This is a genomic window from Kitasatospora sp. NPDC086801 (assembly GCF_044745805.1).
Taxonomy (GTDB): domain Bacteria; phylum Actinomycetota; class Actinomycetes; order Streptomycetales; family Streptomycetaceae; genus Kitasatospora.
The window spans coordinates 170,811-228,481 of sequence record NZ_JBIVAX010000007.1 but is presented as its reverse complement, the minus strand read 5'-3'; the positions used below and the strand labels follow the sequence as shown (position 1 = coordinate 228,481).

44 protein-coding genes and 1 pseudogene (2 of these 45 cut by a window edge) are annotated in these 57,671 nt (G+C 72.9%); 29 read left to right on the top strand and 16 right to left on the bottom strand.

The window, feature by feature from the left end; all coding sequences use genetic code 11:
- Window positions 1–2,325, bottom strand: partial view of a phosphoenolpyruvate synthase gene (ppsA, locus tag ACIPLC_RS12050; RefSeq protein WP_400472845.1) — the 5' portion only. Its footprint begins 39 nt before the window's first position; the window shows 2,325 of its 2,364 coding nt (coding positions 1–2,325); it begins with the start codon at window positions 2,323–2,325; its stop codon lies off the left edge, out of view.
- Between the two features lie 227 nt (window positions 2,326–2,552).
- Between ppsA and ACIPLC_RS12045 the strand changes: the two are divergent.
- Both ACIPLC_RS12045 and ACIPLC_RS12040 read left to right on the top strand, forming a co-directional pair.
- A pseudogene (locus tag ACIPLC_RS12045) lies at window positions 2,553–3,813 on the top strand (APC family permease).
- Window positions 3,814–3,991: 178 nt separating this feature from the next.
- The gene (locus ACIPLC_RS12040; protein ID WP_400472844.1) at window positions 3,992–4,858 is read left to right on the top strand and encodes a universal stress protein; all 867 of its coding nucleotides are present in this window, start codon (window positions 3,992–3,994) and stop codon (window positions 4,856–4,858) included.
- Between the two features lie 127 nt (window positions 4,859–4,985).
- Here the strand turns inward: ACIPLC_RS12040 and ACIPLC_RS12035 are convergent, their stop codons facing one another.
- Together ACIPLC_RS12035 and ACIPLC_RS12030 are read right to left on the bottom strand one after the other, a co-directional pair.
- Window positions 4,986–5,918 (bottom strand): universal stress protein, encoded by a 933-nt coding sequence (locus ACIPLC_RS12035; RefSeq protein WP_400472870.1) that lies wholly within the window; start codon window positions 5,916–5,918, stop codon window positions 4,986–4,988.
- A gap of 44 nt (window positions 5,919–5,962) precedes the next feature.
- Complete coding sequence (locus tag ACIPLC_RS12030; RefSeq protein WP_400472869.1) at window positions 5,963–6,205, bottom strand: DUF1918 domain-containing protein; 243 nt, start codon at window positions 6,203–6,205, stop codon at window positions 5,963–5,965.
- A gap of 194 nt (window positions 6,206–6,399) precedes the next feature.
- Between ACIPLC_RS12030 and ACIPLC_RS12025 the strand changes: the two genes are divergently transcribed.
- On the top strand, window positions 6,400–6,948 hold the full coding sequence (locus ACIPLC_RS12025) for a universal stress protein (RefSeq protein WP_363623461.1): 549 nt from the start codon (window positions 6,400–6,402) through the stop codon (window positions 6,946–6,948).
- A 42-nt stretch (window positions 6,949–6,990) separates the two neighbouring features.
- Window positions 6,991–7,608, top strand: a complete 618-nt coding sequence (locus ACIPLC_RS12020; RefSeq protein ID WP_400472843.1) for a hypothetical protein — start codon at window positions 6,991–6,993, stop codon at window positions 7,606–7,608.
- A gap of 28 nt (window positions 7,609–7,636) precedes the next feature.
- Here ACIPLC_RS12020 and ACIPLC_RS12015 read toward each other — a convergent pair whose 3' ends face one another.
- Window positions 7,637–9,997 carry a glycoside hydrolase family 65 protein gene (locus ACIPLC_RS12015; protein ID WP_400472842.1) on the bottom strand — a complete coding sequence of 787 codons (2,361 nt, stop codon included), beginning with the start codon at window positions 9,995–9,997 and terminating at the stop codon, window positions 7,637–7,639.
- Window positions 9,998–10,247: 250 nt separating this feature from the next.
- Between ACIPLC_RS12015 and ACIPLC_RS12010 the strand changes: the two genes are divergently transcribed.
- Window positions 10,248–12,980 carry a GNAT family N-acetyltransferase gene (locus tag ACIPLC_RS12010; protein WP_400472841.1) on the top strand — a complete coding sequence of 911 codons (2,733 nt, stop codon included), beginning with the start codon at window positions 10,248–10,250 and terminating at the stop codon, window positions 12,978–12,980.
- Window positions 12,977–13,660, top strand: a complete 684-nt coding sequence (locus tag ACIPLC_RS12005) for an HPP family protein (protein ID WP_400472840.1) — start codon at window positions 12,977–12,979, stop codon at window positions 13,658–13,660. Before ACIPLC_RS12010 ends, ACIPLC_RS12005 begins: the two co-directional genes overlap by 4 nt.
- 40 nt (window positions 13,661–13,700) lie before the next feature.
- Here the strand turns inward: ACIPLC_RS12005 and ACIPLC_RS12000 are convergent, their stop codons facing one another.
- Window positions 13,701–14,513 carry a universal stress protein gene (locus ACIPLC_RS12000; protein ID WP_400472839.1) on the bottom strand — a complete coding sequence of 271 codons (813 nt, stop codon included), beginning with the start codon at window positions 14,511–14,513 and terminating at the stop codon, window positions 13,701–13,703.
- Between the two features lie 52 nt (window positions 14,514–14,565).
- Complete coding sequence (locus ACIPLC_RS11995) at window positions 14,566–15,990, bottom strand: MBL fold metallo-hydrolase RNA specificity domain-containing protein (RefSeq protein WP_400472838.1); 1,425 nt, start codon at window positions 15,988–15,990, stop codon at window positions 14,566–14,568.
- Window positions 15,991–16,148: 158 nt separating this feature from the next.
- On the opposite strand from ACIPLC_RS11995, the gene ACIPLC_RS11990 reads away from it, so the two are divergent.
- The 4 genes from ACIPLC_RS11990 (at window position 16,149) to ACIPLC_RS11975 (ending at window position 19,368) form a co-directional block, all read left to right on the top strand.
- Window positions 16,149–16,844, top strand: coding sequence for a CBS domain-containing protein (locus ACIPLC_RS11990; protein WP_400472868.1), 696 nt, complete (start codon window positions 16,149–16,151; stop codon window positions 16,842–16,844).
- Window positions 16,845–16,853: 9 nt separating this feature from the next.
- Window positions 16,854–17,456, top strand: coding sequence for a CBS domain-containing protein (locus ACIPLC_RS11985; protein ID WP_400472837.1), 603 nt, complete (start codon window positions 16,854–16,856; stop codon window positions 17,454–17,456).
- Between the two features lie 141 nt (window positions 17,457–17,597).
- Window positions 17,598–18,272: a response regulator gene (locus ACIPLC_RS11980; protein WP_400472836.1), complete on the top strand. Its 675-nt coding sequence runs from the start codon at window positions 17,598–17,600 to the stop codon at window positions 18,270–18,272.
- Window positions 18,273–18,363: 91 nt separating this feature from the next.
- Window positions 18,364–19,368: an Acg family FMN-binding oxidoreductase gene (locus ACIPLC_RS11975; protein ID WP_400472835.1), complete on the top strand. Its 1,005-nt coding sequence runs from the start codon at window positions 18,364–18,366 to the stop codon at window positions 19,366–19,368.
- Here the strand turns inward: ACIPLC_RS11975 and ACIPLC_RS11970 are convergent.
- Window positions 19,365–21,080: a GAF domain-containing protein gene (locus tag ACIPLC_RS11970; protein ID WP_400472834.1), complete on the bottom strand. Its 1,716-nt coding sequence runs from the start codon at window positions 21,078–21,080 to the stop codon at window positions 19,365–19,367. The genes ACIPLC_RS11975 and ACIPLC_RS11970 overlap by 4 nt on opposite strands.
- Before the next feature lie 194 nt (window positions 21,081–21,274).
- Here ACIPLC_RS11970 and ACIPLC_RS11965 point away from each other — a divergent pair, with 194 nt between their 5' ends.
- Together ACIPLC_RS11965 and ACIPLC_RS11960 are read left to right on the top strand one after the other, a co-directional pair.
- Window positions 21,275–22,318, top strand: coding sequence for an alcohol dehydrogenase catalytic domain-containing protein (locus tag ACIPLC_RS11965; protein WP_400327607.1), 1,044 nt, complete (start codon window positions 21,275–21,277; stop codon window positions 22,316–22,318).
- A gap of 27 nt (window positions 22,319–22,345) precedes the next feature.
- A complete protein-coding gene (locus ACIPLC_RS11960; protein ID WP_400472833.1) occupies window positions 22,346–23,008 on the top strand; it encodes a pyridoxamine 5'-phosphate oxidase family protein in 663 nt (220 codons plus the stop codon).
- A gap of 152 nt (window positions 23,009–23,160) precedes the next feature.
- Here the strand turns inward: ACIPLC_RS11960 and ACIPLC_RS11955 are convergent, their stop codons facing one another.
- From ACIPLC_RS11955 to ACIPLC_RS11935, 5 genes are read right to left on the bottom strand one after another with little or no spacing between them, the layout of a single operon-like run.
- On the bottom strand, window positions 23,161–24,705 hold the full coding sequence (locus tag ACIPLC_RS11955; protein ID WP_400472832.1) for an MFS transporter: 1,545 nt from the start codon (window positions 24,703–24,705) through the stop codon (window positions 23,161–23,163).
- Window positions 24,702–25,997 (bottom strand): hypothetical protein, encoded by a 1,296-nt coding sequence (locus ACIPLC_RS11950; RefSeq protein ID WP_400472831.1) that lies wholly within the window; start codon window positions 25,995–25,997, stop codon window positions 24,702–24,704. The genes ACIPLC_RS11955 and ACIPLC_RS11950 overlap by 4 nt, the downstream gene beginning before the upstream one ends.
- Window positions 25,994–26,785: a creatininase family protein gene (locus ACIPLC_RS11945; RefSeq protein WP_400472830.1), complete on the bottom strand. Its 792-nt coding sequence runs from the start codon at window positions 26,783–26,785 to the stop codon at window positions 25,994–25,996. The genes ACIPLC_RS11950 and ACIPLC_RS11945 overlap by 4 nt, the downstream gene beginning before the upstream one ends.
- Complete coding sequence (locus ACIPLC_RS11940) at window positions 26,782–27,681, bottom strand: dihydroorotate dehydrogenase (RefSeq protein ID WP_400472829.1); 900 nt, start codon at window positions 27,679–27,681, stop codon at window positions 26,782–26,784. Before ACIPLC_RS11940 ends, ACIPLC_RS11945 begins: the two co-directional genes overlap by 4 nt.
- 1 nt (window position 27,682) lies before the next feature.
- Complete coding sequence (locus ACIPLC_RS11935; protein ID WP_400472828.1) at window positions 27,683–28,198, bottom strand: nucleoside 2-deoxyribosyltransferase; 516 nt, start codon at window positions 28,196–28,198, stop codon at window positions 27,683–27,685.
- A 679-nt stretch (window positions 28,199–28,877) separates the two neighbouring features.
- Between ACIPLC_RS11935 and ACIPLC_RS11930 the strand changes: the two genes are divergently transcribed.
- The 8 genes from ACIPLC_RS11930 to ACIPLC_RS11895 are packed head-to-tail and all read left to right on the top strand — an operon-like array spanning window position 28,878 to window position 35,265.
- The gene (locus ACIPLC_RS11930; protein ID WP_400472827.1) at window positions 28,878–29,147 is read left to right on the top strand and encodes an acyl carrier protein; all 270 of its coding nucleotides are present in this window, start codon (window positions 28,878–28,880) and stop codon (window positions 29,145–29,147) included.
- On the top strand, window positions 29,144–30,529 hold the full coding sequence (locus ACIPLC_RS11925; RefSeq protein WP_400472826.1) for an aminotransferase class III-fold pyridoxal phosphate-dependent enzyme: 1,386 nt from the start codon (window positions 29,144–29,146) through the stop codon (window positions 30,527–30,529). The genes ACIPLC_RS11930 and ACIPLC_RS11925 overlap by 4 nt, the downstream gene beginning before the upstream one ends.
- A complete protein-coding gene (locus tag ACIPLC_RS11920) occupies window positions 30,526–31,074 on the top strand; it encodes an acyl-CoA thioesterase (RefSeq protein ID WP_400472825.1) in 549 nt (182 codons plus the stop codon). Before ACIPLC_RS11925 ends, ACIPLC_RS11920 begins: the two co-directional genes overlap by 4 nt.
- On the top strand, window positions 31,025–31,465 hold the full coding sequence (locus ACIPLC_RS11915; RefSeq protein WP_400472824.1) for a 3-hydroxyacyl-ACP dehydratase FabZ family protein: 441 nt from the start codon (window positions 31,025–31,027) through the stop codon (window positions 31,463–31,465). The genes ACIPLC_RS11920 and ACIPLC_RS11915 overlap by 50 nt, the downstream gene beginning before the upstream one ends.
- 5 nt (window positions 31,466–31,470) lie before the next feature.
- Entirely contained in the window at window positions 31,471–32,586 is a 1,116-nt protein-coding gene (locus tag ACIPLC_RS11910; protein WP_400472823.1) for a beta-ketoacyl-[acyl-carrier-protein] synthase family protein, read from the top strand.
- A complete protein-coding gene (locus ACIPLC_RS11905) occupies window positions 32,583–33,101 on the top strand; it encodes a polyketide synthase (RefSeq protein ID WP_400472822.1) in 519 nt (172 codons plus the stop codon). Before ACIPLC_RS11910 ends, ACIPLC_RS11905 begins: the two co-directional genes overlap by 4 nt.
- On the top strand, window positions 33,098–34,456 hold the full coding sequence (locus ACIPLC_RS11900) for a class I adenylate-forming enzyme family protein (protein WP_400472821.1): 1,359 nt from the start codon (window positions 33,098–33,100) through the stop codon (window positions 34,454–34,456). Before ACIPLC_RS11905 ends, ACIPLC_RS11900 begins: the two co-directional genes overlap by 4 nt.
- Window positions 34,453–35,265, top strand: coding sequence for a TIGR03619 family F420-dependent LLM class oxidoreductase (locus ACIPLC_RS11895; RefSeq protein ID WP_400472820.1), 813 nt, complete (start codon window positions 34,453–34,455; stop codon window positions 35,263–35,265). The genes ACIPLC_RS11900 and ACIPLC_RS11895 overlap by 4 nt, the downstream gene beginning before the upstream one ends.
- A 165-nt stretch (window positions 35,266–35,430) precedes the next feature.
- Here the strand turns inward: ACIPLC_RS11895 and ACIPLC_RS11890 are convergent, their stop codons facing one another.
- Window positions 35,431–37,371, bottom strand: coding sequence for a PIG-L family deacetylase (locus tag ACIPLC_RS11890; protein WP_400472819.1), 1,941 nt, complete (start codon window positions 37,369–37,371; stop codon window positions 35,431–35,433).
- A 257-nt stretch (window positions 37,372–37,628) separates the two neighbouring features.
- Window positions 37,629–37,931: a hypothetical protein gene (locus ACIPLC_RS11885; RefSeq protein WP_400472818.1), complete on the bottom strand. Its 303-nt coding sequence runs from the start codon at window positions 37,929–37,931 to the stop codon at window positions 37,629–37,631.
- On the opposite strand from ACIPLC_RS11885, the gene ACIPLC_RS11880 reads away from it, so the two are divergent.
- Both ACIPLC_RS11880 and ACIPLC_RS11875 read left to right on the top strand, forming a co-directional pair.
- Window positions 37,924–38,127 (top strand): hypothetical protein, encoded by a 204-nt coding sequence (locus ACIPLC_RS11880; protein ID WP_400472817.1) that lies wholly within the window; start codon window positions 37,924–37,926, stop codon window positions 38,125–38,127. The genes ACIPLC_RS11885 and ACIPLC_RS11880 overlap by 8 nt on opposite strands.
- 488 nt (window positions 38,128–38,615) lie before the next feature.
- Complete coding sequence (locus ACIPLC_RS11875; protein WP_400472816.1) at window positions 38,616–39,026, top strand: hypothetical protein; 411 nt, start codon at window positions 38,616–38,618, stop codon at window positions 39,024–39,026.
- Window positions 39,027–39,715: 689 nt separating this feature from the next.
- On the opposite strand, the gene ACIPLC_RS11870 is transcribed toward ACIPLC_RS11875, so the two are convergent.
- Together ACIPLC_RS11870 and ACIPLC_RS11865 are read right to left on the bottom strand one after the other, a co-directional pair.
- Entirely contained in the window at window positions 39,716–40,951 is a 1,236-nt protein-coding gene (locus tag ACIPLC_RS11870) for a hypothetical protein (protein WP_400472815.1), read from the bottom strand.
- Window positions 40,952–41,506: 555 nt separating this feature from the next.
- Window positions 41,507–45,463, bottom strand: coding sequence for a ricin-type beta-trefoil lectin domain protein (locus tag ACIPLC_RS11865; RefSeq protein WP_400472814.1), 3,957 nt, complete (start codon window positions 45,461–45,463; stop codon window positions 41,507–41,509).
- Window positions 45,464–45,953: 490 nt separating this feature from the next.
- Here ACIPLC_RS11865 and ACIPLC_RS11860 point away from each other — a divergent pair, with 490 nt between their 5' ends.
- From ACIPLC_RS11860 to ACIPLC_RS11830, 7 genes are all read left to right on the top strand, one after another.
- The gene (locus ACIPLC_RS11860; RefSeq protein ID WP_400472813.1) at window positions 45,954–53,057 is read left to right on the top strand and encodes an RHS repeat-associated core domain-containing protein; all 7,104 of its coding nucleotides are present in this window, start codon (window positions 45,954–45,956) and stop codon (window positions 53,055–53,057) included.
- 656 nt (window positions 53,058–53,713) lie between these two features.
- Window positions 53,714–53,929 (top strand): hypothetical protein, encoded by a 216-nt coding sequence (locus tag ACIPLC_RS11855; protein WP_400472812.1) that lies wholly within the window; start codon window positions 53,714–53,716, stop codon window positions 53,927–53,929.
- Window positions 53,930–54,218: 289 nt separating this feature from the next.
- Window positions 54,219–55,076 (top strand): NAD-dependent epimerase/dehydratase family protein, encoded by an 858-nt coding sequence (locus ACIPLC_RS11850; protein WP_400472811.1) that lies wholly within the window; start codon window positions 54,219–54,221, stop codon window positions 55,074–55,076.
- Window positions 55,077–55,201: 125 nt separating this feature from the next.
- Window positions 55,202–56,080, top strand: a complete 879-nt coding sequence (locus tag ACIPLC_RS11845; RefSeq protein WP_400472810.1) for a LysR family transcriptional regulator — start codon at window positions 55,202–55,204, stop codon at window positions 56,078–56,080.
- A complete protein-coding gene (locus ACIPLC_RS11840) occupies window positions 56,077–56,712 on the top strand; it encodes a class II aldolase/adducin family protein (RefSeq protein WP_400472809.1) in 636 nt (211 codons plus the stop codon). The genes ACIPLC_RS11845 and ACIPLC_RS11840 overlap by 4 nt, the downstream gene beginning before the upstream one ends.
- Complete coding sequence (locus ACIPLC_RS11835) at window positions 56,639–57,073, top strand: hypothetical protein (RefSeq protein ID WP_400472872.1); 435 nt, start codon at window positions 56,639–56,641, stop codon at window positions 57,071–57,073. Before ACIPLC_RS11840 ends, ACIPLC_RS11835 begins: the two co-directional genes overlap by 74 nt.
- Window positions 57,074–57,217: 144 nt before the next feature.
- On the top strand, window positions 57,218–57,671 hold the 5' portion of the coding sequence (locus tag ACIPLC_RS11830; RefSeq protein WP_400472808.1) for a hypothetical protein. 398 nt of this gene lie beyond the right edge of the window; the window shows 454 of its 852 coding nt (coding positions 1–454); the start codon lies at window positions 57,218–57,220; its stop codon lies beyond the right edge, outside the window.

Genomic DNA, 57,671 nt, shown 5'->3' with positions numbered 1-57,671 from the left:
GGCGGCGAAGCTGTCCGGGGTGACGGAGATCGAGTCGATCCCGGCGCGGACCAGGAAGCGGGTGAAATCCGGGTCGTTGCTCGGGCGTTGGCCGCACAGGCCGACGTGGCGGCCGGCCGTGTGGGCGGCGGCGATCAGGGTCTCGATGCTGCGGGTGACGGCCGGGTTCCGCTCGTCGAACAGGTGGGCGAGCAGGCCGGAGTCGCGGTCGACGCCGAGGGTGAGCTGGGTGAGGTCGTTGCTGCCGATCGAGAAGCCGTCGAAGCGCTCGGCAAACTGCTCGGCGAGCAGGATGTTGGCCGGGATCTCCGCCATCACGTACACCCGCAGGCCGTTCGTGCCCCGGGCGAGCCCGTTGTCGGCCATCACCGCCAGGACCTCGTCGGCCTCCTGCGGGGTGCGGCAGAACGGGATCATCACCACGACGTTGGTGAGCCCGAGTTCGTCCCGGGCCCGGCGCAGCGCCCGGCACTCCAGGGCGAAGCCCTCGCGGTACCCGGGGGCGTAGTAGCGGCTCGCGCCGCGCCAGCCGATCATCGGGTTGGCCTCGACCGGCTCGAACGGTGCGCCGCCGACCAGCCGGGCGTACTCGTTGGTCTTGAAGTCGCTGGTGCGCACCACCACCGGGTCCGGCCAGCGGGAGGCCGCGATCCGGGCGACGCCGTGGGCGAGCCGGTCGACGAAGTAGTCGGTCCGGTCCGGGTAGCCGTACGTCAGCTCGTTGACCAGCCGCCGGTCCTCGGCGGAGAGCCGCTCGGGGTGGACCAGCGCCATCGGGTGGACGCGCACCTGGTGGGCGACCACGAACTCGGTACGGGCCAGGCCCACGCCGTCCGCCGGCAGCCGCCACCAGCGGAACGCGGCACCCGCGTCGGCGAGGTTGAGCATGACCTTCGTCCGGGTGGCCGGCAGCGAGCCGAGATCGGTGTCGGTCGCCTCGTACGCGACCAGTCCGGCGTACACGTGGCCGTCCGCGCCCTCGGCGCAGCAGACCGTCACCTCCTGTCCGTCCGCCAGCACGGCCGTCGCGGTCCCGGTGCCGACCACCGCCGGCACTCCCAGCTCGCGGCTGACGATCGCCGCGTGCGAGGTGCGGCCGCCGTGGTCGGTGACGATCGCGGAGGCCCGCTTCATCAACGGCTCCCAGTCCGGGTCGGTGATCTGCGTGACCAGGACCGCGCCCTGCGGGAACCGCTCCAGTCCGACCGGATCGGCCAGCGCGCACACCGGTCCCGCCCCGATGGCCTCGCCGACGGCGATGCCGTCCACCAGCCGCTCGCCCGTGCCGGTGAGCCGGAAGCGGCGCAGCACCTCGCCCCGGCGGCGGGACTGCACGGTCTCCGGACGGGCCTGGACGAGGAACAACTGCCCGCTGATCCCGTCCTTGGCCCATTCGAGGTCCATCGGGCAGCCGTAGTGCTCCTCCACGGCCATCGCCCACTCGGCGAGCGTGCGGATGTCACCGATGCCGAGCACCCGGGCCGCCCGCTCCCCGGGCTCGGTGTCGACGGTCCGGGTCGAGCCGTTCGCGGCGTACACGGCCTTGCGGCGCTTGGCCCCGAGCTGTACCTGGATCACCGGGTCGAGCCGGTGGTCCTTGAGCGTCGGCTTGAACACGGTGTACTCGTCCGGGTCCACCTGCCCGCTCACCACCGTCTCGCCCAGCCCCCAGGCCGCACTGACGATCACCACGCCGGGGAAGCCGGTCTCGGTGTCCAGGGTGAACGCCACGCCCGCGCCCGCGAGGTCGGAGCGCACCATCAGCTGGACGCCGACGGACAGGGCCAGCGCGAGCTGGTCGAAGCCCGTCCGCTCGCGGTAGTCGATCGCCCGGTCGGTGAACAGCGAGGCGTAGCAGCGCAGGCAGGCGGCGAGCAGGGCCTCCGTCCCGCGGACGTTGAGGAAGGTCTCCTGCTGGCCCGCGAAGCTCGCCTCCGGCAGGTCCTCGGCGGTGGCGCTGCTGCGCACGGCGACGTCGGGGTCCTGACGCCCGGCCTCACGGGCGAGCCGTTCGTACGCCTGCGCCACGTCCCGTTCCAGCGCCGGCGGCAGGGGCGTGGCCAGCACGGCAGAGCGGATCGCGCCGCCGACCTCGGGCAGCGGGGCGCCCTCGTGCAGGCGGTCGAGCTGCCCGGCGATCCGCTCGCGCAGGCCGCCGGTGTCCAGCAGCTCCCGGTAGGCGTCGGCGGTGGTCGCGAAGCCGTCCGGCACCCGGACGCCGGTGGGCCCCAGCCCGTTGATCAGCTCGCCGAGCGAGGCGTTCTTGCCGCCGACCAGGCCGACGTCCTCCCGGCCGAGGTCGCGGAAGGGGATGACACGGCGCATGGCTTCCTCCAGGCGCGCTGGCAGGGCGGCCGCACGGCGCCGGAGGCGCCGGGGGCTCCGTCCCTGTCACTGTCCGCCCTGCCCGGAGACGCGGGACAGTGCCGCAGGGGCTCGGGCTCGGGTCCGGTCGGCGGCCGGACCGGGGCCGTTCGACCCAGGGGCCGACCGTCCCGCCGCCTCGCCGGGATACCGTGCACCGTCACCGAGGGGCGATACGGGAGCCTGCCATGGGACGACCGGTCGAGAGCGGGCAGCCGCGACTACGGCGTCAGCTGGGCGTGTTCGACGCCGTGGTCGTCGGTCTGGGGTCGATGGTCGGCGCGGGGATCTTCGCCGCCTTGGCTCCGGCCGCCGGCGCGGCCGGCTCGGGCCTGCTGCTCGGGCTGGTGCTCGCGGCGGTGGTGGCGTACTGCAACGCGACCTCCTCGGCCCGGCTGGCCGCCCGGTACCCGCAGTCCGGCGGGACGTACGTCTACGGGCGCGAGCGGCTGGGAGAGTTCTGGGGCTACCTGGCCGGTTGGGGGGTTCGTGGTCGGCAAGACCGCGTCCTGTGCCGCGATGGCGCTGACGGTGGGCGGCTACGTGTGGCCCGGTCGGGCGCACGCGGTGGCGGTGGCCGCAGTGGTGGCGCTGACGGCGGTGAACTACGCCGGCGTGCAGAAGTCCGCGTGGCTGACCCGGGCGATCGTCGCGGTGGTGCTGGCGGTGCTCGCCGCCGTCGTGGTGGCCGCGCTGACCTCGGGCGGCGCGGAGGCGTCCCGGCTGGACGTCGGTGCGGACGCCACGGCGCACGGGATCCTCCAGGCGGCGGGCCTGCTGTTCTTCGCGTTCGCCGGCTACGCCCGGATCGCCACCCTCGGGGAGGAGGTCCGCGACCCGGCCCGCACCATCCCCCGGGCCGTCCCGGTGGCGCTGGGCACCGCGCTCGCCGTCTACGCCCTGGTCGCCGTCGCGGTCCTCGCGGTGCTCGGGCCCGAACGCCTGGCCGCGGCCGCTGCGCCGCTGGACGAGGCCGTCCGAGTGGCGGGCGCCGGTTGGCTGGCCCCGGTGGTGCGGGCGGGGGCGGCCGTGGCCGCGCTCGGCTCGCTGCTCGCCCTGATCCTCGGAGTCTCCCGCACGACGCTCGCGATGGCCCGCGACCGGCACCTCCCACACGCGCTGGCGGCGGTCCACCCCCGGTTCCAGGTGCCGCACCGCGCCGAGCTCGCGGTCGCCGCCGTCGTCGCGGTGGTGGCGGCGACCGCGGATGTGCGCGGGGCGATCGGGTTCTCCTCCTTCGGGGTGCTGGCCTACTACGCCGTCGCGAACGCCTCGGCGTGGACGCTGACCAGGGCAGAGGGCCGCCCGCCGAGGCTGGTTCCCGCAGTCGGCCTGGCGGGCTGTCTGGTGCTGGCGTTCGCCCTGCCCCTGTCCGCGGTGCTCTCGGGAGCCACCGTCCTGGCGGCCGGCGCCGTCGCCTACGCGGTGCGCCGGGGTGTCTCCTCGTAGGCCACGGTCGCCGTGCGGCCCCGCGGCCGGGGTCGTACGGCCCTATGGGCGGGCGCGAGGGCGAGCGAGCCTGGCCGTGGGGGGCGGCACGTGGAGAGCGGGGCGGGGCCTGCCAGGCCCGGCCTGCACGCTCATGTGCCGGTACCTACCGCTACGGCCGGATCACGGAGGCCCAGCCATGACCGAACCAGTCATCGTCGGTGTGGACAGCTCCGGACGGAGCCTGCGCGCCCTGGTGTGGGCCGCCCACGAGGCGGCCCTGCGCGGGGCCCGACTGCGCGTCGTCCATGTGCTGCCCACCTGGGAGCACGACATCCCGTTCCACCCGCCCGGCATGTGGCTCAACGTCCGTGACCGGGGCGCCGACATCGTCGCCGAGGCCGCGGCGATCGCGACGGAGAGCCAACCCGGCCTCGACGTGTCACCGGAGCTGATCATCGGACGTCCGGCGACCGTGTTCATCGACGCGGCCGAGCACGCGAGCGCGGTCGTGCTCGGCGCCCGGGGAGAGGGCGGGCTGCGCAACGTGCTGCTCGGCTCGGTCAGCCTCCAGGTGGTCGGGCACGCGGCCGCCCCGGTCGTCGTGGTCGGCTACGTGAACAGCGGGCACGACCGGATCCTGGTCGGTACCGACGGCTCCGCGGGCTCCACGGCGGCGCTCGGCTACGCCTTCGAGGAGGCGTCCCTGCGCAAGGCCGTGCTGTACGTCCTGCGGTCCTGGGGCATGCCGGCGACCGCGGAGGCCGGCGCCGCGGCGGCGGACCCCGGGGAGGTCACCGCGCGGCTCCGGCGTGAGATGGGTGAACAGCTCGTCGGCCTGCGGGCCCGCCACCCGGACGTCACGGTCCAGGAGGAACTGGTCCGCTCCGGGCCGAGCGCCGCGCTGATCCGCGCCTCCGAGCGGGCCGACCTCGCCGTGGTCGGCTCCCGTGGCAAGGGTGGTTTCCACGGACTCGCCATGGGCTCCGTCAGCCACGCGCTGCTGCAGTACGCGATGTGCCCGGTGGCGGTGGTCCGACCGGTGGGCGGGGCGGACGCGGCCTGACCGGCATCACGCGCCGGGCCGGCCCTCCGGGCGTCGGCCCGGCCCGGGACGCGACGAACGTGGTCGGCCCGGATCCTGTCGCGTCCCGGCCGGTACCGGCGGGGGCCGCTGCCGGCGCCGGGCGGGTTCAGTACCGGGGCGAGGGAACGGTCACGACCGGGCAGTGCGCGCGGTGCAGCAGGCCGTGCGGGACGGAGCCGAGCCGCATCCCGGTGAAGCCGCCGTGCCCCCGGCGGCCGACGACGACGACGGCGAGGGCGTGTTCGGCGGCCTCGGCCAGCTTCTCGACCGGGTGGCCGCGCATCAGCTCGTGGGTCGTGGCGACGTCGGGGTGGAGCTCGCGCCGGCCGGCGGTGGTCTCGAAGAGCATCCGGCGCAGGATCCGTTCGGTGTCGCGTTCGTCGAGGTTGACGACCGGCGGGCGCTGCCACACCCAGACGATGCGCAGCGCCGCACGCCGTTCGGCGGCGAGGTCGAAGGCGAAGTCCACGGCGGTCGCCGAGGACGGGCTGCCGTCCACACCGACCACGACGTAGGGCGGGTCCTGGGTGACGTGCTCGGGATCGCGGACGACCACCGCCGGGCAGTGGGCCTGCGCGCTCACCGGGACGGCCACCGAGTAGACGCTCAGCACCTCCGCGGCCCGGCGCAGCCGACGGGATCCGAGCACGACCAGAGTGGCGTGGGCGGACTCGCGGCACAGCGCCGGGGCGGGGACGTCCTCGACCACGGCGGTGGTCACCGCCAGCCCGGGGTGCCGCTCCCGGGCCACCGCGCAGGCCCCGTCGAGCGCCTCGTCGGCCCGCTGGCGCAGGGCCGTGTGGTACCGGCCCTCGTCGAAGGCGCGGAACTCGCGGAACGGCGACGGTACGGCGTGCACCAGCCGCAGCGGCAGGCCTCGGCGGTCGGCCTCGTCGGCGGCCCAGGCGGCAGTCATCGGGCCGGTGTCGAGCGCGTCGACGCCGAGGACGACGGGATCGCGCTGGGGCCGTCGGAACGCACGGGTGTCATGGCTCCTCCTCGGGCCCGGTGACCGGACCCCGACTCCGACCCTAGGCAGGCCCGAGGCCCCACCCGCGACTCCCCGGCCGGCCCCTCGGCCCGTCAGTCGGCGAAGAGGTGCGGGTTGGGCGGTACGGGCGCGGCGGCCCCGTGCTCGTTGCGGAAGTGGTGGATCCGGGCGTCCGGGCCGGGGAAGTACTCCGTCACCCGGTCGCTGTCGGACCAGTGCACGTCGTACGGCGGGCTGCCGTCCGGGTGGTGCAGGCCGACGATCTCGCTGTCCCTCCTGGTGGCTCCGGGCCGGGTGCCCTGGACGATGATGCGGTCTCCCACGGCGGCTTTCATGCCGTCCTCCCAGGGTCGGTACGTTGGACGGGCCGACCGTCCGTACCTCCATGGCACCACTGCGGGTGGGGTGGTGCAGGGGCCGGACGGTCCCGGGCCGGGGCCCGCCGGCCCAAGCGGCCGGTGCCCGACCTACGGTGTGCTGGGCGAGCGCAGGCGCGGCGGACGGCCCGCACCCCACGGAGGCGAACGAGATGAACGGCACCGACCGGACGACGGGTGAGCGGCGGATCGTCGTCGGCGTGGACGGCTCGCGCCCGTCCCGAGCAGCGCTGCGCTGGGCTCTGGGGGAGGCCCGGCTGACCGGTGCCGTCGTGGAGGCGGTGACCAGCTGGGATGAGCCGGGCGTCTACGGACGGGGCATCACGGTGTCCCCGGAGGAGTCCGACGCCGTCGCCGGGGCGGAGCTCGCCGAGCTGGTGACGCGGGAGACGGTCCGGGCCCCGGGGGCCGCCGTGCGGCAGCGGGTGGAGCACGGCAGCGCCGGCGAGGTCCTGGTGAAGCTCTCCGAGGGGGCCGCACTCCTGGTGGTCGGCAGCCGGGGCCTCGGCGGCTTCGTCGGCGCGCTGCTCGGCTCGGTCGCCCGGTACTGCGTCCGGCACGCCCACTGCCCCGTGGTCCTCGTCCGTGGCGACTTCGCGGCCGGCCCGGTCGGGGGCGGGCGACCCGCAGCGAGGGGCCCCTCGGGCCAGTCACCAGGGCCGTCAGGCCCTCGGGAGACAGAGGCGGGTTCGGCAGACTGACCTACGACAGCACCTGCCACCCCGGCAGGGAGGAGGCGCGTCATGTCCGTCGCAGCCACCACGCACAGGCATCCGGCCTCGCGCACGTCCCTGCGCCAGCACGTCCGCCGGGCCGCCGGCCGGGACGGCAATCCGCTCTGCCGCCCGGTGGACCGGGCGTACAGCCGTCTGGTCGCGGGGCTGGCGTTGACGATGCTCGCCACGTTCGTGGTGGCTTCGGTGGCGGCGCTCCTGGTGTTCGGCGCCGAGACGCACACCGCGCAGCAGGTGGCCCGACACCGGCACGTCGTCACCGCCGTCACCACCGGCGCGGCCCGGTCGGACGATCTGCGGGCGGGAAACCCGCAGGCGCACGCTCCGGCCCGCTGGACGTACCCGGTCGGGCCGGGTGGCGGGGTCGTCCCGGTGCCGGAGGGCACGGTCGCCGGGACGGCCGTTGCGACCGGGCTGAACGACGCCGGGAACCCGGTCGGCGCGCCCAAGGCGGCCACGGAAATCCTGTCGGATGCCGCCCTGGCGGGCCTGGGCACGGTCTTCGTGCTCGGGCTGGCGGCGGAGGGCGGCTTCGCGCTGCGCCGCCACACGCTGGACCGGCGGGCGGAGGAGGACTGGGAGCCCGCCTGGGAGCAGGTCGAGCCGCTCTGGTCCGGGCGGAAGTGAGGGAGCGGTGCCGGGTGGCGGACCGGTGTCAGAGGTGGAAGCGGCGGGTCTCGCCCGGCCGGACCGTCGTCTGCGTGCCGCGCAGGCGGATCAGGACCGGCTCCTGGCGGTCCTCGCGCAGGCTCACCGTGACCGAGCGCCGGTCGACGGCGATCGTGAGGCCCCAGTGGCCCCGGTAGCGCAGGTCGAGGTCCAGCCGGCCGAGGGCGGACGGCAGGTGCGGGTCGAGCCAGAGAGCGTCCTCGCGGACCTCCAGACCGGTGTAGCAGCGCTGTAGCAGGTCGACCGCGCCCGCCATCGCGCCCAGGTGGACGCCCTCGGCCGTGGTGCCGCGCTGGCTGTCCCGCAGGTCGGCCGCCAGGGTGTCGCGGAAGTACCGCCAGGAGGCGCGGCGGTCGGATCGGGTGAGCACCCAGGCGTGCACCACGGAGCTGAGCGTCGAACCGTGGACGGTGCGCCGCAGGTAGTAGTCGGTGGTGCGGCGGAGCAGTTCGTGGCCGGCGGGGTAGCCCAGGTGCCGCAGCAGGTCGCGGACCTCGCGGGCGGAGAACAGGTACCAGAGCATCAGGGTGTCGGCCTGTTTGGACGCCTTGTAGCGGTTGACCGTGTCGCCCTCGGCCTCCAGGACGCGGTCGAGGCGGCGCAGGTCGGGGTAGCGGCGCCGGTAGGCCGCCCAGTCGAGCTCGGCGAGCCGCTGGTAGCCGTCGAACTGGCTGAGGACGCCTTCGTGGAACGGGACGTGGAGGTGGCGGCCGACCTCCTGCCAGCGGTCCAGCTCCAGGGCGTCGAGCGAGAGGCGCTCCAGCAGTTCCTCGCGCCGGTAGCCGGGCAGGACGTCCAGGGCGTCCTGGGCCCGGGCCAGCACCCAGGAGGCCAGCACGTTGGTGTAGGCGTTGTCGTCCAGACCGGGCCGGTCGGCCCCCGGGTAGGCGTCGTGGTACTCGTCGGGGCCGAGCACACCGCGGACCGACCAGCGCCCGCGCCCCTGGTCGTAGACGGCGGCGGAGGACCAGAACCGGGCGATCTCCAGCAGCGTCTCGGCACCCGCCGAGGCGAGGAAGTCCCGGTCCCCGGTGGCCTGGTAGTACTGCCACACGTTGTAGGCGACCGCGGAGCCGACGTGCCGCTGGAGGTGGCTGTGGTCGGGCAGCCAGCGGCCGGACAGCGGGTTCAGGTGCAGCTGCTGGGATTCCTCGCGGCCGTCGCTGGCGCTCTGCCACGGGTACATCGCCCCGCGCAGGCCGATCCGGCGGGCCTCCTGGCGGGCGGCGTCCAGACGGCGGTGGCGGTAGCGGAGCACGGCGCGGGCGAGTTCGGGCAAGCGCAGGTTGAGCAGCCGCAGGACGAACAGCTCGTCCCAGAAGACGTGTCCCCGGTACGCCTCGCCGTGCAGCCCGCGGGCCGGGACGCCGACGTCCAGGTCGATCGAGTGCTCGGAGTAGGTCTGGAGCAGGTGGAACAGGTTCAGGTGCAGCGGACCGGTGCCGTCGAAGTCCGCCTCGATCCGGCATCGGCGCCACAACTCCGCCCATCGCACGGTGTGTTCGGCCAGCAGGTCGTCGAAGCCCCCGGCCTCGGCGGCGAGCAGCCGACAGGCGTGCAGCGGGGTCTCGATCGCCCGGTCGCGGGAGGTGTGCAGGGCCACGGTCTTCTCCACCGTCACCGGCCGGCCGAGCCGGGCCCGCACGGTGAGGAGGTGGGCCGTCCAGCCGTCACGGCACTCGCCGGTCACCGTGGCCCGTCGCGCCCTGGTCCGGGCGCACAGGGCGATCCGAAGGGGCGAGCCGGCCGCGGCGGCCTCCAGCCAGAGCAGCCCGTCGCCGTCCACGCCCTGGCCGGCCGTGACGAGGTGTTGCTCGGCCAGCCCCCGGTAGCGGGCGACGCCGGTGTTGGCGACGGCGCCGTCCAGCGCCGAGCGGACTTCCAGCGCACCCGTCCAGTTCTCCGGCGTGAACGTGCTCTCCAGAGCGAGCAGGTGCGGCCGGGCCTGGCTGGCGAGGCGGCGCTGGACCAGCCGGGTCCGTCGGCCCTGGCCGTCGACCACGAGGGCGGTGCGGGTCAGCAGGCCCCGGCGCAGGTCCAGCTCGACGGTCTGTTCGGCGGGCGGACCGGCGAACCAGTCGCCGCCGACCGGGCGGAAGGTCAGCGGCAGCCAGTTCGGGCAGTTGACCAGGTCCTCGTTGGTCACCACCCGCCCCGCGACCGTCGACTCCGCCCGGTCGTAGCAGCCCGCCAGGTACGTCCCCGGGTAGTGCACCCCGTCCGCGAACGCTTCCGGCGCGGCACCCCGGCTGACCACGTAGCCGTTGCCGACCGCGCACAGCGCCTCCCGTAGCCCCTCCTCGGCCGGGTCGAAGCCCCGGTAGCGGAGGGTCCAGGGGTCGGGCATGACGGGGTACCCCGCCGGTGTGTGCGTTGCCACGACGAGACCTCCGTTGCCGACCGGCCTGACCCCAGTCTGAGCAACGCCCGACCGGCCCGCCCCTCGGACGGTGCGCGGCCGGGCAGCCGGGCAGCCGGGCAGCCGGGCCGCCGGGCCGCCGGTCGGCCGGGCGGGCGGGGCCGGTCGGCCCTCCCGTGGCCGTGGCCGGGCGTGGAGGCTGGAGGAGACCGATCGGCGAGGGCCGAGGAGACGCGCCATGTCCACCGTTCATCCGCCGCGCAGCACCGCCGAGGCGCTGCTGGCCGACGGCACCACCGTCGGGATCCGCCCACTCGGCCCGCGGGACCACCAGGCGGTGCTCGACCTGCACACCACCGGGATGTCCGAGGAGAGCCGTCGGATGCGGTTCTTCGGGGTCAGCCGCAACGCGCCGGGGCAGGCCGCCGACCGGCTGTGCGGGCCGCCGCGCCCCGGCCTGCTGGCGCTGGGGGCCTGGATGGGGGAGGAACTGCTCGGCGAGGCCGACTGCGAACCGCTGGACGACCCGCCGGAGACGGCGGAACTGGCGCTCGCGGTGGCCGACCACTGGCACGGCCGAGGCGTCGCCACCCTGCTCCTGGAGCACCTCGTGCACGCCGCCCGGGCGGCCGGCATCCGTGCTTTCGAAGCCGACACCCTGTTCGGCAACCGCGCGGTGCACAAGGTCTTCGCCGACCTCGGCCTGCCCGTCCAGCGTCGCTTCGCGCACGGCGAGGTCAGGCTCCGGGTCCCGCTGGAGGAGACGGACGAGCGCTACCGCGCCGCGGTCGACGAACGCGGGCGCCGGGCCGACCTGGCGAGCCTGGCGGCGCTGCTGCGCCCGGCCTCGGTCGCGGTGGTCGGGGCGTCCCGCCGGGAGGGGTCGGTCGGGCGGACCGTCCTCGGGAAGATCCGGCAGGGCGGCTTCACCGGGCCGGTCTGGGCGGTCAACCCGCACGCGGACGAGGTCGGCGGCGAGCGCGCGTACCCGTCCGTCGGCGCGCTGCCCGCCGTGCCGGACCTCGCCGTGCTGGCCGTGCCCGCCGCCGCGGTCCCAGGGGTGGCCGAGGAGTGCGGCGCCGTCGGGGTCCGGGCGCTGGTGGTGCTCACCTCCGGGCTCGGGCCGCAGGAGGCCCGGCGGCTGATGCGCGCCTGCCGCCGCCACAGCATCCGCCTGGTCGGGCCGAACAGCCTGGGCATGGCCCAGACCGAACCCGCGATCCGGCTGGACGCCGAGTTCGGCGGCGCCTTCCCCCGGCCGGGCAGCGCCGGGGTGGCCGTCCAGAGCGGTGGGGTGGGGATCGCGCTGCTCTCGCGGCTGGCCTGGCTGGGCATCGGGGTGTCGAGCTTCGTCTCGCTCGGCGACAAGTACGACGTCAGCGGCAACGACCTGCTCCAGTGGTGGGAGGCGGACGGCCGGACCGATCTGGCGCTGCTCCACCTGGAGTCCTTCGGCAGCCCGCGCGCCTTCGCCCGTACCGCCCGCCGCGTGACCCGGACCATCCCGGTGCTCACCGTCGACGCCGGACGCTCGACGGCCGGCCGCCGGGGCGCCGCCTCGCACACCGCGGCCGCCGCCACCCCCACCGTGACCCGGGAGGCGCTGTTCCGGCAGGCGGGCATCACGGCCACCCGGAGCATCGAGGAACTCGTCGAGGCCGCCGCCCTGTTGCACGCCCAGCCGCTGCCCGCTCCGCGCAGCGCGGTCGCCGTGGTGTCCAACGCCGGCGGCATCGGCATCCTGGCCGCCGACGCCTGCGTCGAGGCGGGCCTGGAACTGCCGGAACTCCCTGTGGAACTGGGGGATCTGCTTCCGCCCGGCGCCTCCGTCCGTAACCCGGTGGACACCACAGCGGCGGTGCGTCCGACCGAACTCGCCCTCTTCCTACGCGCGTTGGAGCGCGAGGAGGCCGTCGACGCGATCCTGGTGTGCCTGGCCCCGACGGCGCTGTGCGCCACCCCCGCGCAGGAACCGGTGCGCGCCCTGCTGGAGGCCCCGGCCCGGCGACGCGTCCCGATCGCCGCCGTGCTGCTCGACCAGCAGGTGCCCGTGCGCTACCGCGGCTGCGCCGACGGCGGCATGCTGCCGGCCTACTCCGACACCCTCGCCGCCGCCCGCGCCCTCGCGCACGCCCGGGACCGCGCCCGGTGGCTCGCCGAAGCCCCCTCCGTGCCCGCCGAAGCCCCGGACTGCGACCGGCGCACCGCCCGCAGCCTGGTCGACGGCTACCTCACCACCCACCCCGAGGGCGGCTGGCTCGACCCGCTGACCACCGCCGATCTGCTGGAGGCCTACGGGCTGCCGCTGACCACCACGGTCTGGGCCCGCGACGAACACGCGGCCTCCGTCGCCGCCACCGGTCTGCGCCGGCTCGGGCACGAGGGGAAGGCGGCCATGAAGGCGTACTGGCCCGGCCAGGTGCACAAGAGCGCGCTGGGCGCCGTCCGCACCGGCCTGGCCACCGATGCCGAAGTGCGCTGTGCCTACCGCGAGTTCACCCAGAAGTTCGGTCCTCAGCTGGCCGGGGCGGTGGTCCAGCCGATGGCGGCGCCCGGGGTGGAACTGCTCGCCGGCGTGGTCCAGGACCGGGTCTTCGGCCCGCTCGTCGTCCTCGGGGCGGGCGGCACCGCCGCCGACGTCCTGGCCGACCGGGTGGCCCGGCTCGCCCCGCTCAGCGAACGCGACCTGACCACCATGGTCACCGAACTCCACAGCGCACCGCTGCTGTCGGGCGGCGCCGGCGCGCCCCCGGTGGACCTCGCCGCCGTGCGGTCCGTGCTCGCCCGGCTGTCCCGGCTGGCCGACGACCTCCCGGAACTCGTCGAGGCCGACCTCAACCCCGTCATCGCCCGGCCCGACGGCGCGCTCTGCGTGGACGCCCGGGTCCGCCTCGAACCGAGGCCGTCCTTCGACCCCTACCTGCGGCGGCTGCGTCGGCCGGCAGCCACCGAGGGGGAGTGGGCACCGTGAAGCACAGCATCCTCGACGGCACGTCGGCCGACACCTTCCCGGCCTCAGGTTCCGCACGACCGCCCGGCAGGACCCGGGTCGGCGACTGCATGAGCCGCCCCGGCGTCGCCGTCACCCCGGGCACCGACTTCGCCACCGTCGCCGCCGTGCTGAGCGCCTCGCGGCGCGGCATCGTGCCCGTGGTGACGGCGGACGGCACCGTCACCGGCGTGGTCGCCGTGTCCGACCTCCTCGCCGCCTACGCCGAGGAGGACCGCGAGGGCGAACTGCTCGCCCGCGACCTGATGGCCTCCCCCGGCGTCACCGTCACGGACGACACCGGCATCGTCGAGGCGGTGGCCCTGCTGGCCGGGCGCTCGCTGCACCACCTGCCCGTCGTGGACGGCGACGGCCGGCTGGTCGGGCTGCTGTCCTCGCACGACCTGCTGGACGCCCTGCGTCGCGTCGACGAGGAGATCAGGGCCGAGGCCCTCGAACTCGCCCTCACCCCCGGCAGCGGCGTCGCCCCGAGTTCGCTGCACGTCCGCTGCGAACGCGGCCGGGTCGCGGTGACCGGCCGCACCCGCACCCGCAGCGACGCGGCGGCGCTCTGCCTCCAGATCGCCCGCATCGAGGGACTCACCGGCCTCGCCGACCACCTCGCCTGGGACCTCGACGACGGCGTTCCGCCGGTCGGTTGACCGCACCCCGGCTCACGACGGAAGGCTCGCAAGGGAAGGCTCACAACGGAACGACCGCCACCGGGCACTGGGCGTGCTGGATCACCGCCTGGCTGGTGGAGCCGAGCCGGCCGAGCGGACCGTTCGGCCGGCCGTGGCGGCCCACCACGACCAGCCGCTGGTCGGCCGACGCCGCCACCAGTTCCTTCGCGGCCCCCGACCGCACGACCGACGTGGTGACGGCGACGTCCGGGAACCGCTCGCGCCAGCCCGCCAGCACCTCGGCGAGCAGCCGCTCGTGCTCCGCCGCGATGTGTCCCTCCTCGTAGACCGGTGGGACCTCGTGGCCCGGGCCGAGCAGCGGGGGGTAGCTCCAGGCATGGAGCACGGCCAGGGGGAGGGACTGCCGTAGGGCGGCCTCGAAGGCGTAGGCGAGCACCGGGCCCTCCGCTTCCCTGCCCTCGACCCCGACCGCCACGCCGCCCTCGGTCACCGGCTCGTGGTGCACCACCACGATCGGACACGGCGCGTGGGCGGCCGCGTACAGGCTGGTCGAGCCCACGAGCAGTTCGGGGAAGCCTCCCGAGCCCCGGTCGCCGACCACGAGCAGCTCCGCGCCCGCCGCGGCCCCGACCAGGGTCTCGCGCGGCGGACCGTCGACGAGCTCGGCCGCGACGGTGAGCCCCGGGTGGCGGGCGGCGACCCGGGCCCACTCCGCGTCGAGGCGCTGGGCCTCGGCCGGCCCGGTGCCGCCGTACCTGGCGTGGACCAGCCGCAGGTCCGCCCGTCGGCGGAAGGCCTCGTCGACCGCCCAGTCGACCGCGGCCCGGCTCCGGGTCGACGGGTCCACGCCCACCACGACGAATCGGTTCATCGACGGCACCTCCGCACCGTGTCGATCGGCCCCGTCCCTCAGGCTATGTCGCTCACCGGATCAGCACCCGTTCGCCCGAGCGCGGCACCACGGCGGTCCAGCCGAGCTCGCGGTCGATCCGGTCGCGCAGCTCCTCCGAGCCCTCCGGCTCGCCGTGGACGAGGTAGACCGTGCTGGGCGGCGGCGCGGGACGCAGCCACTCGATGATCTCGGCGGCGTCGGCGTGCGCGGAGAAGGCGGGGACGTTGACGACCTCCGCGCGCACCGGGACGTAGGTGCCGTACATCTTCAGCGCTCGGGCGCCGTCCACCAGGTCCCGGGCCCGGGTGCCCTCGGCGGCGTAGCCGACCACCACGACGGTGTTGCGGGTGTCGGGCAGCAGCCGGCTCAGGTGGTGCACGACCCGGCCGCCGGTGGCCATGCCGGAGGCGGAGACGATGACCGCGGGGCCGTGCGCGCGGTCCAGGGCGAGCGATTCCTGGAGCGAGCGGACCAGGGTGAAGGGCTCCGGGTCCAGGGCGGCCGGGCCCTCGGCGAGGACGTCGGGGCGCAGCTGGTCGGAGCCGGCCGCGAAGGCGTCCCGGTAGATCTGCAGGGTGGCGAGGGCCATCGGGCTGTCCACGTAGACCGGCACGGCAGTCGGCAGCCGGCGGGCCCGGCGCAGTTCGGCGAGCTGGTGCAGCACGACCTCGGTGCGGTCGACCGCGAAGGACGGGATGACGACGGTGCCGCCCCGGGCCAGGGTGCGCTCCAAGGCCTGGGCGAACCACTCGCGGGCGGCCGTCTCGTCGTGCTGCCGGTGGCCGTACGTGGACTCCATCAGCAGGACGTCGGCGCCGGTGAACGGCTCGGGCGGGCGCAGCAGCGGGTGGACGGGGCGGCCGAGGTCGCCGCTGGCGGCGATGGTGTGGCCGTCCTCCAGGGTGAGGTGGGCCCAGGAGGAGCCGAGGATGTGCCCGGCTCGGTGCAGCCGCAGCACGATGCCGGCGGTGATCTCGACGTCGGTGTCCAGCGGGACGGGGTCGAACATCCGCAGCGCGTTCTCGACGTCCTCGTCGTCGTAGAGCGGCTGGGCCGGGCGGTGCTTGGACCAGCCGTGCTCGTTGGCGTGGTCGGCCTCCTCGCGCAGCAGGTGGGCGCTGTCGCGCAGGATCAGCTCGGCGATCCGGGCGGTGTCGGGGGTGGTCAGCACCGGCCCGCGGAAGCCGTCGCGGACGAGCCGGGGCAGGTAGCCGCAGTGGTCCAGGTGGGCGTGGGTGAGCACCACGGCCCGCACGTCGGCCGCGTCCAGGGGCAGCGGGCGCCGGTTGCGGCGGCGCAGTTCGGCCAGGCCCTGGAAGAGGCCGCAGTCGATCATCAGGCGGGCGTGGTCGGTCTCGACCAGGAACTTGCTGCCGGTGACGGTGCCCACGCCGCCGAGGAAGGTCAGCAGGCCCGGTCGGGGCCGCGGTCGGGGTCCGCCGCTCTCCGTCGTCATGGCCGCCTCCAGCGGGACTCGGGGTTTCCATCGTCGCGCCGTCCGGCCGTGCTGTCCTGGGCCGGATCGGACCAGGTGACAGGGACCGTCCGGCCCTGTCCGGCGGCGTGGGGCGGGCGGACAGTGAAGGCGGGACCACCGGAGGAGGAGTGAGGATGATGCAGCACCGCAGCGTCAACGAGGTGATGACCCATGAGGTCGTCACCGCCCGGCCCGACACACCGTTCAAGGAGGTCGCGGCGCTGTTCCACCGCAACGACATCACCGCGATACCGGTGATCGACGACCAGAGGCGGCCGCTCGGCATGGTGTCCGAGGCGGACCTGATCCGCAAGGAGGCCGTGCTGCCGGATCCGGAGGGCCGCTTCCCGGGCCGCTGGCTGGACGCCGAGGACCGAGCCCGTGCCGAGGCGGAGACCGCCGGTGGGCTGATGACCAGCCCTGCGGTCACGGCCCGCCCCGGCTGGTCGGTGCCCGAGGCCGCCCGTGCCATGGACAGGCACAGGGTCAAGCGCCTGGCGGTCGTCGACGAGATCGGCCGCCTGGTCGGCATCGTCAGTCGCCGGGACCTGCTGGAGGTGTTCCTGCGCCACGACGCGGCCATCCTGGAGGAGATCCACCACGACGTGCTCGGCCGGACCCTGTGGCTGGCTCCCGGTGACGTCCAGGTGGCGGTGCACGACGGTGTGGTCACGCTGACGGGCAGGCTCCCGCGCCGCAGCCTGGTCCCGATCACCGAGCAGCTGTGCCGCGCCGTGGACGGCGTGGTCGCCGTCCACGCCACGCTCGACTGGACCGAGGACGACACCGGTCAGCAGTTCGAACACCCTCGCGCCTACCGCGCAGCACCGTAGGAGGCTGTCGTGACCCGCACACCGAGCACCGTCGCCGACGTGATGACCCACGGGGTGGTCGCCGTCGGCCGCGACGCGGACTTCCGTGAGGTCGCCGAGACGCTGCAGCGCTGGCAGGTCAGTGCGGTTCCCGTGCTGGCCGGGGACGGCCGGGTGGTCGGGGTGGTCTCCGAGGCCGACCTGCTCACCGCCCGGGACCGTGACGGCGAGCGCGCCGACGCGCTGACGGCGGGGCGGATGATGTCCGTCCCGGCGGTCACCGTGCACCCCGGCAGCCCGCTCAACGAGGCCGGCCGGGCGATGGCCCGCGGCCACCTCAAGCGGCTGCCGGTGGTCGACGAGGAGGACTACCTGGTCGGCATCGTCAGCCGGGGCGACCTGCTGAAGGTCTACCTCGACGATGACCGCGAACTCGCCGACCGGGTCCGCTTCGAACTGGTCGCCACCCTCGGGCCGGCCGCTGCGGCGGACACCGACGTCCGCTCCGAGAACGGCCTGGTCACCCTGACCGGCGGCCTGCCCGCCCCCGTCACCGCCCCCGTCCTGGAACGGCTGGTGCGCTCCGTACCCGGCGTGGTCGGCGTCGAACTCAGGCTCGCCACGCCCGCCTGAACGGGGGTGCGGCGGTGGCCCCGGTTCCCTCCGCCCCCCACGGGCCGCCGCCGCGCGGGGTGGTGATCGGCCCCGGTGCGCGGAGTGGACCGGCGGCGCAGAATCGGTGGTGTCACCCTCCGCGCACCCAGGGAGCAGGCCATGGACACGCCCCAGCCCGTACGGGTGTTCCTGCTGGACGACCACGAGGTCGTCCGGCGCGGTGTCCGCGACCTCCTGGAAGCCGAGCCCGACATCGAGGTCGTCGGCGAGGCGGGCACCTGCGCGCAGGCTCTCGCCCGGGTGCCGGCGCTTCGCCCGGACGTCGCCGTCCTCGACGTCCGCCTGCCGGACGGCGACGGCGTCACCGTCTGCCGAGAGCTCCGCGACCGGATGCCCGACCTGGTCTGCCTGATGCTGACCTCCTTCGACGACGACGACGCCCTGCTCGACGCGATCATGGCCGGAGCGGCCGGCTACGTCCTGAAGCAGGTCAAGGGCGCCGACCTGGTCGGCGCGGTGCGTACGGTCGCCTCGGGCCAGTCCATGCTCGACCCCGCCACCACCCACAAGCTGATGGAGAGCCTGCGTCACCACGAGGAGAGCGGGACCGACGCCGCCCTCGCCGGGCTCACGCCCCGCGAACGGGAGATCCTCGCCCTCGTCGGCGAGGGCAAGACCAACCGCCAGATCGGCCAGGAGCTCTACCTGGCCGAGAAGACCGTGAAGAACCACGTCTCGCGCCTGCTCGCCAAACTGGGCGTCGAGCGCCGCCTCCAGGCCGCCGTCCTAGCCGCCCACGCAGAGCCCGAGCAACACCACCAGCGCCCGTACTGAGCCCCGGTGCCCGGGTGGGCCCGCGGATTGAGCCGAACGGCCCAAGCGCCGCCCCGGGGCCCGGCCGCACGGTGGAGGTGACCCGGCAGCCGTGCCCGACGACGCACACCTGGAGGCGGCCATGCCCACCCTCGCCCTCGATGCCACGACACTGGAGAAGCTCGTCTCCGCGGCGGTCGCGGCACCCTCGATCCACAACAGTCAGCCCTGGCGCTTCCGGCTCGAACCGGCGACCTCGACGCTGGAGGTCCGGGCCGTGCGTGATCGGGCCGTCCCGGCGGCCGACCCGCAGGGCCGGGCGCTGCACATCTCCGTCGGCGCGGCCGTGCTCAACCTGCGCGTCGCCGCCCGGCACCTCGGCTGGGCGCCCGATGTCCGGCTGCTGCCGGATCCGGCCGAGCCGGACCTGTTCGCCGCCGTCCGGCTCGACACCCCGGCCACGGCGCCGGTCCCGGGCACGGAGCAGCTGTACGAGGCGATCTGGCACCGGCACTCCATCCGCACGCCGTTCACCGGCGAGCCGGTCCCGTCGGCCGTCCTCGACGAACTGGCCACGGCCGCCCGGGCCGAGGAGGCGACGCTCCACCTGCCCGACCACGCGGAGACCTCCCGGCTGCTGCAACTGACCGCCGAGGCAGAGCGCCGCAACACCACCGACCGGGCCCAACGCACCGAGAGCCGCGACTGGATCCGCACCGGCGACACCCCGCCCTACGGCATCCCGGTGGCCGCGCTCGGCCCGCAGGACCTGGACGGCCGCCTGCCGATGCGGGACTTCGCCGCTCTCCGGGCCGCAGAGCACCAGGCCCCCGCCGCCTTCGAGCACGAGCCGCGGATCGCCGTGCTCACCACCGAGCACGACACCCCGACGGACTGGCTGCGCGCCGGGACCGCCCTGGAACACGTGCTGCTCACCGCCACCGTGCGCGGCGTCCGGGCCTCCCTGCTGCACCAGGCGATGGAATGGCCCTACCTGCGCTGGGAGACCCGCGACCCGCGCCAGCGCCCCGGATTCGTCCAGATGTTGATCCGGCTCGGCTACGGCCCCGAGGGCGCCCCCACCCCTCGCCTGGCGGCCGGCCACGTGCTGGACTAGTCCGTCGACAGCGGGACCTGCCAGACCAGTTCGGTGCCGCCCTCGGGCCGGCTGCGGGCGGTGAAGGTGCCGCCCAGGGCGGTGGCCCGGTCGGCCAGGTTGACCAGCCCGCTGCGCCGGCCGCCGTCGGGCAGACCCACCCCGTCGTCCCGGACGACGAGCGTCAGCTCGGGCCCGGCGGTGATCGACACGTCGACCGCGCCCGCCTTCGCGTGGCGGGCGGCATTGGACAGGGCCTCCTCCAGGACGGCGACGGCCGCGTCCGAGACCTCGGCCGGCACCGCGGTGTCGAGCAGGCCGGTCGTCCGCAGGGCCGGGGAGAACCCGAGTGCCCGGGTGGCGTGCTCGACCACCTGCGCCACCCGGGAGCGCAGCCCGGCCGAAGCCGGGCCGGACTCGCGCAGCCGCAGGCCGAAGATGGTGGCGCGGATCGTCCTCGCCGTCTCGTCCAGGTCGTCGATCGCCCGCAGGACGCGTTCGGTCGCCTCGGGATGGTCGATGAAACGGGTGGCGCCCTGGAGCGTCATCCCGGTGGCGAAGAGCCGCTGGATCGCCAGGTCGTGCAGGTCGCGGGCGATCCGGTCACGATCCTGCAGCAGCGCGATCTGCTCGGAGTCGCGGCGCCGCTCGGCGAGCTCCATCGCCACCGCCGCCTGGGCCGCGAAGCCCAGCAGCGGACCGGACTCGTTCTCCTCGAACAACGGGGCGCCGGCCACCCGGGCCAGCATCAGGACCCCGCGCACGCCCTGCGCGGTGGTGCCGATCGGCACCGCGACGGCCGGGCCGAGTCCCTCCCAGCGCGGTGGGCCGGCGGTGACCCTCGGGTCCTTGCGGACGTCCGGGCTCACCACGAGGCCGCCGGTGCGGACGGCCGCGCCGACGAACGAGCCCTCCACGGGCAGCACCAGGCCGCGGTGCTGCTGCTCGCCGAGACCGACGGCGGTCCGCACCTCCAGGTCGCCGGTGCCCGGCAGCGGCAGCGCGACGACGGCGAGGTCGGCGCCGACGATCTCGGTGGCCCGGGCGAGCAGGAGGTCCAGCACCTCCTGCTCCGCGCTGCCCGACAGGAGGCTGCTGGTGATCTCGGCGCTCGCCTCCAGCCAGCGCTCCCGCCGCCGGGCCCGGGCGTACAGCCGGGCGTTGTCGATCGACACTCCGGCGGCGACGGCGAGGGTGGAGAGCACGGACTCGTCCTCGGCGTCGAAGTCGCCGCCGCCCCGCTTCTCGGTCAGGTAGAGGTTGCCGAACACCTTGCCCCGGATCCGGATCGGCACGCCCAGGAAGGTCCCCATCGGCGGATGGCCGACCGGGAAGCCGTAGGAGGCCGGATGGTCGGAGATCCGGGCCAGGCGCAGCGGTTCGGGGTGGCGGATCAGCTCGCCCAGCACCCCGTGCCCGGACGGCAGGGCGCCGATCCGCCTGACCTGTTCGCCGGTCACCCCGACCGGGATGAACTGCGACAGCCGCTGGTCCTCGCCGATCACGCCGAGCGCGCCGTACTCGGCGTCCACCAGGGTGACCGCCGCCTCCACGATGTGCCGCAGGGCCTGGGCCAGCTCCAGGTCGCGGCCGACCGCCAGCACGGCCTCCAGCAGGCTGTGCACCCGGTCGCGGGTGCCCCGGGCCGCGTCCAGCCGGGCCTGGAGTTCGTCCAGCAACTCGTCCAGGCGCAGCTTCGGCACGGGGGCGGGACTCTCCGGTGCGCTGCCCAACGAAATCCTCCACGGCTCGCCCGACGCCACTGACCAGCCTAGGCCCGCCCGGCCGGCCGTGCCGGACACGCAGGGGCCGATCGGCCCAGTCACAGGACCGACCGGGCCCCTGGCGGCGACCGCGGCCGCGCGGAAACCTGGAAGGTGCGGGCGGACCCGGCCCGGCTCCGCCGCCCGAGAGGAGTGGTCAGGGCATGAAGGCACTCAGCTACCACGGAACCGGCCGCCGTACCTGGGGCGACGTCCCCGACCCCGTCGTCCGTGATCCCGAGGACGCCGTCGTCCGGGTGGACGCGGTCACCATCTGCGGTACGGACCTGCACATCCTCAAGGGCGACGTCCCCGAGGTCACCGGGGGCCGCGTCCTGGGCCACGAGGCCGTCGGCACCGTCACCGGGACCGGGCCGGGCGTCCGCACCGTCACGGCCGGAGACCGCGTCCTGATCTCCTGCATCTCCGCCTGCGGCCGCTGCGCCTACTGCCGGACCGCCGGCTACGGCCAGTGCACGGGCGGTGGCGGCTGGATCCTCGGCCACCTGATCGACGGCTGCCAGGCCGAGTACGTCCGCACCCCCTTCGCGGACACCTCCCTGCACCCGCTGCCCGACGGCGTCACCGACGAGGACGCCCTGCTGCTGGCCGACATCCTGCCCACCTCCTACGAGGTCGGCGTCCGCAACGGCCGGGTCGGCCCGGGCGACACCGTCGCGATCGTCGGAGCCGGGCCCATCGGACTCGCCGCGATCCTCACCGCCCGGCTCTACAGCCCGGCCCGCATCATCGCTGTCGACCTCTCCCGGAGCCGCCTCGACGCGGCCGGGCGCTTCGGCGCGGACACCGTCCTCACCACCGCGGAGGCCACCCCGGACGCCGTCCGGGAGCTGAGCCGGGACGGCCTCGGCGTCGACGTCGCGATCGAGGCGGTCGGCGTCCCCGAGACCTTCGAACTGTGCACCCGCCTGGTGCGCCCCGGCGGCCGGGTCGCCAACGTGGGCGTGCACGGCCGGCCGGCGGTGCTCCACCTGGAGGACCTCTGGATCCGCGACGTCACCATCACCACCGGCCTGGTCGACACGTACAGCACCCCGATGCTGCTCGGCATGCTGGCCGTCGGACGCCTGGATGTCGCGGGGCTGGTCACCCACCGTTTCGGCCTCGACGAGATGCAGGACGCCTACGACGTCTTCGCCGACGCGGCCGACACCGGGGCCCTCAAGGTCGCGCTCTTCCGGACGTGACCCCTGCCCTACGGAGGCGCCGCCACCATGACCGACCGTCCTGACACCACCGACACCACCGACATCGCCCGCCGGATCGTCGAGCGCCGTGACCAACTCGGCTTGAGCGAGCAGATGCTGGCCCACGAGGCGGCCATGGCGCCGACCTATCTGCGGTACCTGCTGAAGGCCGGCCCGGAGTTCGACCCGCCCGGGTTCGTCCGGATCGCCGCCGCGCTCGGGCTGACCTGGCCGGAGCTGCTGGAGGGCCATCGCGCGGACGCCCCGCCGGGGTGGTCGAGGCCCGCCGCGCGCCCGCTGCCGCTGCACCTCACCGAACCGCAGTGCTGGGAGCTGGTCGGCACCCACGGTATCGGCCGGATCGGACTGCCCGGCCCGTCCGCACCGGCCGTTTTCCCGGTCAACTTCGCGGTGGACGCCGCAACGATCGTCTACCGTACGACTCCCGGTGGCGCCGCCGCCCCGCCCGACGGTTCACCGGTCTCCTTCCAGGTGGACCACATCGACGACCGCCGGAGCCGGGGCTGGAGCGTCCTCGTCCTCGGCGAGGCCCGGCACGTCCACGAACCGGACGAGGAGCGACGGCTCTCGGCCCTGCCCGGCGCCACCCCGTGGGCCGGCGGTTCCCGGCCACTGTGGGTACGCGTCCGCCCGGACAAGATCACCGGCCGCCGGATCGGCAGCTGGTGAGCATTGACGCCAGATGGCCTGGAGGAGCTTCTTGCGCCCGCCGTCAGCGGCCGGGGCGCTCGACCGCCCTCGCCTTCGAAATCAGGCCGTCAACGCTACCGGCATCCGGGCAGCAGTAGTGAGGTCGCCGTCGGGGTCTGCTTGACGGCCCTTCAGGTGCGCTCGTCCGGTTGTCTCCTGCTCGGCGTGGTGCTCGTCCCCGAAGTGCTGCTCGTCCCCGAACCCGACGGGGCTGGGGAAGCCGAGGCGTTTGCGGCCGCGCCGGGTGCTCCGGACCGCATCGACGCCCTCGTCGGGGTGGCCAGGAAGACCGTGGCCAGGGTGAGGGCGGCGGCCAGCCAGGTGGTGGAGTGGAAGGCCTCGGCGAAGGCCCGGGCGGTTTCCGGGGAGGCGCCCGCGTCCAGCGGGGACGACGACGTGCCCGGGGGGAGGAGCAGTCGGTAGGTCACCGTGGTGACGGTGCCGAAGACGGCGATGCCCAGGCCGGCGCCGGCCTCGTAGGAGACGGACTCGATGCCCGCTGCCGCGCCCGCTTGGGAGGAGGGTGCGGTGGTCATGATCAGGTTCGAGGCGACCATCTGGACCAGGCCCTGGCCGAACCCGATCAGGGCCAGCCCGAGCGGGACCACCGTGCCGGACGCGACCAGGACGTACCCGGCCGCCGCGAGCAGCAGGCCGGCGGGCACGCCCGCACGCGGTTGTCCCAGCCGGGCCAGGAGCAGTCCGCCCACGGGCCCCGCCACCGTCGCGGCCAGCGGCATCGGGATCAGGTACAGCGCGGCGGCCTCCGCCGACAGCCCTTCGGCGATCTGCAGGTACTGCACCAGTTGGAGTTCGAAGCCGACCATCACCAGCACCGGCAGCACCGAGGCCACCACTCCGGCGCGCAGCCCGGGCAGCCGGAACAGTGACAGGTCCAGCATCGGGTGCGGCATCCGTTGCTGCCGTCGCACGAACAGAACCAGTGCGGTCAGGCCCAGCGCGGCCGGGATCGCCACCTCCGGGAGCCCGACGCCGTCGTGGGTGAAGGCGATGATGGCGTAGGCGCAGCCCAGGAACCCCGCCATCGAGAGCAGGGGCGAGGTGGCCTCCCAGGGCTGCCGCTCGGACTCGACCTCGTTGCGCAGCAGCAGCGCCACGGCGGGCACGGCCAGTGCCACGATCGGCAGGTTGACCAGGAAGATCGAGCCCCACCAGAAGTGCTGGAGCAGGAAGCCGCCGGCCACCGGCCCCAGCGCCGACGCGCCGGCGGCGACCGCGCTCCACGCCCCGATGGCCACCGCGTGGTCGCGGCCGTCGCCGAAGGTCTGCCGGATCAGCGCCAGCGTGGCCGGGATGATCATCGACGCGCCGATCGCCAGCAGTGCCCGGGCGCCGATCAGGGCCGGCGGGTTCGGTGCCGCCGCGCACAGCGCCGAGGCCGCGCTGAAGACCGCCAGCCCGGCCAGCAGCAACCGCTTGTGTCCGATCCGGTCGCCCAACGGCCCACTGACCAGCACCAGTCCGACCATCAGGAGCGAGTACACGTCGACCGCCCACAGCAGTGCGGTCGGGGACGCCTGCAGTTCGTGGGCAAGGGTCGGGACGGTGATGGTGAGGATGGTGACGTCCATGGCGGCGGGCAGGAAGCACAGCAGCACCACGGTCAGCACCAGCCAGCGCCGGGCCGTCCCGACCACGGGCAGCGTGCTGCTCACCGGCCGAGGTCCAGAGCCGTCCTGGCTCTGGTGATCAGGTCGTGCAGCTCGGCCAGACTGGGGGCGTAGAACATGCAGCTCAGTCTGCCAGTGTGAAGGTCCGTCAGCTCGGTCGGGACCACGCCCCGTTCGGCGTGTCGGGGCGAGGCCACCAGCGGTCCGAGCAGGCGCAGCACGTCCGGCAGGTCCAGCCCGGCCGGAAGGCCGTAGAAGTCGTAGTTGCCGACCGCGTGGGTGTCGAGGTAGCCGGGGCCGATGAGGTGCTCGCCGAACTCGTGCACGTGGCTCGACCCGGTACGGCGGGCGTTGAGGTCGTGCAGGTAGACGACGCCGTCACGGGCGATCGCGTCGATGCCGAAGCGCCCGCGGTAGCCGCGCCGTTGCATCTCCTCGGCCAGCCGGAGTCCGCCCTCGGTCAGCGGGCGGTACCACCAGGCGCGGCGCAGCTCCCGCGCGGTGACGTTGCCGCGCAGGTGGGTGGCGCCCTCGAACAGCATGTCGGTCGTGTAGCAGAGGTGGGGCGGGGCGTCCGCGGGCACCATGTACTCCACGGACGGGAAGGTGACGTCGCCGTCGAGGAACTCCTCGACGACCACCGGGTCCTCGCCGTAGAACGTGCTCCCGGCCAGGCGTTCGGCGATGTCGTCGTCGCCCGGCCGGAAGATCAGCAGGCCGAGGCTCGCCTCCCCGCGGTCCGCCTTGACGATGCACGGCGTGCCGGTCGCGAGCATCTCCCGCACCGCCGCCGGCACGTCCTGCTCCCCGGCGCAGTGCGTACCGGGCGGGATGCGGCAGAGGCCGTCGGTCATGCCGAGGTCGGTGGCCAGGTCGCGCAGGCCGGTCTTGGTGTCCAGCAGGTCGCGCAGGGCCTGCTGCGGCGGGCTCTCCGGCAGCTCGGTCACCACGTCGTACCGGATGCGCAGGGCCTCGGTGAACCGCCACAGGTCGGCGGTGGTGGTGTGCGGGATCAGCCGGAGTCTGCGCCCCGGCCCGGCGTGGGCGGCCACGGCGGCCATCAGCTCGGGATCGGCGAGCATGTCGGCGAACAGCGAGCCGGTGCGGCCCGCCGGGCTGAGGTTCACCACACCGTCGATCTCCAGGAACTTCCGCTGCCAGTCCAGGTCTCCGATCGGCTCGTAGGTGATGAGCATCTTGTCCAGCGGCCCCCAGAACAGCGCCTGGTCCTGCTGGGCGTAGCACTCCGACAGCAACGCGTCGATGTCGTCGGCGCGGACGGCGAAGTCGCGCAGGGTGTCGACGGCGTTGCTCACGCAGAGGGTGGGTACGGTCACGGCTTCTCCTCGTGCAGATCGTGCAGCAGTCCGTTGCCCTGGGACACCAGGTCGACCGCGGCCGCGACCACGTGCCAGAAGAGGTCCTCGCCCAGGGCGGCGGTGGCGCCCGAAGTGCTCGACAGGACGCCTTGGTTGGTCGTGCGGCTCACGTCGGCGGGGTGCAGGTAGATCCCCGGGCGGGGTGGGTCGGCGTGGTCGGGCCGGGCGGCCGAGACCAGGTCGGGGCGGAGGTAGAGCATCAGGCTGGTCTCGGTGATCCCCGCGTGCTCGGCGTGCCACCCCGGGAAGAGCGGCACGCGCCCGGCCAGCCAGTCCGGGTCGACCAGGCTCCACCAGCTCAGCGCGATGAACTCCTTGCCCGCGGCCGCCGGCCGTCGGCCCACCTCGTCGAGGGCCTCGAAGAGGAACGGCTCGTTCTCGAAGTGGCCGTTGACGACCAGCAGTCGGCGCCACGGCAGGGCGCACAACGACTCCAGCGCGTCCTCCAGGAAGGCCAGCAGGGAGCGGCCGCGTACGTGGACGGTGCCGGGGAAGGCCAGGCCGCCGCCGCTCTGCGGCAGCGAGCGCGCCGCGATGGACTGCACCGGCAGGGCCAGGGCGGTCAGCTCGTAGGCGATCTGCCGGGCGAACGCGTCGGCCAGCACGGTGTCCACGGACAGCGGCAGGTGCGGGCCGTGCTGTTCGATGGCCCCCACCGGCCACACCAGGGTCTGCCCGGTGGTGGCCGCCAGGACGTCGGCGCTGCTCAGGTCGCACAGTTGCGGCCCGGACGCCCGGGGGGTCACGACTGCACCCGCTCGGACCGGTCCGCCGCGGTGACGGGTGCGAGGCCGCGGCCGGTGTTCCCCGCTGCGGTGGTCTCGGCCACGATCCGGGCGAGCGTGGGGTACATGTCGGTGTGCAGCGCGGTGTACACCTGGGCCGCCACCGCGCCGACCTCCAGGTAGTCGTGCACGTCCCGGCCCGACTGCACGCCGCCGGAGGCCAGGACGGGAAGGGTGAACCCGGCTCGGCGCAGCTTCCACAGGGAGGCCAGTACGAGCGGCTTGATGCCCGGTCCGGAGTAGCCGAACACGCCGCCGAGTTGGAGGTCGCCGGTCTCCGGGTGCACGGCGGCGGCGGGCAGCGTGTCGCTGATGGTCACCGCGTCCGCGCCGGCCCGGGCGGCGGCGAACGCCCGGGCGTGGAGGCCCTCGCCACTGGCCAGTTTGACCGAGAACGGCACCCGGGCCGTGGCGCGGGTGGCCGCGGTGTAGGCGTGCACGCGCTCGGGGGTGTCGTCGAGGCCGTCCTCCTCGTTGAGGCAGGAGATGCCCAGTTCCAGCGCCCGGCAGCCCGCCGCCTGCGCCCGGGCCGCCAACTCGGCGAGCTCGTCCGGGGCGTCGGCGTGCAGCGACGCGATGACCGGCAGCCCGTCCCGTGCCAGGTCGCGCAGGATGCGCAGCCAGTGCTCGACGGAGCGTTTGGAGTAGGTGGTGCTGTTGATCATTCCGGTGGGCAGCCGGACGAGGCGCTCGTCCAGGCCGATCGGCGGGTTGGGGTGGATGGTCTTGGTGACCACCGCGCCCGCGCCGGCGTCCAGTAGCCGGCGGATGTTGCGTTCCTGGTCGGTGAGCAGGCCGGAGCCGACCACGACCGGATTGGCGAGGTCCATCCCCAGCAGGTGTGTCGAGGCCGCCATGTCAGGCCGCCGCCCTGGTCCGGCCCAGGGCCGCGAGCACGCCGTCGACCAGCATCGCCGGGTCCTCGGCGATCTCCTCGGTGGACAGGAACGTTGCGGAGGCGACCTGGGCGAGCCCCTTGAGCAGGTGGCTGGCCGACTCGGCGAAGGGCTGGTCGGTGATGCCCACGATGGGGCGGCCCAGCGCGCTGGCCCACCCCAGTTCGATGTGCGTGCCGTCCGTGCGCAGCAGGGTGCCGTCGAGCACCGGCAGTACCGGCACGAACACATCGCATTCGCGCATCCACGCGTAGTCGCGCACGGACACCTGCTCGGGGGTGAACGAAGCGGTGTCGGCGCCGAACCGTTCCGCCACGTGGGCGGACAGCACGGTGGCGCCGGCCTTCCGCGACTGGTCGATGGTCAGGCTCAGGACGTCGTGGATCGGCGCCGCCATCCCGCCGGGCACCAAGGCGTGCTGGATCGGTCCGCCGATGAATACGGTGACGCCGCGCAGGGCGTCCGGGGTGACACTCATGACTTTCGAGGCTCCTTCGAAAGAGTCTGCCGACGGCCGTGCAATCGGGCGGACTCCGGTCAGAAGAAAGATGCAACGGGCGGCGCAATCAGATAGTGCGCCTAATCAGATGGCATGCTTGTAGCGAGTTTTAGGGATCTCGAACATGAGGCCCAATGGTGTCGCCGGGGCCTGATTGCCTGCCCGTTCCCGCACTCTGCGTCCATCTGGACAATTGGGCGGCTCAAGGCTAGTTCGGGGCGATTCGCCACCGCAAGCGACATACGCGCCAGGAGGATGCATGGGCAAAAATGGACAAAAGGTTGGAAGTGGCTACTCGGCGGCCGATTCGGGTGAGCCCGGGAAGCGTCCGTCAGGCTAATTTCCGAGGGTACGCGCACTTGTGGTCCGTGAATGGCCGAATCGCCGTCGAACCATCGTGCGAAATCCTCGTGGATGTCGGCGCTCGAAGGTTCAGGGCGAGTAGATCGAAGGTGCGGGGCGGGTAAGTCGAAGGCCATTGACAGGTGGTAGAACCCCGGCTAGCTTCGATAAATGTGAATTGCTGGCGCCGCCTTGTTTTCGATCGGCGCCGGCCCGCTTTCGGTCCGACCGTTGCCGCGATCTCACTCTTCTCCCCGCGCGGCGGACGCCCGGGCCGTGGCCTGTTCGAATGAACCCACCCAGAGGGGAAGTTCTGGTGAACTCTTTGCAGACCATCAAAAGAATTCTGCACTCCGAGGTGCTGGTGGAGGTGCCGATCGACCAAATGCGGCTCGACGACAGGCTGCGCGAGAACTACGGCATGGACTCGCTCGGTTTCGTGGAACTGCGGGTGCAGTGCGAGGAGGCGTTCGACATCAGCATCCCCGACGAGGCCATCGCGGCGGGGGAGTTGTCCACCCTCGGTGATGTGCTCGTTCTGGTCGAGCGGCTGTCGGGGGCCGACCGCCCCCCGGCCACCACGTGAGCACGGCCCCGGTCGCCGGTGACGACCACGCCGGGGACCGGACCGGTGTGCTGTCGCGCGGCACGGACCTGCACCTCGACCACTACGGGGCGGCCCGACTCCCGTTCGCCTGCGTGGGCGGGCGTGGCCTGCACCTCGACGTGGTCGACCTGAGCCCGGAACGCCGGGGCCGGCGGCTGCGGTTGCTGGACGCCAGCGGCGGCTACGCCAGCGCGACCCTGGGCGGCGACCACCCCGTCGTCCGAGCGGCGCTGGCGCGCGGCACCGGAGTCGGCAACGTCACCGACGAACTGGGCTCGCTGGAACGGGCGGAACTCCTCGACCGGCTCTTCGGCCCCGGCGGGTTGTGGACCGACCACTTCCCCGCCGGGCGGTACCGCGTCAGCGGACGCAACTCCGGCTCGGAGGGAAACGAGTTGGCGCTGCGGCTCGTGCTGGAGTCCCGCTTCGACGGCCGGCGGCTGTGCCACCGCACGGGCAAGGAACGGCGCGACACCATCCTGGCCTTCCACAGCGCCTGGCACGGCTGGACCAGTGGGCTGGTGCAGTTGCTCAACCGCAGGTACTACCGCGCCGGGCTGCCCGCCCCGGACACCGCCGGCCCGTACGGCGTCCGGGTCCACCACATCCCGTTCGGCGACCTCGACGCCCTGACGGAGTACTTCGCCGCGTCCGCCGACCGGCTGCTGGCCGTCGTGGTCGAGCCGATCCAGGGCGACGCGGGCATCCTCCCGCCGCCGCCCGGATACCTGCGCGAACTCGCGCGGCGGTGCACGGCCGACGGCGTGCTGCTGGTGGCCGACGAGGTGCTGACGTTCGCCAAGACCGGCGGCTGGTTCGCCATGCGCGACGCGGACGGACCGGTGCCCACCGACATCACCGTCATCGGCAAGTTCCTGGGCATGGGCACGGTGTCCACCTCGATGGTGATCGCCCGCAAGGAGCTGGCCGTCCGCTCCTCCGGAGCCGTGACCACCTCCGATCTACGGCCACCGACCTGTGCGGTGATCCGGGACGGCATCGAGCACATCGAGACCGAAGGGCTGCTGCGACGGTCGGCCGACGTCGGCGTGAACCTGGCCAAGCACCTCGACGACGCCCTGGTGGGTCGCCACCCGGACGTGTTCACCGAGGTCCGCGGGAGCGGGGCCATGTTCGGCGTGGAACTGACCGCCGCGGCGGCGGACCGGATCGGCGCGCTGCGCCGGGAGTTGATCGAAGCGGGCGTGTACGCGGAGTTCATGGCGGGCGCGGGCAAACGCTCCGGCGGCCGACGCTACGTCCACCCCACCCTGCGGATCGTGCTGCCGCTGATCACCACCGGGACGCAGGCCGACGAGATCGTGGACCGGGTGGCGGCAGGCGCCCGGGCACTTCGGTGAGCGCAGGGTTCCGCACCCGGGTCGAGCACGTCGACACCGACGCGACCGGGATCGTGCACTTCTCCCGCTACACCTCGCTGATGGAGACCGCGGGCACGGAACACCTCGAAGCGCACGGCGCGGGTCTGACCGCCTTCAGCGCGGCGGACGTCGACCTGGTGGTCACCGACCTGCGGGTGAGCTATCTCAACAGCGCCGTGTACCGCGACGTGATCATCGGGGACACCCGGGTCGACCACGTCGGCGCGGCCTGGTTCGCCCTCGCGGTACGTCTGCTGCGCGAGGAGGAGGACGGCACCCGCACCCCGCTGGTGACCGGCGGCCTCGTCTTCGCCGCCGTCGCCCCCGACACCCGGCACCCGGTGCCCCTACCGGCACCGCTGCGACAGGCCCTGAGAGGAATCGTCCCGGATGCGACACCCGAACGAATCGGCACCCCCTCCCGCCACGGTCCGCGAGGCTCGGCCGCTGGGCACCTCGGCCATCGCGGCCCTGGTGCGCGGACGCCACCCCCGCCTGTTCATCGACCGGGTCCTGGACCATGAGCCCGGCGTGTTCCTGCGCAGCATGTTCGCCGTCTCGGCGGAGATGGGCGCGCTGTCCGGGCACCTGCCCGAGCGAGGCCTGACCCCGGGGGTGATCCTGCCCGGCAGCCACACCATGCAGGCCTTCGCCCAGTCCGGCGTGCTGCTCTACCAGTTGAGCAGCGATCCGCTCGCCGACGACGAGGTCACCCTGGTCGGCACGGTCAAGTCCCGCTTCCTCGCCCCGGTCGTGCCCGGTGACCAGGTCGTGCTCGACGTACGCGCGGACCGGCTGTCCGGCCATACCTTCGCCTTCTCCGCCGCGGTGACCGTGGACGGCCGCTCGGTCGCCGGGTTCCGCGGCGCGATGAGCCGGGCGAAGGTCGATCCCGCGCGGGCCCGGCCGTGGTGACCCCGGTGATCACCGGACTGGCCTGGGACACCCCGCTCGGCCGGGACCGGGAGGCGGTGTGGGAACGGCTGTGCGCGGGCGATTCGGCCCTGGCGCCCGTCCACTCGCCGCACCCCCTGCGCAACACCGCCGCCGCCGTCATCGCGTCGGTGCCGTACGGGACCAGGGCGGGCGAGCGCCAGCGGGTGCTCGCCGGGCGGACGCTGTCCCGCGCCTTCGCGGACGCCGGCCTGGCCACGACCGACCCCGGGGTCGGCCTGGTGCTGGGCACCAGCTTCGGCGCCTGCCTGGACGAGGCGGAGCCGACGCTGCACGCCTGGGCCGACGACGCGGCGGCGGGCATCGGGCACCCGGGCACGCCGGTCTGCGTCATGACCGCCTGCTCCGCGGGGTCGGACGCGATCGCCGTCGCGCACGCCCTGGTGCGGTCGGGAAGACGGCGGGCCTGCGTGGCGGGCGGGGTGGACGTGGTCACCGAGGCCAAGCGGCTCGGGCACTCCGCGCTGGGCACGATGAGCCCCACCGGCCTGCGGGCGTTCGACCGGGCGCGCGACGGGATGCTGCTCGGCGAGGGCGCGGCCTTCGTGGTGGTCGAACACCCCGACTCCGCCCGGGAGCGTGGCGCCCGGGTGTACGCCCGGCTGCGCGGGGTCGGCGCGGCCAACGACGCCGCCGGGCTCACCGCACCGGACCCGTCCGGGCGCGCCGTGCTGCGCGCGGTCGAACGCTGCCTGGCATCCGCGGGCCTGGCGCCCGCGGACATCGCCGTGGTCAACGCCCACGGGACCGGGACACCGCTCAACGACGAGATCGAGGCGCGCAGCCTGCTGGAACTGTTCGGAGACGACGGCCCGTTGGTGTTCGCCACCAAGGGGGCGCTCGGGCACAGCCTGGGCGCGACCGGGGCCATCGAGGCCGTGGCGACGGTACTGGCACTGCGCCACCGACGGGTCCCACCGGTCGTCGGGCTGCGCGATCCGGTCGCACCGCTGCGGCTGGCCACCGGATCGGCGCAGCCCGTCGGCGCCGGCGCCGGACTGAGCCTGACGCTGGGGTTCGGCGGCTTCAACACGTGCCTGCTGTTCGAAGCTTTCGCATCGTTCGAAGGGGTGAGGACGTGACACACGTGCCGCCGAGCGCACGGGTCCTGGGCTCGGCGACGGTGGCCGCCGACGACCCGGACGAGTACGCGGTGAACAAGCCGTCCTTCTACGCCGACCCGGCGGCCTGGCTGGTCGCCGAGACCGTGGACCGGGCGCTGGCAGGCTGCGCCGAACCCGTGCTCGACGACGCCGCCGGCACCGGGATCCTGGTCATGAGCGCCACCGGGAGCGAACGGACGATGCGCCGCATCGCCGACTCGGTCCCGAGGTCCCGGGTGTCACCCCTGCGCTTCGCCGGAGCGAACCCGGGAGTGCTGGCCGGGCTGCCCGCCCTGCGCCACGGGCTGCGCGGGCCGTCACTGCTGCTGGCGGCGCACCCCGACCGGGCCACCCCCGTCGCGTTCACGGTGATCGACGGCTGGCTCGCGGACGGCCACGCCCGGCACGTGCTCCTGGTCGGCCTGCGATCCACCGCGGGAGGCGGACAGCTCTGCCGCTGCCTGGTCCTGACCAGCGCCCGGGAGGACCGGTGAACAGCCCCACCCACTCCGAGGTGGCCGACTTCCTGACCAGGGTCGACACCACCCCGGCCCGTGCGGACGACGGCGCCCCGGCCGGGCTGGACGACGTGCTGGCGGACCTGGCCGGACTGGGCCTGACGCCGGGCGACGCGGTCGTGCTCTGCCTCACCAGCGGAGTCGAACTGCTGCGCGTGCTGCTCTCCTCGCTGCTGCTGGGCCTGGTGCCGCTGGCCGTGCCCCCGAGCACGCCGTGGCAGCGGGTCCGCGCGCTGGCGGGGCACGTCGGGGCCGGCGTCGTGGTGACCACCCGACGGGCCGGGACCGGGGTGCGGGTGCCGGTGGGCGGCGCGTTCGCGGTACCGACCGGGCACCCCACCACCCCGTACGGGCCGGGCGAGATCCTGCTGTCCACCTCCGGCACCTCCGGGATGTTCAGCGCGTGCGTGCACCGGGTGGCCTCGCTGCTGCACAACGCCCGCCTGCACGCCGGGGCCACGGGCATCACCTCGGCCGACACCCTGTTGGTGAACCTGCCGCTGTACTACTCCTACGCCCTCGTGGCGCAGGCGCTCGCCGCTTACGTGACCGGGGCGCGACTGGTGCTCGACGGACCGCCGTTCTCACCGGCCGCGTACCGCGACGCGGTCACCGCCCGCGGTGTCACCCACTCGGCGGTGACGCCGACGATCGCCCGCCAACTGCTGGCCGACCCCGGGCCCGTGCCACGTGGCCTGCGGGCACTGGCGGTCGGCGGGGACCGGCTCGCACCCGCCGAGGTGGCGGACCTGTTGGCCGCGCGGCCTTCCGCGGAGCTGTACCTGACCTACGGGCTCACCGAGGCCGGACCGCGCGTGTCGACCCTGGCCGCGCACGCCGAGCCCGCACACCGGTACGGCTCGGTCGGCCGCCCGCTGCCGGGGGTGCGCGTGTCGCTGCGCGACGTGCAGGGCGACGTGGGCGAACTGCTGGTCGAATCCGGCACCGTACTGCTGCGACGGGTCGGGCAGCACAGCGGCAGAGTCCTGCTGGGACCGCGGACCATCGCCACCGGGGACGCCTTCTCGATCGACGACGGCTACCTGACCTTCCACGGACGCCTGTCGGACTTCGTGGTGCTGCGCGGCGAGAAGGTCTCACTGGACACCGTCCGACAGGCCGCGCACGCCATCCCGGGGGTCGTGCACTGCGTGCCCGAGGTGGTGGACGAGGACGGCACGCACGTACTCGACGTCCACCTGTCGGTCACCGCCCCCTTCCCCGGCGGGGAGAAGGCGGTCCGCCACCTCCTCAACTCCCAACTGCTGCCCGCCGAACGCCCGCGCGCGGTCTTCATCTCCACCGCCGACCCGGAGGCCTTCCGCAAATGACCCTGCGCCTCGGCTGGACCGTTCCGACGACCCTCTCACCCGCCGGACTGCGGGAGTTCGCGGTGACCGCGGAGAGCCTCGGGTACGACCACCTGTCCGTCCCCGAACACCTGGTGTCCGGCGTTCCCGCCTACGAGAGCCTGACGCTGGTGGCGTTCCTGGCAGCGGTCACCACCCGGATCGAGCTGGCGACCGCGATGACGATCCTGCCGCACCGCCCGGTGGTGCTCGCCGCCAAGCAGGCCGCGCAACTGGCCCACCTCAGCGGCGACCGGCTGCGGCTGGGCGTCGCCATCGGATCCGACCCCGCCGAGTCCGCCGCCCTCGGCGTCGCCCCGGAAAGCCGTGCGGCACTGTTCGAGGAACAGGTCCGTGCGCTGCGCCTGCTGTGGACGCGGCCGAACGCGGACTTCGCCGGCGAACACGTCGCGTTCTCCGGCGTCACCCTCACCCCCCGGCCGCGCCCGGTACCCCTCTGGATGGGCGGCGGCACCCTGCGCACCGGGGGAAGACCGGGCTCACTGCGGCGGATCGCCGCCCTCGCCGACGGCTTCACCATGTCCGGCCTGCTCGCCAACCGGGTCAACCGCGGCGCCGCGCTCATCGCCGAACTGCGGACGGCGGTGACCGGAGCCGGCCGCGACTGGGCCGCCTTCGGTGTCGAGGCCCGCCTTCGTCCTGCCCCCGGGCGGCCGGACACCTGGCGTGCCCTCGCCGACACCTGGCGGTCCGCCGGCGCCACCCACCTCACCGTCACCACCGACGACCTCACCCTGCTGGCGCCCCTGCACGCGGCGCTGACCGGGTAGTGCCCCGGCTCGGGACACGAACCGCTGCCGGGGCCTCGGCGGATCATCGCACGGTCTTCAGAGGCGGGTACCGCCCGGGGGGGGGGCCGGGGGGGGGGCGGGGGGGCCCCCCGGGGGGGGGGGGCGCGGGGGGGCCCCCCCCCCCCCCCCCGCCGGGCGGGGCGGTCAGAGCGGCAGGCCCCGCCAGCCGCCGAAGGCGGTGGCCGTCGTGCCCGTGCGGTAGTGGACGCGGCCGTCCGTACCGATGGCGAAGACGTGGAGGACCCCGTCGCCGTCGACGAGCGCGGCCGGGTAGTCGAGGACGGTGCCGCCGAGGTCCTGCCAGGAGCCGTAGCCGGAGTTCGGGGCGGTCTGGGCGGTGGTGCTCACGCCGCCACCGCGGTTGCGTTCGAACAGGACGACCCGTCCGTCGAGGGTGGCCGCCGCCGGCTCGCCCACTCCCGCGTCCCCGCCGAGGGGGGCCGGGGACTGGCTCCACGAACCGCCGGGCCGGGTCTGGTAGCTGACCAGCATCGCGCCGGTGCCGACCTCGCGGTAGGCGAGTTCGATGCGGCCGTCCTCGTCGAGCGCGGCCTTGGGCGGGCTCGCCGGCCGGGCGCCCGGGATCGGGCTCGGGCCGTTGAAGCTGCCGTTCGGGGCGCCCTGCCACCAGCCGAGGACTCCGGTGCGGGTGCTGGCGAACACCTCGATCGCCCCGGCGCCGTTGCGGATCGCGGTGACCGGGTCCTGGAGGTCGGTGCCGCCCAGGTCCGCCCACGTGCCCGCCCACGCGCCGCTCGGAGTGGTCTGCCAGGTGCTGCTGAGGCCGCCCCCGCCGTTCTTGACGAAGATCTCCAGCCGCCCGTCCTGGTCGTTGGCCACCACGGGCACGCCGACCTGGTCCTCCTTGCCGATCCCGGCGTTGGGGTTGCCGTGGTCGGCCCAGGTGTTCCACCACCCGCCGTTGGGCGTGCCCTGCGGCAGGGAGATGATGTGGTGGTCGGTCAGGCGGCGGGCGAAGACCTCCAGCCGGCCGTCGGCGTTGGTGCCGACCGCGATGCCCGGCGCCAGCCGCCCGCCCGGGTCGGCCATCGGCAGCGGACCGCCCCAACTGCCGTCCGTCCGACGCCAGTACGTGTGGAGGGCGCCGGCCCGGACGACGAACACCTGCGGCCGGCCGTCCTGGTTCAGCCCGGCCCAGGAGGTGCCCCGCGACCAGCGGTAGTACATCCGGGCGAACCAGGTGTCGGAGTAGGCCCCCGAGTGGTCGTGGCTGGCGTACTCGGAGACGACCACGCCCTTGGCGCCGGTCGTCGCCGGGTCGAGGTTCACCGGGGAGTCGCCGATGTTGTAGTCCCGGTAGTTCACCTGGATCAGCGTGCCGCCGTACAGACGGGCCGCCTCGCCGGCGAACTTCGCGGCGGCGACGTGGTCCGTGTGGTCGCCCGCGTAGCGGCTGTCCGGGAGTTCGTCCTGGGCCCGGAGCACGGTCGGCCGGTACGTCACCATCAACTGCCGCAGCACCTCGGTGACGTCCGCGGCCGTGTAGGTCGACGGCCCGGACAGCGGGCTGCCGACCGGGACGACCGTGGTGTCGGTGCCGCCGGCCAGGACGCCGCCGAGCTGGGCGTCGTGCAGGTTGAGGAAGATCAGGTGCACCGGCCGCCCCTTGAGGACGTACCGTTCGACCTGCTTGCCCGCGACCGTCCACGCCTCGACCGTCCAGTGCCCGACCTCGTCGGTCGCCGGGTCGGTGTCACCGACCCCGGCCATCCGGGAGTAGGCGTTGACGGCGCCCATCTGCCGGTTCCAGGTGCGCAGCGGCTCGCCGGCGGTGTCCCAGCAGACCGAGGTGCACGGGTCGCCGGTCGCGTTCCCCGCGGTGACGAACACCGTGACGGACGGCGTGCCGTTGGCGAGCGCGTTGGACAGGTCCGGGTTCATGAACAGGATGTCGTCGTCCTCGTGCGCGACGACCTGCATGAACAGCGGCCCGGAGCCGGCGGCCGCGGCCGTACCCGTATCCGTGGCCGCAGCCGCGCGGGTCGCGGTCCCCTTGGCCAGGACGGGCGCGGCGAGGGCGGTGAGCGCGACGGAGGTGAGGAGTTGCCGTCGTCCGATTGCCATGAGAGTCCCCCCAGTTCGAGATCTGCGTGTGGTCATGACAAGAGGAGGCTAGCGCATTGTCGAGCGGGTGATGCCCTGGACTGCGGATCGCAAATTTCCGACGGGAAAAGTCAATTGACGTGTGATCAGGCCACTTCGTCCACTTCCTGCTCGATTCTGGGCGACGCCGGCGATCCGGCATCCGACGGAGCCGCGGCGCAGGTGCGGTTGCGGCAGGATGCCTGCGACGACTCCGAACTTCATTCCGAGATGATCAGTCAGGCGGACAGCGCGTTCGCCGCGTCGCGGAAGCGGTCGCCGGCCTCCAGCCACTTCGCGGGCGTGCCGTTCTCCCTTCGCAGCACTCCGCCCCGCTGGATGGGATCCGGCGGGGCGGAACCGACCGACTGTGTCCGGAAGAAGCGGGCGGGCCGCCGGAGCGCGGGCGCCAGGCGAGGGGCCGCGGCACTGGCCTTCCCGGCGCAGGCCTTCCCGGCGCGGGAGACGGCGTCCGTCAGGTCTGCCGTTGCCTCGCCGGCGGACGGCACCCCGGTGACCGCCACCAGCAACACCGTGACCATCGTCGCCTGCACCCCCTGCGAGGACCAGGACCACGGCGGCTGCGACGGCCACAACCCGGGCGGCCACGGCGACCACCACCCCGGCCCCGGCCAATGGGACAACCACCCCGACAACACCACCCCCGCTGACAGAACCGGTAACGCTCCCGACCCGCTCCGCCAGGACCCGCAAGCAGTCGGGGACAGCACGAGGTAGACCGGAGATCACGAGGCAGACCGGGAATTCGACACCGGGCGGCAGAGCGCCGATGTACCGGATGCCGGATGCCGGATGCCCAAGGCAACACGCGGCCCGGGAACCACAGGTTCCCGGGCCGCACCACCACCCGCGACGAACCACCCGGACCACCGACCGCACAGCCACATCCGCATCCGCCCTGGTCATGGCGCAGCGGCTTCCGGGCCGGCCTGCTGCAGCCCGTGGGCCACCGCCGCGGACAGTGCGCTTCGCACGGCCTGGGGCGCGGTGAAGCGGCTACGGTTCGTCGCGCCGTGGTGCAGGATCATCAGCGTGGCGGCCCCGCAGCGCGCGTCAGGGTGGCCGACGGTGGCCAGCAGGCTGCGCGACCTCTCAGCTTCAACGCCCAGGGGATCAAGGCCGAATGGAGCAGTTCGGCGGGCAGCTGTGTCCGGCCGAGTCCTAGCGTGAGACTCCAGGAACCATGCACAGAGATGGAGATCACTATGGGAACGCTGAAGACCGCCACCGGTTTGATGGCTGGTGCCCTCACTTTCGCTGGACTCTGCGCTCCCACGGCTCAGGCCGCGGCCGCGACCCCGTTCCCGGTCTCCATCGAGATCTTTCCCCTCGTCACTTATGTGGGGAACGCTGCCGGCGTAGGGTTCACCTACAACTGCTCGGTGTCGGTGGGGAAGCTGCGCATCGTGGCCTCGCTGACGCAGCCGAGCGGCGCAACTGGTTCCAACTTCTCCACCAAGTACACCTGCACTGGTCAACCGAATGCCGTGGTCATCTCCGTGAACCCGAACGGGGGCACCGGTAGCTGGGTGGTCGGGGCGGGAACCGCCTCAGTCAAGATCCAGGGAGCCGGCTACACCCCCACCACGGTCACCAGCCCCGTTGAGCTCCTCTGACGAGACCGGCTCGATCGCGCGTCGTCGGCAGGTCCTTTGGACCTCACAGTGCGGTTGGTGCCAGGTCGTGCGGACCAGCGTCCCGCCCACCGTCAGGTGCTCGGTGCGGGTGGTCGAGCAGTAGTCGGCGCCGACCCGAGGCGGATCCGCCACGCGGCGGCCAGTTCCGCGTAGATCGGTTCGCAGGACGGGGCCAGGGCCGTTTCGGCCGCAGGCTGTGCGCCGGCGGTGATCGACTTCCCGGTCGCGTCGTACCAGCCGGGTGCCGGCCCGTGGCGGTGACGGTCCGCTGGCGGCAGTACTGTGCTCACCTGCGTTTCAACGAGCCGGCCGGGGTGCGGGTACGCGCCCCCGGCCATACCGGGGACGCGGGTCATGGGGTGGAGCCGCTGGTGGCACGGGCGGACGCCTGCCGTCCCGGTGCGCCTGCCCCCAGGCTCTGCGGCGTGGCCGAGCTCGTGAGTGACCGACAGTGCGGGCGGGCGCGTCCTCGGGAGCGGGCTGCGCGCGAAGGGTTCCGTGTGCGGGCCGAGGGTTGCTGAATTGAAGACATCTCCCGCCCGGGGGCCTGGTGCGCGGGTGTGGGCGGCCGTGCTGAACACGACCGCCCACACCCCGGGGTGCCGGAACCGGGTCCGCATCGCGGCGCGATCGTCCCGGTGCGGGACCTGTGGGCCTGTCGCGCGGTCCTAGCTCAGGATCGCGGTGATCCTGACGAAGCCGTTGCCGCCCGCCGCGCCTGCCGCGCCCGCACCGGCGGCCGCGGCGGCGCCACCCTTTGTGGGGTCGATGCCGGAGGTTCCACCGGCACCTGCTGATCCACCGGTGGTGCCGGTCCCGCCGGTGCCGCCGTTACCGCCGATACCGACTCCCGGTACCGGAGCGGCGGGGCCGGTCGGCACCCCGCCGGCCGTGCTGCCCGGCCCGCCCGCGCCGGTTGTCACCCTGTTGTTTCCGCCCGTGCCGTCCGTGCCGCCGCCACCGGCGGTGCCGCCGAAGAACGTCGTCGCGGAACCCTCGGGGCACACTGCTCCCGGCCGGGTGGCGGGTGCTCCGCCCGTCCCGCCCGTCCCACCGTTGCCGTTGGCGCCGCTCGCGCCGGGTGTGCCGTTCGAACTGGTCAGGATGCTGCCTCCACCGCCTCCGCCGCCCGCGCCGCCGGGCCGCCCTCCGGTGCCCTGGTGGCCGCCGCCGCCAGGACCGGCGAACGCCAGTTCCAGGGTGCGGGGCGGAACACCTCCCCGGAAGAACACGCGTGACTCACCGCCGTCCCCGCCGAAGACGCCCTGCGTGCCGCCGGCGCCGGTGGTGCCGTTGCTGCCGTTGACGCCGAGGTTGTTGGTTCCCTCTGTCCCCCCGGTGCCTCCCGTCCCACCGGGGCCGCCGGCGCCGTCACGCGCGGCGACCCGCCCGGATCCGACGTGCACCGTCACGGTGAGGGGCTGGGTCTCGTCCAGCGGGAACACGCACTTGGTGTAGGCGCCGCCCCCGCCGGCCCCACCCCCGCCGCCGCCCCCGGCATTGCCGCCGCGGCCCCCGTCGCCGCCGTCGGTGCGCGTGGTGATGGACAGGCCGGTACCACCCCCGCCTCCGCCGCCCCCGCCACCGGCCCCGCCGCCGCCGCCCGCGCCGCCGCCACCCGCACCCCATGCCTCGATCTGGAGGGAGGTGACGTTCGGCGTGATCACGTACGAGCTGTCACCCGGCGTCGAGAAGTCGGTGACCTGCTGGTTCTGCCGGGGCGTCGCCTGGGCGGGCGTCGGCGCGATCGCCCCGGCGGTCAGCACGCCGCCCAGCGACAGCGCGGCACCGACCCGCAGCCACCCCCGCTGCCCGCTCCTCGACAGCCCGCCTGCGGGGCAGACGGCGGGTGCCTGCGGCAGCGCGATCACGCCACCGGTCCGTTCCTTGCGCTTCCTGATCATCTGTGGCCAGCACTCCGTTCACGGTCTTCCTCACCGCTGCCACCCGGCAGCGCAGACCATCCCTACCTCCAAGGAGCCCGCGCCGCAGCACACCGAGATCCGAACACCTCCCGCCGTCCACCCGGATGACGCAGCGACATCGACCGAACGCCCATTCCCCTGCTGCGTCCGGGTCTTCGGGCGGCCGTCCAACCGTGAGGTCGACGTGCCTGGGCCGGTGAGGGCCGGGTGTTGGTAGGCGAGCGGTGACAGGGGCCGGGCGAAGCGGAAGGGGGTCGCGGCCGAGTCGCTGGAGGTCGTCGCGAGCCTGCCGGGGCAGGTGATGTCCTCGATCGCTTTCCAGTAGACGCTCATCGGCGACACGTTGAAGACGGTGGTGTCGCTGCCCTGGAACCAGTCGTTGTCACCGCTGCCATCCCTGCTGGACCAAGCGGCTGGCTCGGTCACCCCTGCCTGCCCGCCGTGGAGTCGGGTGCGCGGAAACGCGTCCGGCCCCGGGCTCCCCACCTGGGTGGGGAGCCCGGGGCCGGACGTCAGCGGGTCAGCGGGTCAGGATCACGTGGTGGTCCAGCGCTGGTTGGCGTAGGTGTGGCAACTCCACAGCCAGAGCGGGACCATGTTCTTGGCACCGGCTGTCGGATCGTCGATGCAGCGCTGGGATGCCGGGTTGTAGAGTGTCCCGTCGCCGCGGTACTGCCACTTCTGACTGTCGGCGCCGGTGCAGGAGCGGACCGTCACCGGGCTGCCGTCCTGACTGCCGTCGGCCGTCACGCACTTCTCGTAGACGCGGACGGTCTGGTCCGTCCGCAGGTCGAAGCGCTGGTTGAGTCCGTTCCAGCAGTCGTAGAGCTGGATCTGCTGGCCCTCGTCCGGCCCGTTGGCGTCGATGCACTTGCCGTTGTTCGCCCCGGAGTGGAGGTTGACCGGCCTGTTGGCGGTGCTGATCCACTTCTGGTTGGCGTACGCGTGGCAGCTCCAGAGCCACAGCTGCACGCCGTCCTTGCCGGCGGCAGCCGGGTCGTCCAGGCAGCGCTCGGACGCCGGGTTGTACAGCGTGTCGTCCTGACGCAGTGTCCACCTCTGACCGGGAGCGTCCGGTACGCAGGTGCGCAGGACGACCGGGCTGCCGTTCTGGTCACCGTCGGCCGTCACGCACTTGTCGAGGGTGCGCAGGGTGCCGTCGGTGCGGAAGGTGAAGTGCTGGTTGTCACCGTTCCAGCAGTTGTAGAGCTGGATCTGCTGGCCGTCGGCGGCTCCGTTGGCGTCCAGGCACTTGTTGTTGTTCGCCCCGGAGTGGAGGCTGATCGTTCCGCCGGGGTAGCCGAGGGCGGCCGGGGTCAGGAAGCCGGTCACGGCGGACTTGTCGTCCCCCGTGGCGGTGATGCCGTTCCAGACGCTGAGGACGCCACTGGTGTCCTTGGCCCACAGGTCGGGGATGCCGTCACCGCTGAAGTCGCCGGAGGAGTTGAGCCGCGGGAAGTTGGCGGCCGAGACCTGGCCGATCTCCACCCGTGTGCTGTCGTCGGCGAAGGCGCTGACGTCCGGCTTTCCGTTGGCCAGCTTGCGGCTGGGGTACTGGTAGATCTTGCCGGTGCCGTTCTCGCGGACCCAGAGGTCCACGATGCCGTCGCCGGTGGCGTCGCCGGGAGCGATCAGCGTGCGGTTGGACCAGTCGGCGCCGGCCGGGCTCAGCCGGGTGGCGCTCAGGTACGTCCCGGTGGGACCGGCGCCGCGGTAGAGCCAGAGCTCGATCTTGCCGGTGCCGTCGTCCTCCTGGGTGAGCAGGTCGTAGCGGCGCTTGTCGGCCTTCGGGTCCGGGATGCCGATGGTGTCGACGTCGCCGACGGCCAGGATGCCCTTCACCCGGGTCCAGTCCGGCCCGTACGTGTCGCAGCTGCCTCCGGCCACGCCGGGGGTGACCAGACAGGTGGTCGGCCGCTCGACGGAGATCGCCTTGGTGCGGTTGAAGTACAGGTTGCCGTTGGCCTCCAGGCCGCCGTTCCAGAGCGAGTTCCGGTAGGCGTAGAGGGCGGAGTTGGCGTAGACGATCAGGTCGTCGATGCGGATGCCGTTGCCCCCGCGGTGGCTGACGATGGTCTTGTCCCAGCCGATGCCGTCGGGGCTGTTGGCCTTGTCGGAGGCGACTGGTCCGCCGATGCCCGGGTCGACCGCCGCCGGGTAGAGCATCAGGTTGCCGTTGTTGTCCGGGAGGACGAGGTCGACCCGGGCGTCGCCGGTGATGTCACCGAGAACGGTCTTGGCGTTCGGGTCCGACGGCGCGTAGAAGGTGTAGGTGTTCTCCTGCGAGCGGTTGCCCGCCCGGTCGACGGCCTGCACGCGGAGGATGTTGGTGCCCCACATGGTGGGCGTGAGCCTGATGACGGCGGAGCCGTCGCCACCGGCGTCCACCCGGTTGGCGCCGCCCACCGGGATCAACGAGTTGACGGCGTACTCGTAATACAGGACACCGCTGGCGTTGTCGGTCGCGCGGACGGTGAAGTCGCCGGTCTCACCGGTGTGCTTGGTGGAGCCGGGCAGGGTGCCGGACGGCGGGTAGTCGTCCGAGACGACCGTCGGCACGGACGGCGGGGTCAGGTCGAGGCTGAACATGCAGCCGTTGGTCCAGCCCGACGGAATGTCACCGTCACCGGTCTGCACCTGCCAGTAGTAGGTGTGGCCGTCCGTCAGATTGCCCGGGGTCGCCACGGCCTGGTGATTGCTGTTGCCGAGGTTGCCCCAGCCGCTGTCCCAGGCCACGGGCTCGTCGGCGGTGCCGACGTCGCGCACCAGGAAGCGTGCGTCGATCTGGTTGCCGTCCGGGTCGCCGATCCAGGCCGAGAGCCGGATGCCGGTGGCCGCGTTGGTCGCGCCGATCCAGCCGCAGCCGTTTCCGTTGGGGTTCTGCGGGTTCGGGCTCATCGCCAGGTCCCACGGGTTGTACGGGGCGCGGTTGTACTCGATGTAGATGTAGGGCAGCTTGCTCGGTGTGCGGGTGAATCGCTTGAAGCCGTTGTTGCCGGACCGCTTCGACTCGTCGGCGGCGAAGAGCGCGAAGGTCAGCGAGCCGCGCCAGTTGTTGTCCGTGAGGTGCTGGCGGACGTCCCACTCGCCGGTCGTGGTGGCACCGCGGCAGCCGTCACCGCCGGCGCTGTTCAGCGAACTCGTCGAGAGCGGGCCCCAGTCCCAGGGCTGTTTGCTCCACGAGGTGGAGCCGTCGATCGGGTGCGTGGGGTGCAGGACGACGTCATGGGTCGCGCTGCAGTTGTTGTCCGCGGCGTACGACTGGGTGGCGACGACGCTCGCCTTCTTGATGCTCTTGTCGCGCAGGTCGCCGGTGTCGATCTGGAAGTAGTAGCGCTCCAGGCCGGTCTTGACCTGCCACTGCTGGTAGCCGACGCCGGGATCGTAGGTGTCGCTGTAGTCGTCGTAGTGGACCTTGTCGGCATAGGCCTCCTGCACCCAGGCCCAGTGCTGGGTGCCCCGGTTGGTGGGCTGCCAGGCGGGGTCGATGAAGACCGGGTAGGTCGTCGTCGGTGACTCCAGGAAAGAGCTGTCCGGAGTGATCGTCAGGGAGCTTCCGGACGGGGTGGCGGCCAGGCCGGCGACCTTGGCGCGCGCGCCGGGGCCGGACGCGTCGGAGCGGCCCTTGAGGCCGGGGGAGTCGGCTGGTCGGAGCGCGTCGGCGGAGTCCGTGCGGCCGGCGGCCGGCGCTGCGGCGAGCAGGCGGGCGGAGCGCGTTCCGGTGTTCTCGGCTGCGGGTGCCGGCGCGGGGGAGGCGCTGGAGTCCCACATCTGCGGCGCGGGCGCGCGGAAGACGACCCGGCCGCCGGCGTCGGTCGCGCTCAGGTTCCCGGCGGCGTCGGCGGTGACGGAGACGCCGTCGGCCTTCATCCCGAGGCTGAGGGCGGCCACCTTCGGGTCCTTGGCCGCGGCCGGCGTCTTGACCACCAGCACCTGGGTGAAGCCGCCCGCGAGGTCTGCCGTGACCTTCAGGTCGACTCCGGGCGCGACCTCGGGATACGTGGCGCTGCTTCCCTCGATCGTGGGCGTGGGCAGGGTGCCGGGCCAGCTCAGTGCCAGCTTCTTGTCGTCCTGACGGAGTGTGGCGAGCGGACCGGAGCCGCCGCCGGACAGGGCGAGTTCACTGCTGGTCACCTTCGGCCGGAGGGTGCCGTCCGCGGCCTTGGTGAGGGCCGGGTCCAGCTCCATCCAGACGCCGTCCCGCTTGGCCCGGACGGGGGCGACGCTGCGGCGCAGGCCGAGCGTGCCGTTCGGGTTGGCCACCACGGTGTCGGTTTCCGTGGTCAGTGCGGGTACCTCGACCGGCTTGCCGGTGCGTCGGGCCTCCTTGAGGGCCTCGGATTCGGCGGAGCGGTGCGCCGCGGCGTCCGGTTCCTGGGCGGTGATCGGTCCGGAGGCCGGTGTCGCGGTCGTGTGATCGGTCGCGAAGGCGGGTATTCCACCGCTCAGTGTGCCAACGGTCAGCGCGATGCCGACCGAGGCCGCGAGCACCGGTCGGTGTCGCTTTCTGCGGTGTGGGGATATGGCCCACATGGGGGAGGACTCCTCGTCAGGTCGCTGATGTGCGATGAATTCGGCGATCGGGAACCTAACATCCGCGGACGACGTCTTGCCTTCTGAAAGCCCGGTCGAGGTGTGACGCGGATCACGAACCGGCGTTCTCCCCGGCATCTTTCCGTATACAAACCGCACCGTCGTCAACGGTGCGTAACCCTGTCTCAGGAATTGATCGGTAAAACTCGGGCAAAGCGATGTCGTGCGAGTCACGCTGCGTCAACTCGCAATTCGCGGAAGTGCCCCCGCTTCGTCGGCCGATGGGTCGGCACATGATTACCGATGGATCACGTTCGGGTGCGGAGGTTAGGCTCCGCGAAAATTCCCGTTCGGCAGGCCTCCTGACGCGAGGTCTGCTTTTGGCATGCCAGGGGGCAGAGTCGTGTCCGCACCATCAGGTGACTTCCGTACCGGACGGTCACGGGGGGTGAGACGGGTCGCCACCGTGGCGGCCGTCGTCCTGTCCCTCGTGGCCGGCGCCGGGCCGGCCCAAGCGGTCGAGTGGAAGCCGCGCAATCCCAAGCTGTGGTCGCCGCGCGGCCTCGACAAGCTCCCCGCCGTCACCGGCAAGGAGGCCCGCCCCGGTACTGTCCAGCCTCCCAAGGGTGACGGCGCGCCCGCCTGGAAGCCGAAGTCCGCGGCCTGGCCGGCGCCCGTCGACACCGAGGTGTCCCTCACTCCGAAGGCGGGTGCCACGCAGTCCCTCGCCGGGAGGTCGCTGTTCGCGGCACCGTCCTCGCCGAGGCCTTCCGACGGCCAGGCCGGCACCGCTCCTGTCTGGGTGACCTCGCCGGCCGCGGCGTCCGTCGCGGCCGCGCCGGGTGTGCTGCGCAGCGAACAGCCGGTGCCGTCCGACGCCAAGGCCAGGGTGACCGTCGCGGACCGGCCGACCGCCGAGAAGGCCGGTGTCAACGGTCTGTTGCTGTCCGTGCGACCGAGCGCCGGCGAGATCGGCTCGCCCGTCAAGGTCGATGTGGATGTCTCCTCCCTCGAGGGCGCCTACGGCGGCGACTGGCTCTCCCGCACCCGCCTGGTCGCGCTGCCCGAGTGTGCGCTGACCACCCCCGACCTGCCCGAGTGCCGCACCCAGACGCCGGTCGAGACGCACCGTACGGCGGAGCGGCCGGGGCTGCTCAGTACCCAGGTGGACCTGCCCACCGCGCCGACGAGCCCGGCGAAGGCACAGTCCGCCCCCACCGGGGTGGGCGTCCGGTCGCTGGCGGCGGCTCCCGCGGCCGGCGCCATGGTGCTGGCGGCCACGGCGTCGCCCGGAGGCGGGGCCGGTACCTACGCGGCCACCGGTCTGGCACCATCGGGCAGTTGGAGCGTCGGTGGCAACACGGGCGGCTTCAATTGGTCCTATCCGATCGAGGTGCCGGACGGCCTGGGCGGTTCGAAGCCGAGTGTGGCGCTGTCCTACAGCTCGCAGTCGGTGGACGGCCGGACGGCCGCGACGAACAACCAGGCGTCGTGGGTCGGTGAGGGCTGGGACTACACGCCCGGCTTCGTCGAGCGCCGGTTCAAGCCGTGTGCGAAGGACGGCCAGGCGGGTTCGGGCGAGCAGTGCCTGGCCGGCTGGAACGCCACGATCTCGCTGAACGGCCGCTCCTCCACGTTGGTCCGTGACGACGACAAGGGCGGCTGGCGTCTGGAGGGCGACGACGCCTCCCGGGTGGAGCTGCTGACCGGCGCCGCCAACGGGGACAACAACGGGGAGCATTGGCGGGTCACCACCACCGACGGCACCCAGTACTACTTCGGGCTCGGCCGCAAGCCGGGCACGACCGGCGGGGCCACGACCAATTCGGCGTGGACCACGCCCGTGTACGGCAACAACGCGGGCGAGGAGTGCAACGCCGGCACGTTCGACGCCTCGTGGTGCCAGCAGGCCTGGCGCTGGATGCTGGACTTCGTGGTCGACCCGAGCGGTGGGCTGGTGTCGTACTGGTACGACACCGAGACGAACTCCTACCAGCGCGGTGTCTCCGCCACCAACCCGGCCGGCACCCTCACCCCGTACGTCCGCGGCGGCTACCTCTCCCGGATCTCCTACGGCTCGAAGCTCTCGGATCCGGACACGCTCAAGCCGACCGGCCAGGTGCAGTTCGAGACGAAGGAGCGCTGCCTGCCGGACAAGGGCTTCGACTGCGCGCCGGAGAAGCTCACCAAGGACAACGCCTCGCACTGGCCGGACGTGCCGTTCGACCAGAAGTGCGCCTCCAGCGGGACCTGCACCAACTACCAGGCGACGTTCTGGTCCACCAAGCGCCTGACGAAGATCACTACGCAGGTGCTCAACGGCGGCGGCTACGCCGACGTCGACTCCTACGCCTTGGCCCATGAGTTCCCGGACCCGAAGGACCACACCGCCCCGGCACTGTGGCTGTCCTCGATCACCCACACCGGGTACGACGGCACCAACGGGATCACCCAGCCGGCCATCACCTTCACCGGCGGGTTCCGCAACAACCGTGTCGACTCCAGCGATGACGACCGGCCGCCGCTCAACCGGCGCCGCATCATCGGCGTGACCGCCGAGACCGGCAAGGTCACCGAGGTCGTCTACGCCGACCCGGACTGCTCCCCGACGGCGCTGCCGAGCAGCCAGGACGGCAACGGCAGGCGCTGTTACCCGGTCTACTGGAGCCCGGACGAGAAGAGCCCGGTCGAGCCGAAACTCGACTGGTTCCACAAGTACGTCGTCGCGCAGATCAACGAGCGCGACCCGTTCGGCGGCTCGCCCGTCCGCACCACCACGTACGAGTACGTCGGCGACGCCGCCTGGCACCGCGACGACGACGAGTACACCGACCCCAAGCGCCGTACCTGGAACCAGTTCCGCGGTTACGAGCAGGTCGTCACGCGCAGTGGTGTCGCCCCCGACCCGATCGGCAAGGCCGTCACCTTCTACCTGCGCGGCATGGACGGCGACTTCAAGGCTGACGGCACCAGCAAGCGCACCGCCACCTACGTCGACATCAACGGCGCCACCGTCAAGGACGTCAACCCGCTCGCCGGCACGGTCCGCGAGCGTCACACGTACTCCGCCGACGGGGGCACCGTCGTCGCGATCGCCAAGTCCGACCCCTGGCTGTCGCCCACCGCCACCGCCACCCACAAGCGCGGCACAGGCCTGCCCGACCTCACCGCGCAGATGCTGCGCAACGGGTCCGGCAAGGACAGCGCGCTGCGGTCGGACGGCAGTTGGCAGTCGACGTCGAAGACGGCGACCTTCGACACCTACGGCATGCCCACGACGGTGATCGACCGCGCCGACGGCCTGCCGGACCTGTGCACGACGACCACCTACGCCCGGAACACGGGCGCGTGGATGGTCGACAGGGTCGCCGAGACGGTGCAGACCCAGGGCGCGTGCGGCGCCACCGAGGCGAACACCCTGGGCCGCAACCGGGCGTTCTTCGACGGCCAGGCGTTCGGGGTGCTGGACGGTCCCGGCCGGGTGACCCGGACGGAGGAGCTCGACGGCTTCTCCGGTGGCCAGCCGGCGTTCGCGCTGGTCTCCACGGTCGGGTACGACGCGTACGGGCGGGTGACCACCAGCACCGACGCGGCGGGCGCGACCACGACCACGGCCTACGAGCCGGCCACCGGCGTACTGCCGACCACGGTCAAGGTGACCAACGCCAAGGGTTGGAGCAGCTCGACGACCTTCCACCCCACCCGTGAGGTGCCGCTCAAGACGGTCGACCACAACGGGCGGACCACGCAGCAGACCGTTGACGCCCTCGGCCGCACCACGGCCACCTGGCAGCCCGGCCGCAACCCCGCGAAGGACCAGGCCGACACGCTGATCGAGTACCAGCTGTCCAACACGTCCACGAGCTCGGTCACCACCAAGACCCTGCGCGGCAACAGCACCTCGTACTCCGTCGGCACCTCCATCCTGAATGCCTTCGGCGAACCGGTGCAGAGTCAGGCCACCCCGGCCAACGACGCGGCCAGGACACGAGTCATCGGTGACACCTTCTACAACAGCCACGGCCAGGTGGTGAAGACCAACCAGCCGTACATCGACCGCACGTCCGGCCCGAACGGCAGCCGGTTCGTCGCCGACGACGACACCGTCCCCAGCCAGAACGCCGTCTTCTACGACGGCCTCGGCCGCCCGGCCGTCCAGACCTTCTCCTCGAAGGCCATCGAGCAGTGGCGGACCACCGTCACCTACCCCGGTGTCGACCGGACCGACGTGGCTCCGCCCCAGGGCGGGATCGCGACCAGCCGCTTCATCGACTCCCGTGGCCGGACCACCGAGCTGCGCCAGTACAAGTCCGGCTCGCCCCAGGGCGCGTACGACGCGACGAAGTACACCTACGACGTCGAAGGCAAGCTGACCCAGGTCACCGACCAGGCCGGCAACGCCTGGACGTACGGCTACGACGTGCACGGCCGGCAGACCCGGTCGGAGGACCCGGACAAGGGCGTCACCACGACCGCCTACGACGCGGCCGACCGCCCGGTCTCCACCACCGACGCCCGCGGCGTCACCGTGGCGGTCAGCTACGACATCCTCGGCCGTCCGCTGTCGCGCAACCTCGGCAGCACCACCGGCACGCCGCTGGCCACCTACGAGTACGACACGCTGCTGCCCGGCCTGCCCACCGCCGCGACCAGCTGGTCCAACGGCAAGGGCTACCGCCAGGAGGTCACCGGCTACGACACCGGCTACCGCCCCACCGGCAGCAAGTTCACCGTCCCCGACGGTGAGGGCGCCCTCAGCGGCACCTACAACACGACGACGCAGTACAACGCCATCACGGGCCTGCCCACCACGACGCAGCTGCCGGGAGTCGGCGGGCTGCCCGAGGAACTGCTGATCGTCTCCCGCAACGTCGAAGGCCTCCCGGTCTCGATGGGCAACGGCGTCGACGACTACGTCAACTTCACCGACTACGACGAACTCGGTCAGCTCCAGCGGATCACCTACGGCGACGTGCCGACGCAGGTCGCCCTCAGCCACACGTACGACGGGGGCACCGGCCGCCTGCTGCGCTCGCTGCTGGACAAGGAGGACGGGCGGGTTTCGGTCGATCTCACCGACTACACCTACACCCCGGCCGGTGACATCACCTCCGTCTCCTCCTGGCGGGGCGAGAACGGCAGCACCGACACCCAGTGCTTCACGTACGACCATCTGAAGCGCCTCACCCAAGCCTGGACCGACACCGGGGGCACCACGACCAAGCCGGGTCCGTCCGTTCCGGGCATCGGCGGCTGCACCAACACCACACCGTCCGCCGGGAAGGTCGGCGGCCCGGCTCCCTACTGGCAGTCCTTCAGCTATGACGTCACCGGCAACCGCACCGGCCTGGTCGACCACGACCCGGCCGGCGACACCGCCAAGGACGTCACCACCACCCACACCTACCCGGCACCCGGCCAGACCCGGCCGCATGCCCCGACCAGCACCCAGACCAAGAACGGCAACGGCCCGACCGTCACCACCGGCTACACCTACGACCAGACCGGCAACACCCTCACCCGCCCCGATGACGGCGGCAACACCCAGACCATGACCTGGGACCCGGACGGTCACCTGGCCACCGCGGCCACCAGCGGAGGCGACTCGTCCTATGTCTACGACGCCGACGGCAACCGCCTGATCCGTCGTGACCCGGGGCGCACCACGCTGTACCTCGGCGGTACCGAGCTGACCCTCGACACCGCCACCCAGCAGGTCGTAGGCACTCGTTACTACCCGACCGTCGGCGGCCCGACCATCGTCCGCACTTCCGACGGCCGGCTCAGCTACACCGTCTCCGACCACCACGGCACCGGCACCACCGCGATCGACGCCGGGGACCTCCAGGTCACCCGCCGCTCGTTCAAGCCGTTCGGTGAGGAGCGCGGCACCCAGCCGGCGCCCGGCGCCTGGCCGGGGGAGAAGGGCTTCGTCGGCGGCACCCAGGACAAGGCCACCGGCCTGACCCACCTGGGCGCCCGCGAGTACGACCCCAAGGTCGGCCGCTTCCTGTCGGTCGACCCGGTCATCGACGCGAGCGACCCGCAGCAGCTCCAGGGCTACCTGTACGCCAACAACAGCCCGCTCACCTTCACCGACCCGAGCGGCCTGTGGTGGGGCTCCAGCATCGTCAAGAAGGTCTCGAACACGGTCTCCAAGGCCGTCGACGTGGTCAAGGACAACTACCAGACCATCTCCAACATCGGCCACACGGTGTTGGACGTGGCGGGCATGATCCCCGTCATCGGCGACGCCTGCGACATCGTCAACGGTGTCTGGTACGCGGCCGAAGGCGACTGGAAGAACGCCGCCATGTCCCTGGCGGCGGCCGTCCCGATCATCGGCGGCGCCGTCGCCGCGGCCCGCATCGCGTCCAAGGCCGAGAAGGCCGTCGAGGCGGCCACCGGTGTCGCGAAGGCGGTCGAGCGCGGCAGCGGGGCGGCCAAGGGCGCCTCGAAGTACGCCCCGTCCTCCCCGTCCCGCCCCCGCGCCGCCGGCGGCGGTGGCAAGTCCGGTCCGACTCCGGGCGCCAGCAAGGCGGGCGGTGCCAAGTCTTCGAGCGGCGGCGGGAAGTCGTCGGGCGGCACCAGGTCCTCCGGTGGCGCCAAGTCCTCCGGCGGCAGCAATGCCGGGAGTCGTACGGCTCCCGGGTGCAAGACCGGGAACAGCTTCGTCCCCGGGACCCTCGTGGTGATGGCGGACGGCACCCGGAAGCCCATCGAGGAACTCGCCACCGGCGACCAGGTCCTCTCCGCGGACCCGGCCACCGGCCGGATCGCCGCCGAGGAGGTCACCGCCACCATCACCGGTGACGGCGGGAAGAACCTCTACGAGATCACCGTCAACCCCGCGACCACGACCCAGACTCCGGAGGTCACCCACCCGTCCGACGAGGCGACCGCGGCGGCGGCCACCTACACGGTCGACGTCACCAAGTCGCAGACCCTGACCGCCACCGACAAGCACCCGTTCTGGCTGCCCCAAACCCGTGAGTGGATCGCCGCCGACGAACTCCAGCCCGGCCAGTGGCTGGAGACCTCCGCCGGCACCTGGGTCCAGATCAGCAGCATCCGCAGCTACACCCAGCAGCAACGCGTCCACAACCTCACCGTCAGCGACCTCCACACGTACTATGTGCTCGCGGGGACCACTCCGGTTCTCGTGCATAACTGCCCCGCCGGCGGCGGTGGGTTCTTTTCGCGGATTTTCGGAGGTGGGTCAAAGGCGGCTGATGCCGCCCATGAGCCAAATGCAGCAGTCGGCGATCTCCGTGGAATTGGGCATGATAATGTCGACGCTCACGGGAACTGGCGATCGGATCCTCAAAAAGCTGGAATGGCGCGCTCGATGTCAGACGAGCAACTTCTGAAGAGCACGACGCAGCCAACTGGCGGCGAATTCTCCCTCCTGCGATATCATGCGGAAGACAACTACATGATCGAGGGGAATCACAGAATGGCCGAGCTACTCCGTCGTGCAGCAAGTCCAAATTACCCTGGGATCAATTTTGATACACCGATCTACATCCACCTCTGGCCAGGCACTGGGTGATCGTTAGGCTAGTTGCAGTGAAGTGAGCGAGGGGGATGCAATGTGCATCCCCCTCGCCCATGTGCTATGTGCTCTGTCCGCTGGAGAAGTTTGGGGTGGCTGGTGAGGCGCTTGGATGACTGGGATGCAGGCTCGTTCTTGAAGAACATTGCCATGATTGAGATTAGGGCGATGGCGCGGCGGGCAAAGCCTATGGAATTTTGGCCGAATGATGATTATGTGGCATGCATCGCATGGCTTGCAGACCTCTGCCACAGTATGCCGGACGCTTCTCTTAGGAGTGCTGGTCTTCGTGGAATGATTCGACTCCGCGGCTATCGTGGGCGCCCATTTCTCCATGCGTGGCAAGTGGCCGATTCGATGGGGCGAGAGTGGATCATTGATCGGCTGAGGCGCGAGGGGATTTCATGGACTCCCCCGGTGCTGGTGCAATAAAGCTCTTAATTTCCTGGCCATGGGTTGACGCGGCGCCGAGTGGAGCACGTTGGAGGTGTTCGTAATCCGCGCTGGCAGTCATGCTGCGAATAGTCATCAGTGAAAATGGGAAAACACGTCAGAGGCTCCGCCAGGTAGATCCTGGTGGAGCCTCTTTGGTTCTTGACGGCAGTAGTTGACGGCAACGTCAGCGGACGGGTGCCGCACAAAGCGGCGGGTCGTTGCCGTCGTCGGGCCGGCTGGTGGTCTGTGGGATCGCGGAGGGCGCGGCCGAGGAGGTCGATGGCGTCGCGCTGGAGGCGGAGTCGGACGTGGGCGTAGACGGTGGCGGTGACGCCGATGTGGGCGTGGCCGAGGAGTTCCTTGATGACGACGAGTTCGACACCCTGTTCCAGGAGGAGAGCCGCGGTCGACTGTCGGCGCGGTACCTCCGGTGATCAGGACACAGGTCCTGCTCGGTCGTCTCCCTCCGCCTCCACCCCGCGGGTGGCATGCGGGCCGCGTCCAAGACCGGTTCCGTGCGCTGTGATGCCTTCGCGGGATGACCGCTCGTGGTGTAGTCACCGCGTAGTCACCACCACCCACCCGGCCGGCGTCGTCACCGCGGCCGACCGCCTCCTCGACCGTGATGCTCGGACGGCATCACAGGCGCCGGAACAGGTCTTGGACGCCGGTGCCGGCGCCGGTGCAGGCTGAGAGCGATCCCGAAACGAGAGGAACAACGTCATGAGGGTCTTCGTCACCGGCGGTTCCGGCTACATCGGCAAGGCGACCATCGGCGCGCTGACACGACACGGCCACACCGTGCGCGCCCTGGCCCGCAACGAGCACGCCGCCCGGACCGTACGCACGCACGGGGCGGATCCGGTCACGGGCAGCCTGGCCGACCTGGGCGTGCTCAATGAGGCGGCGGCGCAGGCCGAAGCCGTCATTCACCTCGCCCAGGCGGCCACCGGCGCGGAGGATCTCGCCGCCGCCACCGCGATGCAGGACGGCATCGGCGCCGGCCCCTATGTGCACACCGGCGGTACCTGGGTCTACGGCGACACCGACGGCGTCGTCGACGAGGACGCCCCGTGGGATCCACCGGCTCTCGTCGCCTGGCGCCGCCCCGTCGAGGACGCCGTCCTCGCCCGCGCCGCGCGCGGAGGTCGTCCCGTCGTGGTCCGGCCCGGCCTGCTGTACGGCGGCGACAACCGGCTCATCGATGCCTTCTTCACCCGTCCGGGCAAGGCGGCGGGCGCCATCGCCTACATCGGAGACGGCTCGCAGCACTGGGCTCTGGTCCACGTCGACGACCTCGCGGAACTGTACGTGGCCGCGCTGCGCGCCCGGCCCGGCGCCGTCTACGCCGGCGTCGGAGGAGTCGGTCCCACGGCCCGGGAGTGCGCTGAAGCCATCAGCCGAGGAGCGGGCCTCGGCGGCAAGACCGTCTCCATCACCCTGGAGGAGGCACGCGCGGCCATGGGCGCCCTCGCCGACGCCTTCGCCCTGGACCAGCAGTTCACCCCGGCACGCGCCCGCGACCAGCTCGGCTGGACCCCGACGCACACCGACCCGCTGACCGTCCTCGCCCAGGACTGATCCACGCCCCCGGCGGCCGCCCCCTCGCCGACCGGGGGAGCCGCCGCCGGGAGCGGCACCCCACTGGATCCCCTGGGGTATCACGAGGCGTACGGACACCGATCAGGACGGGACACGGCAACGGTATGGACATCGACCTGCGGAAACTGCGCTACTTCGCGGCGGTCGCCGAGGAACTCCACTTCGGCCGCGCCGCCGAGCGACTGCACATCGCCCAACCGGCCCTCTCCCGCCAAGTGCGCGCGTTGGAGAGCGACCTGGGCGTCACACTCTTGCGCCGCGACCGCAGGGGCACCGTCCTCACGCCCGCCGGAGCCCAACTCCTCGACGATGTGGGCCCGCTCCTCGCAGCGGCCGAGGCCGTGGTCCGCCGGGTCACCGCCGCAGCCGCCGCCACACGGGTCTTCACCGTCGGCTTCATGCCCGGCATCACCGTCACCCCCGCCGTGCGGGCACTCACCGCCCGTCACCCCGGGCTCGACGTCCGGCTGCTGCGCACCGGCTGGGAGGACCAGGTCGAGGTCCTGCGCGACGGACGGGCCGACGTCAGCATCGTGCGCCTGCCGATTGATCAGAAGGGGCTGAGCGTACTGCCGCTGTTCAGCGAACCGCGCGTCGTGGTGCTGCCGAGGGACCATCCGCTGGCCGACAAGCCGGCCCTCACCGTCGCCGACCTCGCGGGCGAGCACCTCCTCCAGGACCCGGACGCCGTACCGGAGTGGCGCGACATCGCGCAGGAACTGCGCACCGGCGAGCGCTCCGACATTCCACCCATCCACAGCGTCGAGGAAAAGCTCGAACTGGTCGCCGTCGGCGCGGGCATCTGCGTGATCCCGCTGTCCACCGCGACCTTCTACACCCGCCCCGACGTCCTCGCCCGGCCCGTCGAGGGCCTCGGCCCGGGGCAGGTCTGCCTGGCCTGGCCCGCCACCCGCCGTTCCCGGCTCATCCACGACTTCGCCGATGTGGCACCTGCCCTGGCACCACCGCCCACCTCGCCATGACCGCCACCCCACCCGAACCCGCCGCCACCGCCGCCCACCGAGGAGCGGGCCACGTAAGGGACGCACCACACGGGGCCACCCGACCGCTGTCGCCGCGCGGATCGGACGTCTCGGTGCGCGGCATCGCTCAGGCCCTGGAACGGTGCCCGACGACGTCCGCCGTGCTGCTGGCCAACCACGGCCCGCTGGTGTTCGGCCCGGACGCGGCGGACGCCGCCAACCTGCTGACGGCGATCGAGGAGAGCGCCGAGGCCGAGATCGCCGCAGCCGCCGCGCGAAGTACTGGGTGGGCTCGTTCGTACAAGTGCGCTACGCCGATGAGGGGACCGGCGGACGGTCCGTGCTGGACGTCCGTGCGCACTCCCGACCAGCGAACTCGCACAGGAAGTCGGAGAGTTCCGGTCCGGCTTTCGGCAGGTCGGCGCAGTGGTCGAAGGGACAGGCGGGCCGCTCGGTGCTGTTCTTCTGGTGGGAGCCGGTCCGGCTCCTGTCACCGTGGCATCCGTGTTCGGCTGTGCTGCCGGGCGCGTGCGCCCACCCATCCCAGGACAGGGACCCATGAAGATCCATCGTATAGCCGTCGCCGCCCTTGCCGTCGGCACCCTGCTGGCCGGAGGCACGGCTATGGCTGAGGCCAACACCGCGACGAGCAGCCAGAGTTCGGCCTCGACCGGCCAGGTTCGCAGGGACGCCGTGAGCTGCGCGGCCGCCACCATCTCCTCGTCGGTCGCCGCCGCCAACGCCTCCACCGCGGCAGCCGCGGCGCAGGCCGACGCCGCGTCGGCCGCCGCCGCCCTCAAGACCTTCATCGCGGCGACCCAAGCCGTGCCACCCAACGCCGCCGCCGAGGCCGCAGCCGCCACCAGCGCCGCCGCCGCCGAGGCCGCCGCGGTCACCTCCTCCACCGCTGCCGCCACCGCTGCCGCCACCGCCGCCACCGCCAGCACCGCCGCCGTGAAGGCCTGCGCCGTAACGCCGGCCCCCACCACCTGAGACGGACCCGCGGCACAGCTCGCCTGCCGGGCCGGGCCGTGGTGCGCAGTCCCCACGGTCCGGCCCGGACCGACTCGCCCCGCTCGCTCCGGCAGCGCGAGCGACCTCGAAGACGGGGGGCTCCACCAACCCGAAGGGAGCGTCATGCGACGCATCCGCACCATCCCGGTCCTCGCCGGATCCGTGGTCCTGACCGCCGTGTCGGCCGCACTGGTCCCCACCTCCGCGCAGGCGGCCGTCGCCTGCAACGAGACCGCGCTGGTCGCGGCGATCAACGCCGCCAACACCGCCGGCGGGGGCAACGTCGTCCTCGCGACCGACTGCGTCTACACCATCGCCTCGTCCCACAGCAGTGACACCGACGGCCCGAACGCACTGCCGGTCATCACCACCGCCATCACCCTGACCGGTGACAACGACACCATCACGCGCTCGACGGCGGCCGGTACGGCCGCCTTCCGCATCGTCAAGGTGGCCGCGGGCGCGAGCCTCACCCTCAAGGGCAACGTCACCCTCAGCAATGGCTCCTCCGCCACCGACGGCGGTGGCGTCCTCAACTACGGCGCCGTGACCCTCACGGCCAGCGCCCTGACCGGCA

Excerpts from the sequence above, each read along its gene's own strand:
- ACIPLC_RS12015 (WP_400472842.1), bottom strand. The coding sequence starts at position 9,997 with ATGCCCGACCCCTGGACCCTCCGCTACCGGGGCTTCGACCCGGCCGAG.
- ACIPLC_RS11965 (WP_400327607.1), top strand. The coding sequence starts at position 21,275 with ATGAAGGCACTCAGCTACCACGGAACCGGCCGCCGTACCTGGGGCGAC.
- ACIPLC_RS12040 (WP_400472844.1), top strand. The coding sequence starts at position 3,992 with ATGACCGAACCAGTCATCGTCGGTGTGGACAGCTCCGGACGGAGCCTG.
- ACIPLC_RS11870 (WP_400472815.1), bottom strand. The coding sequence starts at position 40,951 with ATGATCAGGAAGCGCAAGGAACGGACCGGTGGCGTGATCGCGCTGCCG.
- ACIPLC_RS11850 (WP_400472811.1), top strand. The coding sequence starts at position 54,219 with ATGAGGGTCTTCGTCACCGGCGGTTCCGGCTACATCGGCAAGGCGACC.
- ACIPLC_RS11990 (WP_400472868.1), top strand. The coding sequence starts at position 16,149 with ATGCAGCACCGCAGCGTCAACGAGGTGATGACCCATGAGGTCGTCACC.
- ACIPLC_RS12025 (WP_363623461.1), top strand. The coding sequence starts at position 6,400 with ATGAACGGCACCGACCGGACGACGGGTGAGCGGCGGATCGTCGTCGGC.
- ACIPLC_RS11895 (WP_400472820.1), top strand. The coding sequence starts at position 34,453 with ATGACCCTGCGCCTCGGCTGGACCGTTCCGACGACCCTCTCACCCGCC.
- ACIPLC_RS11935 (WP_400472828.1), bottom strand. The coding sequence starts at position 28,198 with ATGAGTGTCACCCCGGACGCCCTGCGCGGCGTCACCGTATTCATCGGC.
- ACIPLC_RS11995 (WP_400472838.1), bottom strand. The coding sequence starts at position 15,990 with ATGACGACGGAGAGCGGCGGACCCCGACCGCGGCCCCGACCGGGCCTG.
- ACIPLC_RS11940 (WP_400472829.1), bottom strand. The coding sequence starts at position 27,681 with ATGGCGGCCTCGACACACCTGCTGGGGATGGACCTCGCCAATCCGGTC.
- ACIPLC_RS11890 (WP_400472819.1), bottom strand. The coding sequence starts at position 37,371 with ATGGCAATCGGACGACGGCAACTCCTCACCTCCGTCGCGCTCACCGCC.
- ACIPLC_RS11845 (WP_400472810.1), top strand. The coding sequence starts at position 55,202 with ATGGACATCGACCTGCGGAAACTGCGCTACTTCGCGGCGGTCGCCGAG.
- ACIPLC_RS12030 (WP_400472869.1), bottom strand. The coding sequence starts at position 6,205 with ATGAAAGCCGCCGTGGGAGACCGCATCATCGTCCAGGGCACCCGGCCC.
- ACIPLC_RS11840 (WP_400472809.1), top strand. The coding sequence starts at position 56,077 with ATGACCGCCACCCCACCCGAACCCGCCGCCACCGCCGCCCACCGAGGA.
- ACIPLC_RS11835 (WP_400472872.1), top strand. The coding sequence starts at position 56,639 with ATGAAGATCCATCGTATAGCCGTCGCCGCCCTTGCCGTCGGCACCCTG.
- ACIPLC_RS11980 (WP_400472836.1), top strand. The coding sequence starts at position 17,598 with ATGGACACGCCCCAGCCCGTACGGGTGTTCCTGCTGGACGACCACGAG.
- ACIPLC_RS11885 (WP_400472818.1), bottom strand. The coding sequence starts at position 37,931 with ATGGTCACGGTGTTGCTGGTGGCGGTCACCGGGGTGCCGTCCGCCGGC.
- ACIPLC_RS12000 (WP_400472839.1), bottom strand. The coding sequence starts at position 14,513 with ATGAACCGATTCGTCGTGGTGGGCGTGGACCCGTCGACCCGGAGCCGG.
- ACIPLC_RS11960 (WP_400472833.1), top strand. The coding sequence starts at position 22,346 with ATGACCGACCGTCCTGACACCACCGACACCACCGACATCGCCCGCCGG.
- ACIPLC_RS12010 (WP_400472841.1), top strand. The coding sequence starts at position 10,248 with ATGTCCACCGTTCATCCGCCGCGCAGCACCGCCGAGGCGCTGCTGGCC.
- ACIPLC_RS11875 (WP_400472816.1), top strand. The coding sequence starts at position 38,616 with ATGGGAACGCTGAAGACCGCCACCGGTTTGATGGCTGGTGCCCTCACT.
- ACIPLC_RS12020 (WP_400472843.1), top strand. The coding sequence starts at position 6,991 with ATGTCCGTCGCAGCCACCACGCACAGGCATCCGGCCTCGCGCACGTCC.